55 protein-coding genes and 1 riboswitch (2 of these 56 cut by a window edge) are annotated in these 57,039 nt (G+C 53.4%); of the genes, 36 read left to right on the top strand and 19 right to left on the bottom strand.

All coding sequences use genetic code 11. From position 1 onward, the window contains the following. The 3 genes from AC0YOA_RS24415 to AC0YOA_RS24405 form a co-directional block, all read right to left on the bottom strand. A protein-coding gene (locus tag AC0YOA_RS24415; RefSeq protein WP_475788985.1) for a ferritin crosses the window boundary here: on the bottom strand, positions 1 to 54 show its 5' end (the start). Its footprint begins 450 nt before the window's first position; 54 of the gene's 504 nt are visible here — the first part of the coding sequence; the start codon lies at positions 52 to 54; the stop codon falls past the left edge of the window. Between the two features lie 69 nt (positions 55 to 123). Then, entirely contained in the window at positions 124 to 348 is a 225-nt protein-coding gene (locus AC0YOA_RS24410; protein WP_210039113.1) for a DUF1450 domain-containing protein, read from the bottom strand. A 143-nt stretch (positions 349 to 491) separates the two neighbouring features. Continuing rightward, positions 492 to 1,661 (bottom strand): WD40/YVTN/BNR-like repeat-containing protein, encoded by a 1,170-nt coding sequence (locus AC0YOA_RS24405; RefSeq protein WP_475788847.1) that lies wholly within the window; start codon positions 1,659 to 1,661, stop codon positions 492 to 494. A 184-nt stretch (positions 1,662 to 1,845) separates the two neighbouring features. On the opposite strand from AC0YOA_RS24405, the gene AC0YOA_RS24400 reads away from it, so the two are divergent. Then, a complete protein-coding gene (locus tag AC0YOA_RS24400) occupies positions 1,846 to 2,055 on the top strand; it encodes a YwbE family protein (RefSeq protein WP_475788846.1) in 210 nt (69 codons plus the stop codon). Between the two features lie 63 nt (positions 2,056 to 2,118). On the opposite strand, the gene AC0YOA_RS24395 is transcribed toward AC0YOA_RS24400, so the two are convergent. Beyond that, on the bottom strand, positions 2,119 to 2,700 hold the full coding sequence (locus AC0YOA_RS24395; RefSeq protein ID WP_475788845.1) for a thioredoxin family protein: 582 nt from the start codon (positions 2,698 to 2,700) through the stop codon (positions 2,119 to 2,121). Positions 2,701 to 2,888: 188 nt separating this feature from the next. Here AC0YOA_RS24395 and AC0YOA_RS24390 point away from each other — a divergent pair, with 188 nt between their 5' ends. Together AC0YOA_RS24390 and AC0YOA_RS24385 are read left to right on the top strand one after the other, a co-directional pair. Beyond that, complete coding sequence (locus tag AC0YOA_RS24390) at positions 2,889 to 3,368, top strand: NanQ anomerase/TabA/YiaL family protein (protein ID WP_475788844.1); 480 nt, start codon at positions 2,889 to 2,891, stop codon at positions 3,366 to 3,368. Between the two features lie 97 nt (positions 3,369 to 3,465). Then, positions 3,466 to 3,978 carry a CcdC family protein gene (locus tag AC0YOA_RS24385; RefSeq protein ID WP_475788843.1) on the top strand — a complete coding sequence of 171 codons (513 nt, stop codon included), beginning with the start codon at positions 3,466 to 3,468 and terminating at the stop codon, positions 3,976 to 3,978. A gap of 90 nt (positions 3,979 to 4,068) precedes the next feature. Here AC0YOA_RS24385 and AC0YOA_RS24380 read toward each other — a convergent pair whose 3' ends face one another. The 3 genes from AC0YOA_RS24380 to AC0YOA_RS24370 form a co-directional block, all read right to left on the bottom strand. After that, a complete protein-coding gene (locus AC0YOA_RS24380) occupies positions 4,069 to 4,470 on the bottom strand; it encodes an SRPBCC family protein (RefSeq protein WP_475788842.1) in 402 nt (133 codons plus the stop codon). A 61-nt stretch (positions 4,471 to 4,531) separates the two neighbouring features. Beyond that, positions 4,532 to 5,020, bottom strand: coding sequence for a DinB family protein (locus AC0YOA_RS24375; RefSeq protein ID WP_475788841.1), 489 nt, complete (start codon positions 5,018 to 5,020; stop codon positions 4,532 to 4,534). A gap of 41 nt (positions 5,021 to 5,061) precedes the next feature. After that, on the bottom strand, positions 5,062 to 5,937 hold the full coding sequence (locus tag AC0YOA_RS24370) for a DUF6597 domain-containing transcriptional factor (RefSeq protein ID WP_475788840.1): 876 nt from the start codon (positions 5,935 to 5,937) through the stop codon (positions 5,062 to 5,064). 188 nt (positions 5,938 to 6,125) lie between these two features. On the opposite strand from AC0YOA_RS24370, the gene AC0YOA_RS24365 reads away from it, so the two are divergent. The 8 genes from AC0YOA_RS24365 to AC0YOA_RS24330 all read left to right on the top strand — a co-directional run bounded on the left by AC0YOA_RS24365 (position 6,126) and on the right by AC0YOA_RS24330 (position 14,822). Further along, the gene (locus AC0YOA_RS24365) at positions 6,126 to 6,674 is read left to right on the top strand and encodes a glutathione peroxidase (protein ID WP_210039104.1); all 549 of its coding nucleotides are present in this window, start codon (positions 6,126 to 6,128) and stop codon (positions 6,672 to 6,674) included. A gap of 42 nt (positions 6,675 to 6,716) precedes the next feature. Beyond that, positions 6,717 to 7,778 carry an adenosine deaminase gene (gene add / locus AC0YOA_RS24360; RefSeq protein ID WP_475788839.1) on the top strand — a complete coding sequence of 354 codons (1,062 nt, stop codon included), beginning with the start codon at positions 6,717 to 6,719 and terminating at the stop codon, positions 7,776 to 7,778. Positions 7,779 to 8,124: 346 nt separating this feature from the next. Then, complete coding sequence (locus AC0YOA_RS24355; RefSeq protein WP_475788838.1) at positions 8,125 to 9,363, top strand: sugar ABC transporter substrate-binding protein; 1,239 nt, start codon at positions 8,125 to 8,127, stop codon at positions 9,361 to 9,363. Between the two features lie 21 nt (positions 9,364 to 9,384). Next, positions 9,385 to 10,305: a carbohydrate ABC transporter permease gene (locus AC0YOA_RS24350; protein WP_475788837.1), complete on the top strand. Its 921-nt coding sequence runs from the start codon at positions 9,385 to 9,387 to the stop codon at positions 10,303 to 10,305. A gap of 51 nt (positions 10,306 to 10,356) precedes the next feature. Beyond that, a complete protein-coding gene (locus AC0YOA_RS24345; protein WP_475788836.1) occupies positions 10,357 to 11,214 on the top strand; it encodes a carbohydrate ABC transporter permease in 858 nt (285 codons plus the stop codon). 443 nt (positions 11,215 to 11,657) lie between these two features. Next, the gene (locus AC0YOA_RS24340; RefSeq protein ID WP_475788835.1) at positions 11,658 to 12,668 is read left to right on the top strand and encodes an alcohol dehydrogenase catalytic domain-containing protein; all 1,011 of its coding nucleotides are present in this window, start codon (positions 11,658 to 11,660) and stop codon (positions 12,666 to 12,668) included. Positions 12,669 to 12,895: 227 nt separating this feature from the next. Continuing rightward, entirely contained in the window at positions 12,896 to 13,324 is a 429-nt protein-coding gene (locus tag AC0YOA_RS24335; protein WP_475788834.1) for a MerR family transcriptional regulator, read from the top strand. 52 nt (positions 13,325 to 13,376) lie between these two features. Next, positions 13,377 to 14,822 (top strand): MDR family MFS transporter, encoded by a 1,446-nt coding sequence (locus tag AC0YOA_RS24330; protein WP_475769571.1) that lies wholly within the window; start codon positions 13,377 to 13,379, stop codon positions 14,820 to 14,822. 18 nt (positions 14,823 to 14,840) lie between these two features. On the opposite strand, the gene AC0YOA_RS24325 is transcribed toward AC0YOA_RS24330, so the two are convergent. Continuing rightward, positions 14,841 to 15,761 carry a LysR family transcriptional regulator gene (locus AC0YOA_RS24325; protein ID WP_475788833.1) on the bottom strand — a complete coding sequence of 307 codons (921 nt, stop codon included), beginning with the start codon at positions 15,759 to 15,761 and terminating at the stop codon, positions 14,841 to 14,843. 102 nt (positions 15,762 to 15,863) lie between these two features. Between AC0YOA_RS24325 and aroC the strand changes: the two genes are divergently transcribed. Then, positions 15,864 to 16,919 (top strand): chorismate synthase, encoded by a 1,056-nt coding sequence (gene aroC, locus AC0YOA_RS24320; protein WP_475788832.1) that lies wholly within the window; start codon positions 15,864 to 15,866, stop codon positions 16,917 to 16,919. 687 nt (positions 16,920 to 17,606) lie between these two features. On the opposite strand, the gene AC0YOA_RS24315 is transcribed toward aroC, so the two are convergent. From AC0YOA_RS24315 to AC0YOA_RS24285, 7 genes are all read right to left on the bottom strand, one after another. Then, the gene (locus tag AC0YOA_RS24315; protein WP_475788831.1) at positions 17,607 to 18,260 is read right to left on the bottom strand and encodes a DedA family protein; all 654 of its coding nucleotides are present in this window, start codon (positions 18,258 to 18,260) and stop codon (positions 17,607 to 17,609) included. A 100-nt stretch (positions 18,261 to 18,360) separates the two neighbouring features. Continuing rightward, positions 18,361 to 19,269, bottom strand: a complete 909-nt coding sequence (locus AC0YOA_RS24310) for a helix-turn-helix transcriptional regulator (RefSeq protein WP_475769575.1) — start codon at positions 19,267 to 19,269, stop codon at positions 18,361 to 18,363. Positions 19,270 to 19,541: 272 nt separating this feature from the next. Beyond that, entirely contained in the window at positions 19,542 to 21,539 is a 1,998-nt protein-coding gene (locus tag AC0YOA_RS24305) for an ABC transporter ATP-binding protein (protein ID WP_475788830.1), read from the bottom strand. Then, positions 21,536 to 23,260 (bottom strand): ABC transporter ATP-binding protein, encoded by a 1,725-nt coding sequence (locus tag AC0YOA_RS24300; RefSeq protein WP_475788829.1) that lies wholly within the window; start codon positions 23,258 to 23,260, stop codon positions 21,536 to 21,538. The genes AC0YOA_RS24305 and AC0YOA_RS24300 overlap by 4 nt, the downstream gene beginning before the upstream one ends. A 3-nt stretch (positions 23,261 to 23,263) precedes the next feature. Beyond that, complete coding sequence (locus AC0YOA_RS24295) at positions 23,264 to 23,764, bottom strand: MarR family winged helix-turn-helix transcriptional regulator (protein ID WP_475788828.1); 501 nt, start codon at positions 23,762 to 23,764, stop codon at positions 23,264 to 23,266. Between the two features lie 271 nt (positions 23,765 to 24,035). After that, the gene (locus AC0YOA_RS24290; protein WP_475788827.1) at positions 24,036 to 24,626 is read right to left on the bottom strand and encodes a TetR/AcrR family transcriptional regulator; all 591 of its coding nucleotides are present in this window, start codon (positions 24,624 to 24,626) and stop codon (positions 24,036 to 24,038) included. A gap of 422 nt (positions 24,627 to 25,048) precedes the next feature. After that, on the bottom strand, positions 25,049 to 25,909 hold the full coding sequence (locus AC0YOA_RS24285) for a helix-turn-helix domain-containing protein (RefSeq protein WP_475788826.1): 861 nt from the start codon (positions 25,907 to 25,909) through the stop codon (positions 25,049 to 25,051). A gap of 138 nt (positions 25,910 to 26,047) precedes the next feature. On the opposite strand from AC0YOA_RS24285, the gene AC0YOA_RS24280 reads away from it, so the two are divergent. From AC0YOA_RS24280 to AC0YOA_RS24265, 4 genes are all read left to right on the top strand, one after another. Next, positions 26,048 to 28,036, top strand: a complete 1,989-nt coding sequence (locus AC0YOA_RS24280; protein WP_475788825.1) for a glycoside hydrolase family 127 protein — start codon at positions 26,048 to 26,050, stop codon at positions 28,034 to 28,036. A gap of 172 nt (positions 28,037 to 28,208) precedes the next feature. After that, complete coding sequence (locus tag AC0YOA_RS24275) at positions 28,209 to 28,835, top strand: FMN-dependent NADH-azoreductase (RefSeq protein ID WP_475788824.1); 627 nt, start codon at positions 28,209 to 28,211, stop codon at positions 28,833 to 28,835. A 97-nt stretch (positions 28,836 to 28,932) separates the two neighbouring features. Beyond that, positions 28,933 to 29,712 (top strand): molybdenum cofactor guanylyltransferase, encoded by a 780-nt coding sequence (mobA, locus tag AC0YOA_RS24270; protein WP_475788823.1) that lies wholly within the window; start codon positions 28,933 to 28,935, stop codon positions 29,710 to 29,712. A 188-nt stretch (positions 29,713 to 29,900) separates the two neighbouring features. Further along, positions 29,901 to 30,587 carry a class I SAM-dependent methyltransferase gene (locus AC0YOA_RS24265; RefSeq protein ID WP_475788984.1) on the top strand — a complete coding sequence of 229 codons (687 nt, stop codon included), beginning with the start codon at positions 29,901 to 29,903 and terminating at the stop codon, positions 30,585 to 30,587. A gap of 55 nt (positions 30,588 to 30,642) precedes the next feature. Here the strand turns inward: AC0YOA_RS24265 and AC0YOA_RS24260 are convergent, their stop codons facing one another. Further along, a complete protein-coding gene (locus tag AC0YOA_RS24260; RefSeq protein ID WP_475788983.1) occupies positions 30,643 to 31,884 on the bottom strand; it encodes a nitrate/nitrite transporter in 1,242 nt (413 codons plus the stop codon). A gap of 440 nt (positions 31,885 to 32,324) precedes the next feature. Here AC0YOA_RS24260 and AC0YOA_RS24255 point away from each other — a divergent pair, with 440 nt between their 5' ends. The 3 genes from AC0YOA_RS24255 (at position 32,325) to AC0YOA_RS24245 (ending at position 36,638) form a co-directional block, all read left to right on the top strand. Next, on the top strand, positions 32,325 to 33,152 hold the full coding sequence (locus tag AC0YOA_RS24255; protein WP_475769584.1) for an alpha/beta hydrolase family protein: 828 nt from the start codon (positions 32,325 to 32,327) through the stop codon (positions 33,150 to 33,152). A gap of 234 nt (positions 33,153 to 33,386) precedes the next feature. Beyond that, positions 33,387 to 34,724, top strand: a complete 1,338-nt coding sequence (gene nagZ / locus AC0YOA_RS24250) for a beta-N-acetylhexosaminidase (protein ID WP_475788822.1) — start codon at positions 33,387 to 33,389, stop codon at positions 34,722 to 34,724. A 273-nt stretch (positions 34,725 to 34,997) separates the two neighbouring features. Next, on the top strand, positions 34,998 to 36,638 hold the full coding sequence (locus tag AC0YOA_RS24245; RefSeq protein ID WP_475788982.1) for a copper amine oxidase N-terminal domain-containing protein: 1,641 nt from the start codon (positions 34,998 to 35,000) through the stop codon (positions 36,636 to 36,638). Between the two features lie 237 nt (positions 36,639 to 36,875). On the opposite strand, the gene AC0YOA_RS24240 is transcribed toward AC0YOA_RS24245, so the two are convergent. Both AC0YOA_RS24240 and AC0YOA_RS24235 read right to left on the bottom strand, forming a co-directional pair. Continuing rightward, positions 36,876 to 37,511, bottom strand: a complete 636-nt coding sequence (locus AC0YOA_RS24240) for a DsbA family oxidoreductase (RefSeq protein ID WP_475788821.1) — start codon at positions 37,509 to 37,511, stop codon at positions 36,876 to 36,878. Positions 37,512 to 37,579: 68 nt separating this feature from the next. Beyond that, a complete protein-coding gene (locus tag AC0YOA_RS24235) occupies positions 37,580 to 38,578 on the bottom strand; it encodes a LacI family DNA-binding transcriptional regulator (protein ID WP_475788820.1) in 999 nt (332 codons plus the stop codon). A 241-nt stretch (positions 38,579 to 38,819) separates the two neighbouring features. On the opposite strand from AC0YOA_RS24235, the gene AC0YOA_RS24230 reads away from it, so the two are divergent. The 12 genes from AC0YOA_RS24230 to spoIIR all read left to right on the top strand — a co-directional run bounded on the left by AC0YOA_RS24230 (position 38,820) and on the right by spoIIR (position 51,613). Further along, entirely contained in the window at positions 38,820 to 39,710 is an 891-nt protein-coding gene (locus tag AC0YOA_RS24230) for a DUF72 domain-containing protein (RefSeq protein ID WP_475788819.1), read from the top strand. A 181-nt stretch (positions 39,711 to 39,891) separates the two neighbouring features. Further along, positions 39,892 to 40,317, top strand: coding sequence for an RrF2 family transcriptional regulator (locus AC0YOA_RS24225; protein ID WP_210039081.1), 426 nt, complete (start codon positions 39,892 to 39,894; stop codon positions 40,315 to 40,317). Between the two features lie 83 nt (positions 40,318 to 40,400). Beyond that, a complete protein-coding gene (gene trxA / locus AC0YOA_RS24220) occupies positions 40,401 to 40,712 on the top strand; it encodes a thioredoxin (RefSeq protein WP_210039080.1) in 312 nt (103 codons plus the stop codon). Positions 40,713 to 40,997: 285 nt separating this feature from the next. Next, positions 40,998 to 41,747, top strand: coding sequence for a response regulator transcription factor (locus tag AC0YOA_RS24215; protein WP_475788818.1), 750 nt, complete (start codon positions 40,998 to 41,000; stop codon positions 41,745 to 41,747). Next, positions 41,744 to 42,796 carry a sensor histidine kinase gene (locus AC0YOA_RS24210; protein ID WP_475788817.1) on the top strand — a complete coding sequence of 351 codons (1,053 nt, stop codon included), beginning with the start codon at positions 41,744 to 41,746 and terminating at the stop codon, positions 42,794 to 42,796. Before AC0YOA_RS24215 ends, AC0YOA_RS24210 begins: the two co-directional genes overlap by 4 nt. 74 nt (positions 42,797 to 42,870) lie before the next feature. Further along, positions 42,871 to 44,109, top strand: a complete 1,239-nt coding sequence (locus tag AC0YOA_RS24205) for a molybdopterin-dependent oxidoreductase (RefSeq protein ID WP_475788816.1) — start codon at positions 42,871 to 42,873, stop codon at positions 44,107 to 44,109. Positions 44,110 to 44,289: 180 nt separating this feature from the next. Then, positions 44,290 to 45,390 (top strand): redox-regulated ATPase YchF, encoded by a 1,101-nt coding sequence (gene ychF, locus AC0YOA_RS24200; protein WP_475788815.1) that lies wholly within the window; start codon positions 44,290 to 44,292, stop codon positions 45,388 to 45,390. Positions 45,391 to 45,489: 99 nt separating this feature from the next. After that, a complete protein-coding gene (locus tag AC0YOA_RS24195; protein ID WP_475788814.1) occupies positions 45,490 to 46,704 on the top strand; it encodes an MFS transporter in 1,215 nt (404 codons plus the stop codon). Between the two features lie 33 nt (positions 46,705 to 46,737). After that, entirely contained in the window at positions 46,738 to 48,102 is a 1,365-nt protein-coding gene (locus tag AC0YOA_RS24190) for an MFS transporter (RefSeq protein WP_475788813.1), read from the top strand. A gap of 113 nt (positions 48,103 to 48,215) precedes the next feature. Further along, complete coding sequence (gene prfA / locus AC0YOA_RS24185; RefSeq protein WP_210039074.1) at positions 48,216 to 49,283, top strand: peptide chain release factor 1; 1,068 nt, start codon at positions 48,216 to 48,218, stop codon at positions 49,281 to 49,283. A gap of 75 nt (positions 49,284 to 49,358) precedes the next feature. Then, complete coding sequence (locus AC0YOA_RS24180; RefSeq protein ID WP_475788812.1) at positions 49,359 to 50,519, top strand: N5-glutamine methyltransferase family protein; 1,161 nt, start codon at positions 49,359 to 49,361, stop codon at positions 50,517 to 50,519. A gap of 365 nt (positions 50,520 to 50,884) precedes the next feature. Continuing rightward, entirely contained in the window at positions 50,885 to 51,613 is a 729-nt protein-coding gene (gene spoIIR / locus AC0YOA_RS24175) for a stage II sporulation protein R (protein WP_475788811.1), read from the top strand. 115 nt (positions 51,614 to 51,728) lie between these two features. On the opposite strand, the gene AC0YOA_RS24170 is transcribed toward spoIIR, so the two are convergent. Further along, positions 51,729 to 53,180: an MDR family MFS transporter gene (locus AC0YOA_RS24170; RefSeq protein ID WP_475788810.1), complete on the bottom strand. Its 1,452-nt coding sequence runs from the start codon at positions 53,178 to 53,180 to the stop codon at positions 51,729 to 51,731. 254 nt (positions 53,181 to 53,434) lie between these two features. On the opposite strand from AC0YOA_RS24170, the gene AC0YOA_RS24165 reads away from it, so the two are divergent. The 5 genes from AC0YOA_RS24165 to AC0YOA_RS24145 form a co-directional block, all read left to right on the top strand. Further along, the gene (locus AC0YOA_RS24165) at positions 53,435 to 54,553 is read left to right on the top strand and encodes an L-threonylcarbamoyladenylate synthase (RefSeq protein WP_475788809.1); all 1,119 of its coding nucleotides are present in this window, start codon (positions 53,435 to 53,437) and stop codon (positions 54,551 to 54,553) included. Positions 54,554 to 54,640: 87 nt separating this feature from the next. Further along, positions 54,641 to 55,201: a manganese efflux pump MntP gene (locus AC0YOA_RS24160; protein WP_210039070.1), complete on the top strand. Its 561-nt coding sequence runs from the start codon at positions 54,641 to 54,643 to the stop codon at positions 55,199 to 55,201. A gap of 29 nt (positions 55,202 to 55,230) precedes the next feature. After that, positions 55,231 to 55,812, top strand: coding sequence for a low molecular weight protein arginine phosphatase (locus AC0YOA_RS24155; RefSeq protein WP_475769598.1), 582 nt, complete (start codon positions 55,231 to 55,233; stop codon positions 55,810 to 55,812). 86 nt (positions 55,813 to 55,898) lie between these two features. After that, positions 55,899 to 55,981, top strand: a riboswitch (ZMP/ZTP riboswitch). A gap of 131 nt (positions 55,982 to 56,112) precedes the next feature. Next, entirely contained in the window at positions 56,113 to 56,580 is a 468-nt protein-coding gene (rpiB, locus tag AC0YOA_RS24150) for a ribose 5-phosphate isomerase B (protein ID WP_475788808.1), read from the top strand. A 107-nt stretch (positions 56,581 to 56,687) separates the two neighbouring features. After that, positions 56,688 to 57,039 carry the 5' portion of a TIGR01440 family protein gene (locus AC0YOA_RS24145; protein WP_475788807.1) on the top strand. Its footprint extends 296 nt past the window's final position, so the window shows 352 of its 648 coding nt (coding positions 1-352); its start codon is at positions 56,688 to 56,690; its stop codon lies beyond the right edge, outside the window.

Raw genomic sequence — 57,039 nt, 5'->3', positions numbered from 1 at the left:
ATACAACTCGAAGTTTAATTGTTCGTTCAAAGCATGACTTAAGGTTTCATTCATCATCGGGCCGCACTCCCTTACTGTAAAATGGTAACTTGCTCTTCGCTATCGTACCATAATCAAGGGCGGTTAGCCTATGCGATCTTTCAGCTTGCGGTACAAAACTTCAGCCGTCGGAGCTACGACGATCTCCGATTTGCCGATCATAACCAGACACTGCCTGGAGCACAGCTTGCAATTGCCGAGGCAGTCCTTCTTCTTCTGTTTTAAATCCGGAAACTCATGCTTAAGCGATGTATAAACCGACTTGGAGCCGTTTTTGAAGTTTCTGCAGCAGTATTTGATTTTCTTCATCCGATTATACCGACCTCTTTCGGACTTGGATTTAAAATCCATCTGCAGATAATGATAGTAATTCTCATTCTCAATGTCAACACCTGAGAAAAGATAAAATCCCCCGGCTCGCGATGATCAGCTTGAGCCGGGGGATTCATGAATTAATTGCCTGTAGGCAGGGAAAACTTTTTCGTCCAGGTCGTGCCGCTGTCCGTGGTTCCATAGATAGCCGAGTACGAAAGACTCGTTATCGCGATAAAGCCGTCTTTGGCCGAAGTAAAGGACAATTTGCCAGCATAGCCGGGAATGCCGGTAATGGTCTTGAAGGTTTTGCCGTTTTCCAGCGATCTGCCGATCGACACTTTCTCGTAAGCGCCGGATGAAGCGGCCAGATAAGCGGCTTCATGACCGATGATTTGCATGTTCTCAGGTGAGCCTGTCGGACCGTTCAGACCGGCAACCTCAGGTCCGGGGGCGGGGCCGCCGCCAGCCGTTGAATTGGAGACAAGCTGCTTCCAATGAGCGCCTGCGTCGCTTGTATGAAACAGGGAGTAGGACGTTTGCGACATGCCCGAATCCCCGTAGAGCACAACCCATACGTTGGATTCTTCGGTGCCGTAGATCTGTCCGCCGACAACGGTGGCCGACTTGACGCTCAGCGTGTTAGCCCAAGTCTTCCCGCCGTTAACGGTGCGTTTGATTTCGTAGCCTGTTCCGGGAACAAGCGTGACCACCCAGCCTTCATTCTGGTTAATGAAGTGGACGTAGCGGGTGTTGGGCGGGGTCGTCACTTTCTCCCAGGTTTGCCCCCCGTTGGTGGTCTTGAACGTCAAGGTGCGGCTGAAGCCGTAACCGACATCCTCAGAGAGGAACTGAACACGGTCAAACGCGTAAGCGCCGGTATGAACCTGCGTCAGCGTGGTGCCGCCATCCGTCGTTTTAAAGAGCAGATTCGGCCCGCCGGCTTTGGTCTTGGCCATCACATAGCCTGTCGAGTTGGTTTGAAACTGCATATCCTGAAAATCGTATTTTCCTTCATTGTTAATGGCCTGCCAGCTACAGCCGCCATCCGACGTGCCGATCATAAAGCCGTTCCCGGCTGCCCGTCCGATCTTCGGGCTGAGGAACTGGATGGATTCAAAATGAGCCTGATTACCAGTGTCCGGAACCGTCTTGAGCGTCAAGCCGTTATCGTCTGCGCGGCAGCCGCCTGAAGACTGCGCCAGTGCTGCTCCTGCCCCGGAAGCGGGCGGCGGTGCGGCGGCGATTCCTGTAAATAATGCTGCGGAAAGAGTAAGAATACCTAATGCTCCAAGTCTGTTACTTCTCATGTTCGTATCACCTCGTTATTGTATTACCCCAAAAGCTTCTTTTTCTCTCATCTTCCAGACGGCTTTTCGGACGGAATAGTTGCAGGAGCGGGGGAGATGGGTTTCTTTACTTGAGCAATCGTCTGGATTATGATAAAGAACATGGCTTGGAAAGCATCAATGAAATTGAAGGAGGTAAGCGTATATGAGCGCAAATGGACAGCAGCGGGCGTCGATTCGTCCGGGCTTGCTTGTGGATATCGTATTGAAGAAGGATCAGGTCTCGGGTCAGACGACGCGCGGGGTCGTGAAAGATATTTTAACCAACTCGGCCAACCACCCGCATGGAATCAAGGTAAGGTTGCAGAGCGGAGATGTGGGACGGGTCAAGACGATTGTGGACAGCAATTCATAACAAAAAGGCGCTCGGGAGGGTATTCGCCTCTGCAGCGCCTTTTTTGACCTTATATATTGTTGTTTATACCAGGTCGCAGGCTTCCTCCGGCATCCAGTGGGCATCCTGTCCGTCCCATTTGACATTGCAGCCGATGGGATTGGTCAGGGGCGTTGATACGGGCTTGCCTGCCAGATGCTCCGTGAGGGCCTGGTCCAGATCGTTGACGGTCATTCTGCCGATCTCACGGGGCTGGTCGACGCCGCGTCCCGTGTAAATAAGCTGGCGGTCGGCATCGAATACATAGAAATGCGGAGTGCGAAGGGCGCCATAAGCGCGTGCGACATCCTGGGATTTGTCATGCAGATAGACCCAGGGGAAGCGTTCCTTCTCCATCACCTCCACCATATGCGCGAAGGAATCATCGGGATGCGTCACCTCGCTGTTGGCATTAATGGCGACGAAACGAACGCCATGCTCGGCGAATTTGAGCGCCGTGGCACGGGTTACCCCGTTAGAGCCAAGGACAAAGGGACAATGATTGCAGGTGAAGAACACAACAAGCGCCGGTGCGTCTGAGAAATCATCCAGGGAGTAAGTTTGACCGTTCGTTGCCGGCAGCGAGAAGCTTGGAGCTTCAGCCCCCAATTGCAGTGTGAAAGCCATTACCGTTTCCTCCTCATCTCAATAGAAATGGTCACTCCCCCTGATTATAGCGATCCTTTCCAGCCGATACAACCAGAGGGATGGAAGCGTCTTCCCTTCCAGGCCATTTTTTGAGAAGATAGGGACAGTTCCCGCGCAGGATGAACCGTAAAGGATGCACTCCCGCGGAAAAGAGAGGAGATACAAGGATGATCTATAGCGATTTGACGAACTGGGAGACGGAGAAGCATACGTTCCCTGCCCCGGTAAGAAGGGCGGTTGACCGGCTTCAGCAGATGGATTTGGCAGCGCTTCCTCCGGGAAAGCATGAGCTCGGCGAAACGGGGATGTTTCTGCTGCTGAATGAGTTGACAACGAGGGAGAAGAAGGCGATTAAGCCGGAATCGCACAGGGAGCATATCGATGTGCAGCTGCTGCTCAGCGGCAGGGAGTGCATGGGGGTGGCTAAAGCCTCTCCGGAGCAGATCATTACGGATGAGCGGTATGATAAAGAGGATATCGCTTTTTACGAAGAGGTTCAGGGCGAAATCGATGTCCATTTGGCTCCCGGCGGTTTTGTCGTGCTGTTTCCTTCGGATATTCACAGGCCCAACTGCTCGATAGCGGAGGATGTGCCCCTGCGTAAAGTCGTGGTCAAGATTCACCGGGATCTGTTTGATCAGCAATGAATGAGCAGGACTTGCACGGGGAAATTTGCAACCGGATTTCCAAATAGAGTAGGATAGGGAAGTACACATTCACTTACAAAAAGGGGCTAATGTCCTCGTGGGCTTTCTTCCGGACTCATTTCCTGCACACAGCGCTTCCATCATTTTTACATTAATCTCGGGTATCGCGGTTTTATTCCTGCGTCTCCGGGCATCGAACCGCCCGACAACCATGCGCAAAATCATTATTCCGCCTATCGGCATGTCAACGGGCTTCCTGATGTTCGTCGTTCCCGTTACGCGCATTCCGTGGAGCTGGGCACTGATCGCTTTTGCGGCAGGGGGACTGCTGTTTGCTTATCCGCTTATCCGGACCTCGGCGCTGGAGCGCAGCGGGGAGACCATTGTGCTCAGACGCTCCAAGACCTTTATCTTTATCCTGCTCGGACTGCTCGTCGTAAGGCTGCTGCTGCATGACGTAGTGGAACAGAGCATCACCATTCCCCAGACCGGCGGATTGTTCTTTATTCTCGCTTTCGGGATGATTCTGGTATGGCGCATTGCCATGCTTAGAGCGTATATCAAGCTGAAGAGGGAAATCGATTTGCAGGACACCGGGCTTTCCAACTAATGGATAAGGGCCGGGCGGCCATATGCAAACCCAAAAAGCAAAGCAGGGATTCCTATTCTTAAGGAGTCCCCGCTTTTTTTCGTGCATGCGTTACTTCTCCATCCTGCGTTTCAACGTCTCCAGATCGCGCTGCACCATGCCCGCATCCTCAGCGAATTTCCCGTCGGACATGCCGGAGTGCTTGAATAAGGTAAAGTGAACCTCGCAGCCCTCCCCATTGGGAATGACCCGCATTGGATTATACAGCTCCGGACCGGAGGCGGGACGCACATGGTGATCCAATACGCCCCATTCATTCCTGGCCGCGAAGGAGATGCCCATCGGCCCATCCGGTGTTTCGACGAGCCACTCTTCGCCGGATTGACGGACCGTGAGGCTGAACGAGGATGTCCATTCGGGTAAATATTCCGGATTCACGGCGTATTCGTATACGGTTTGCGGCGAGTTTTCAATACGAACCTGCAGCGTTTGGGAATGCATCAATTTTGTCAATTCAAACAGCTCCTTATAAAAGAATTCGGCCTTTGAACGGCACAGCCCGCGAAGGGGCGGTTCATCCATAAAGCATGAGGAAATTAAGGTCATGCCCAAGCTGTTTCAAGTAGTTATAGAGCTGTGAGCGGTGGTGAAAGGTATGCGTGACGATTTCAATCAGCCATTTGCTCTGAACCATGCCATGCTCCAGATAGAAAGCTTTGGTGGATTTGTGCAGCAGCTCATCCTCGCTGAGCGAGATCATGCAGGCATGCAGCGTTTCATAATGAAGACGGAACTGGGCGGCCAATTGCTCAGGATCTGTCAGGCCGCTGACTGCCGTCTCGACCTTTTGGACCTCCTCCTGCGTCTTCTCCTGCATAATCGCCAGATCAGACGCCGGAATCGACACCAGATGATGAACCAGCTGCAGCAGCGTACGCATATTTTCCGCCGGGCGATAGTCCCACTGCTCAGGCTGGATACGTGTTATAAGTGCTTCGCTGGTCCGTACCGCAAGCTCCAGCTCGTCCAATAGTTGATCGCGAATAGCGATGACACCACTCATAAGATCATTCCTTTCGTCATTTATAGGAGAAGTATATCCCTTTAAGTGCGGATCGGATTGTAAAAATCGGACATCTTGCCGTATTCCCTGGCGGCTGTAATGGGCGAATCGCCATAAAACCTCCTGAAATCATGAATCAGATGAGCTTGATCGAAGAATCCGTGATTCAAAGCGAGCATGGACCAGTCCACGGGCTCCCGGCTTAGCTCCAGCTGGCCGATAACGGACTGGAACCGGACTATTTCGGAGAACTTTTTGGGAGTGATGCCGATCCATTTCTCAAACATGCGGTTCATCTGCCGGGCGCTGATAATCTCAGCTTGGGCTAGCGCCTCGATGCCGGTGGTTCCTTTTGTTGCAAAAATCCGTTCAAGCAGGTTCGCCATCCGGCTGTCATCTACAGCCTTGCTCCGGTGCAGGAGGGTGATCAGATACGATTCAATCACCTGTATTCGCGCATCCAGCGAGGAAGCTTCAAACAGCCGTTCGCTGATTCCTTCAGCAAGCCGCGGCCATAGAGCATCCAAAGAAAGCTGCTGGTTGGCAAATTCGGACAGCGGGGTCCGTACGAAAGGATAAGCCCCGCCGGGGAAGAAGCGCACGCCGAATTTGCGGGTCGGGTGCTGTTCATCGTAAGCGATAGCAAATGGATGATCGAACAGACCGATGTAACGGATTTGGCAGCGGTTATCCTTCAAGTCTTGCTCGAACAAAATATCGGTACACCCATCCGGAAGAACGCGGTCGACTGCTCCATTGTCCGTATTCATTTCCTGCTCGTGAGCAGATAACGGCTCGGATGCCCAATAAGTGGATACGAAGGGGCGGAGCAGCTCTGAAGGCGGAATTTCGATATAGCGATGGGAAGGGACTCTTCCGCTTGCTTGCCGGGGTTGGAACAGCTGGTGCAGCTTCATGGGAACACCTCCTCTGCTTATGAAGAGCGGGATACTTGTATTTGTATAGTAACAGATTGTACATATGTCATTCATGCAGGGGATGTTTTCATTTGACAAGAGGATGCTTGATTGCTAAACTACAGATATAGATTGTGCACAATTTAATTTTATCAAATACTTTTAGTGGAATGAGGAGGAGTTTGATCATGACAACGCTCTACGATCTGCAAGCAGAAACCATCAGAGGTGAAAACAAGGCGTTATCCGATTACAAGGGCAAGGTGCTGATTGTTGTCAATACGGCCAGCAAATGCGGCTTCACACCCCAATACAGCGACCTACAAAAGCTTTATGATGAATATAAGGACCAAGGGCTTGAAATTCTCGGCTTCCCGTCGAACCAGTTTGGGGAGCAGGAGCCGGGTACCAATTCCGATGTGCAGGAATTTTGCCAAATCAATTACGGCGTTAATTTCCCCTTGTTTGCCAAATCCGATGTCCGGGATGAAACGGCAAATCCTGTATTCCGTTATTTGACGGAGGCGGCTCCGTTTGAAGGATTTGACACCACACAGCCCAGCGGCAAAATGTTAAACTCATTCCTGAGCGAGAAAATGCCGCATTGGCTGCAGGATGATTCGATCAAATGGAACTTCACGAAGTTTCTTGTTGATCGGGAAGGCCATGTCGTCAAGCGTTTTGAATCCACAGTAGAACCGCTGGATATGAAATCGGATATCGAAGCGCTGCTGTAATTTTTCTGAAGTTGCCAGGGAGAAGCTAAAGGAGTTGGAAAGATGTCCGAAGTATCACAGCGTGCTCAGCAGGAGAAGCTTCTGGCGGCGCTGCCGAAGGTGGATCTCCATGTTCATCTGGACGGCAGCGTCAGACCGGAGACGATTCTGGAGCTGGCAGAGGCAAGCGGCGTTGCACTGCCTGCCGACCATGCGGAGGGGCTGCTCGCCTATATGCAGGTGGCGGAAGATTGCGATAATCTGCAGGATTATTTGAGCACCTTTTCCTTTGTCCTTGCCTTTCTTCAGGATGGGGCGGCACTGGAGCGGGCCGCTTACGAGCTTGTCGCGCAGGCTGCCGGGGAGAACTGTCTTTATATGGAGGTGAGGTTCGCCCCGCAGCTGCATACGGAGCATGGATTGACTCTCGAGGCTATTATCGGGCATGTCGTCCGCGGCTTGAAACGCGGTGAGGATACGTTCGGCATTACAGCAAGGACGATTGTGATCTGCATGAGGCATCATGGTATGGAGATCAACCGCGCCGTTCTGGATGCCTCGGCGTATTGGCATGGCCGCGGTGTGGTCGCCGTTGACCTTGCCGGCGACGAAGCCGGTTATCCGGCTGAGCTGTTTCGGGAGCTGTTCGGGGAGGCCCGCCGGCTCGGGTTGCCGATCACCATTCATGCCGGCGAAGCTGCCGGACCCGCCAATATCCGCGAAGCCATCGTTCACCATGGGGCGAGCCGAATCGGACACGGGGTAAGGCTGGACGAGGACCTTGAAGTATTCGAGCTGGTGAAGACGAGACAAATTCCGCTTGAAATGTGTCCGGTCAGCAATCTTCAGACAAAAGCGGTAGCGGATTGGTCTTCGTACCCGCTGCGCAAATATGCGGAAGAAGGGCAGATTGTCACCGTAAATACGGATAACAGAACCGTATCGGGAACGTCGCTTACGATGGAATACCGGAAGCTGATGGAGCATTGCGGCGTGTCGGCAGGCGATATTGCCGGGTTTATCCGCAATGGCTTGATTGCGGCTTTCGTGGAGGAGGCCGTCAAGCAGCGGCTGCTGCGGCAGTTCGACAATGCCTGCGCAGAGCTGGGGCTTGCTCCAGGCTGAATCTCTGAACAAGGCGTTATACAATTTTATAGCTTTTGAGAAGGACGGCGAATCCCATTCGCCGTCTTTTTGGCGTTTCAGAGCGATTTTTTCCACGCGTTAGCTCCCAGCGAGCGGTGTGGCGCTGCATGACGGCGGTCAACCACATCATTCACCGGCTGCAACGATTGGAAGACGATTCCCGCTTGCGCATCCAGGCCATTTTCACCCGGTAGAATTGACTGTAATAAATTGTTAATTTTATAAGAAACGTTTCATAAGATGTAAACTCGCTTTATTAACCTTATAACATTTATAAGATTTATTCTTATTCAATGAAGTCATGGCACATATAGGAGGGACAAGCATGACTGCGATAAAGCTAAGCCTCACGGCGATGATTCTTATCCTGATGGGCTGCATTCTGGGGAGCTGCTCCCCGGGCAATTCGGAAGAAGGGGATACGGTCACCTTGAATATCTGGGGGATGGGGGAGGAAGCGAAATCGCTCCCGGAGCTGGCCAAAGTGTTCGAGGCCGAGAACCCCGGTATCCGGATCAAGGTACAGGCGCTGCCGTGGGATAACGCGCACGACAAGCTGCTGACCGCTGTCGCCTCCCGCCGCGGCCCTGATATTATCCAGATGGGAACCACGTGGATACCCGAGATCGCATCGGCGAAATCGCTGCTGGATCTGACCCCTTACATCAGTCAGTATCCGGAGCTTAATCCCGACAATTTCTATGAAGGCGCGGTCCAGACGACCAGATATGGGGATGCTTTCGTCGGTGTTCCCTGGTATATCGACACCCGGGTGCTGTACTACCGGACGGATCTGCTTAAGCAGGCCGGGTATGACGAGCCTCCCGGGACCTGGGATGAGCTGAAGGATGCTGCGCGGAAGCTGGCCGGCCGCGGCGACGGCAAATACGGCATCAGTCTGGATACCGCCGAGCAGACACTGGGCTTCATGTTCGCCCGCCAGAACGGCTCCAGGCTGATTGAAGGAAACACAACCCTGTTCAATCAGGCCCCTTATGTGGAGGCGATTGAATATCTCGACAGCTTTTTCAGGGAAGGCCTTGCGCCAAAGGATCTGGGATTGGATGCCATCCAGGCTTTTGCAGGCGATGGGGTGATCCCGATGTTTATCAGCGGCCCCTGGATGATCAAGCTGATCCATGATCAGGCCCCGGATCTGGAGGGCAAGTGGGCGACGGCCGAGCTGCCGAAGAAAGAGAACAATGAGTCGCTGCTCGGCGGCGCGGATCTGTCGATCTTTCAATATTCCAAGCATAAGGAAGAGGCGCTGAAGTTTCTGGCTTTCATGTCCCGCACCGAAACGCAGCTGAAATGGATGGAGCTGACCCAGTCCTTTCCTTCGGTCAAGTCGGCATGGGAGGATGATAAGCTGAAGAGCGATCCCAACTTCCAGGTGATCGGCAGACAGGCGGAGAATGCGGCGCCGATGCCGCAGATTACAGCCTGGGAGGAGATTTCGCAAGGCTATTTGAAGGCTTTTGAGAAAATATACCGCAGGGGCGATAATGTCCAGCAGGTGTTCGATGACTACAACGCCAATGCGACGCGCATCTTGAACCGCTAACCGCGGGAGGCTTTGTGCAGGATGGACGTTTACAGAAAGGAAGTGTGCATCATTATGAGAGGCACTCGAAGGGCGCCGTATTTGTTCATTGGCCCCACGCTGATTCTGCTCGCCGTATTCTCGCTGCTGCCTATTCTGGTGGCGCTGGTCATCAGCTTTACCGATATGAATCTGGCGGGTCTCGCGGATTTCTCCAACGTTCAATTCGTCGGCTTCAAAAACTATATCGATGTTGTCGTGGATCCGATCTTCCTGCAAGCGATCGGCAATACGCTGTTCTATGTGGTGATCGGCGTTCCGCTTGTAATTGCCCTCTCCCTGGCGGTTGCGCTGCTGATCAATTACGGCCGGGCGCGTCTGTTCAAGGCATTCCGGGCCATCTTCTATATGCCCTCGGTGACGAATGTGGTTGCCATTGCCGTTGTCTGGACTTATTTGTACAATCCCAGCCTGGGCTTATTCAATTACATCTTGAATCAATTGGGCCTGTCCTCTGTTCCCTGGCTCACGGAGCCTGTGACGGCCAAGCTTTCACTGATTCTGCTCGCGCTCTGGCGGGCGATCGGACTGAACATGATTATTTTTATCGCCGCCATCAAGGGGATTCCCAAAACGTACTATGAAGCCGCCCAGTTGGATGGAGCGGGTGCCTGGAGACAGATGTTCTCCATCACGATCCCGCTGCTCAGCTACGCCATCTTCTTCGTGTCGGTTACGACGATGATCGGCTGGCTGCAGTTCTTCGAGGAGCCGTTCATCATGACCAAGGGCGGTCCCCTGGACGGCACAACCTCGGTTGCGCTGTTCATCTACCGCAATGGCTTTCAGCTCAGTCATTTCGGCTACGCGGCTGCGGGGTCGTTCATTCTGTTCTTCGCGATTATCGCCATTACGCTGATCCAGTTCAGGCTGCAAAATAAAAATGACGAAGCGGGAGCCTAAAGGCAGCTTCGGCTGCGCTCCAACGTTTTGGATAAAGGTGAGGTGAATGCTATGAAAACAGCTGCTGCCGCCGATTCTCCAGCCCGGGGCAAAGGAAGCGGCGCCGTCCAGCAATGGATTGCGGGCATTATTCTCGCTGTGCTGGGAGCTGCAATGCTGGTTCCGCTGGTCTGGATGATCTTGTCCGCCTTCAAGCCGGAGAGCGAGGTGACGCAAATTCCGCCAACTCTGCTGCCGCATCAATTTACGCTGGAAAATTTTCAGAATCTGTTTCAAAATATGCGCTTCGGCTATTACCTGCGCAATACGCTGATCATTGTCTTCTTCTCTTTTGTGGGCTTGTTCCTCAATGCCATGGCGGGCTTCGGCTTTGCCAAGTACAAGTTCAAATTGAAGGACAAGCTGTTCTACATCGTCCTTGCGACGATGATGATTCCCGGTCAGGTGACGATGATTCCCATCTACCTGATTCTCAACCAGATGCGTCTGACCAACACGATGCCGGGCGTCGTTCTGCCGGGGCTTGTAGGCGCGTTCGGAATCTTCCTGTTCCGGCAGTTCATGACCGCCATCCCCGATGAGCTGCTGGAGGCGACACGCATGGATGGAGCCGGCGAATTCAAGCTGTTCGTGCGTGTCGTGCTGCCCATGTCGGCCTCGATACTCGCCGTGCAGGCGATTCTGACCTTCATCGCCGGCTGGAACAGCTTTCTGTGGCCGCTTATCATCGCCAATGATGAGAGTCTGTACACCTTGTCGGTTGGACTTGCCCTGCTTAAAGGGCAGTACGGCGGCGATTATGCGCTGCAGATGGCGGGCGCAGCCATTATGGTTGTGCCGATCATCACCATCTTCGTCTTCTTCCAGCGGCATATCATCGATAATTATTCCATCTCCGGGATCAAGTAGAACGCCGGTTGGCAGCTTTAAGACTGGCTCATGTGTTTTGCTGTCTCTACCAATTTAAGAGGTCTGCCCGAGGAGTAATCCCGGGAGGCCTCTTCTTGCATAATGACGCGGGGGATTACGTTACGGCTTCCTTTTGATTACGTGCAAACTCGCGCATGGCTGGAAAATAAGCGGACGCCTTCCCATGAAATGATGGATTCTGTGCAAAGACGGCTGAACTGCATTTCATGTACACTTACAGTAGAGTCATAATCGGCTGCGCCAGGCGCTGCTGTTTGACCTGCTTCAAGGGCTGAACACGGAATGTCTGCAGACTGGACTCGTCATATGCCTTAGAACCGGTATGAAGGGAATGCCAAGCAGCCCGGATCGCAGTACGCCGTCAAGATCTATGCCTATCCGGAAACGGATCTGTAATTCGAAATGTAATAGGGGGGCTGGTCATGAAAGCGAAAGCAGTGGTATTTACCGGGGTTAATGAGGTTGCCTATTTGGATGTGGAAGTGCCGGATCCGGGACCCGATGACGTTGTTGTGGATGTGGAGCATTCCTGGATCAGCGTCGGCACCGAGCAATCCTTCCTGCGGGGGGAGCGGATCAGCGGCGAACAGGTGACCAGAGCAGGCGATGTCCTGCCATTCCCGCAGGTAGCAGGGTATCAGAAGGTCGGAATTGTGCGTGAGGTGGGAAGCGGCGTAACCTCTGTGAAACCAGGGGATCGCGTGTTTGCTTCCGTCAGCCGTGTGGAAGGCATGGCTTTTCCGACCGGCGGCCATATCAATCCGGCGGTGACGCATGTCAGCCAGGTATGGAAGCTGCCGGATACGGCGGACGGGCCGGATGCGCTTGCTTATGCGCCGCTTGTGCTGGCGCAGGTCGGGTACAACTGCGGCATGAGGCCGGCCGTCGCCCCGGGCGACAGGGCTGTGGTTATCGGGGACGGTCTCGTGGGCCAATGGTCGGCACAGACACTGCTCGCAAGAGGGGCTGACGTGACCGTGCTGGGCCGGAATGACGGGCGGCTCGGGCTGCTGCCTGCCGCTGCCGTGCGGGTGAATTTGCGTAAGCCGGGCGTTCAGGAAGCTGTAGAAGATATCACGGATATAGAGGTGGTAGTCGATACGGTCGGGGCGCTGCCTGTATTCCGTTCCATGCTGCCAGGGATGAAAAGGAACAGTCATCTGGTGTCGGCGGGATTTTATGGTCACGACGGCCAAATCGATATTCAGGAGCTGCGGCCGCGGGAAATTACCCTGCACAGTCCTTCGGGCTGGCAGCCGGACCGTATGGTTGCGACGCTTGCCGCCATCACGGACGGACGGCTGCAGACGGTCCCGCTCATCACCCACATGCTGCCGGCCCATCAGGCTGCGAAAGCATGGCGGATGATTCAGGACAAGCAGGAATTCTTCCTTGGCGTTGTGCTGGATTGGCGGCAGGCAGAAAACGGCTGACACACCATCCTTTGGGCGGCGCTGAACATCCTTGTATGAGCCTTATATGAATGGCTTCCCGGCTCTATTGGAAGAATAAATCTATCCATGGCAGCAAAGAGGAACCTGGCGCGGTGTGCGGGTTCCTCTTTGCTGTTCACCATTCCCAATCTGAGGTTTACGTTGACGTTAACGTTATATTGCAGTATGCTTTTCCATAATCAGTCGGCATAGGGCGGGAGGCTAATATGAAATCATACAAAATCGAAGATGCCGCGGCAAAGACGGGACTTACGAAGCGGACGATCCGTTACTACGAAGAGCTCGGTCTGATCGAGACGCTGGACCGGACAGAGGGCGGCATGCGCCTGTATTCCGAAGAGGATATCGATCGTCTGAACAAGATCGTGCTTGCCAAGGAAGTGCTGGGCTTCTCGCTGCAGGAGCTGCAGCAGTTCATCAAGATGAATGAAGCGATCGACCAGCACCGGCATACGGTCAGGTCATTGGAGGACCGGACTGAGCGCAGACTCAAGCTTCTGGAAATCTCTGAAGTGCTCCAGAGGGAGATCGAAATGATTGAGATCAAGATGAAGCGGATGGATACGTTCAAGGAAGAGCTTCTTGCCTTGAGCCAGCGTGTACGGGAAGCGATCGGCAAGTATGAAGAGGATTAAAATAACGGATCAAAGCTTATAGCGGAGGCCAAAGCTGGAGGGAACGGAATTCATGACGAACGGGGAAGAAAAATCACCATTCTGGAGTATTATTGCTGCCGTATTTTTCGGCAATTTCATGGCTGTTCTGAGCACGACCACCATCAATGTGGCCCTGCCCGTGTTTATGACGGATTTTCACGCGGAGCTGACCACGGTGCAGTGGATGATATCGGGATTTATGCTGGCAACCGGCGTCATTGCGCCGATCATCGGATATATGGGCGACAAGCTCAGCTATAAACGGCTGTATGTATTTGCGCTGCTGGGCTTTACAATCACCTCCGGTCTGTGCACACTTGCCTGGAGCATGCAATCGCTGATCGTTTTCCGGATTTTGCAGGGGCTGTTCAGCGGTATTATTATGCCAACCACGATGACGATTATTTATCAGGTCATCCGCAAAGAAAAGCAGGCGCTCGCTATTGGACTTTGGAGCGTATCGGCCATGCTGGCACCCGCATTCGGGCCTACCATTGGGGGATGGCTAACCGAATATTTCAGCTGGAAATCATTATTCGTGATGAATCTGCCGATTGGCATTCTGGCGATGATCTTCGCTCAGCGCTTCATCCCTTATTACCGCCTAAGCCGCGGCATCAAGCTTGATGTTATCGGCTTTATTGCCGTAATCCTGGGTACGAGCTCCTTGCTGCTTACCTTCAGCGAAGGCCATAGCTGGGGATGGACCTCGTGGAAGACGATTATGCTGTTTATCGCCGGGGCTGCCATCGTGACGTACTTTATTATTCGAACGCTGCACAGCAGAGCTCCGCTGCTGAATCTGCGCGTATTCAAAATTCCACGGTTCACCTACAGCCTGATCATCAACTGCATCATCACGATTTCGCTGTATGCCGCTACCTTCCTGGTACCAATCTACATGCAGAACATCAAGCATGCTTCGACGCTTCATACGGGACTCGTCATGCTGCCGGGAACGATTGCGATGGCTATGTTCTCTTTGCTGGTCGGCAGAATTTATGACAAAGTAGGACCGTTCCGTCTGATCATGGCCGGCGTCATCATTATGGCATTGGCGACCTGGGAGCTCAGCCGGCTGGACCTGGCGACAGGGACCTTCTTCATCGCTTCATGGCTGGCAATCCGCTATGTGGGCATTGCGCTGAGCAATATGCCGGTCACCAACTCCGGGATGACGGCCGTGCCCAGTACCTTCAGCGGGCATGCCTCAGCGGTTACCAACTGGATCCGGCAGGGTACTGCGGCGCTTTCCGTCAGTATTTTCAGCAGCATTCTGTCTGCAAGGACTCTTGCCCATCTCAAAGAAATCGGAGCCGACACCCCGAACGGGGCCGATCTGGCTCTGGCCAAATCCGTTCAGGAGGTGTTCATCATCGGGACCGTTCTGGTCGTTCTGGCCGTTCCCTTCACCTTCCTGCTGCGCAGGAAGCATCATGAAGTAAGCGAGGATCTCCTTGCTCCAGGCCGGACTTAAGAACGCAGTGGTTTCTCTTTAGCGGCTGTTTATGAGCTTCTTCCTGAATTGACCGGCGATCAGCGGAAGGGAGATGCTCTGCCTGGCGGTGATCCCGATACTGCGGGGAGGAATCGGAACCAGGGTAGGCAGCTCGAACAATCTGCCCTCCTGCAGCTCCCGCTCTACAAAACGCCGTGTTACGAATGCGGCGCCATAACCGCGTTCGCAGCATTCCACCTGCATTTCCAGGCTGCTCAGCTCGAGGCTCGCTTCTGCCTGGACACCCTGATCGCTCAGCCATTGCTTGAAAAATTGCCCGGTGCTGCTCTCTGGAGACAGAAGCAGCAGCGGGATTTTTGCGATTTCCTCCGCCGACAGGGGCTGCCCGGTCAACTGGCGGTAAGGCGGCCCGACGACCAGACAATCCTGTATCGTTGCAAGCGGGGATACGTGGAGCTCCGGATCTTCGTCCAGAGGCAGATGGACCAGACCCAGATCAATCAGACCGTCCTTCAGCCGTTTGGTGATTTCAGCCGATTTGCCTTGAAACAGATGGATGCGTACAGCGGGGTAGTCGGCTCTAAACAGGTCCAGAGCAGGGAGCAGCAGATGCTTGAGCATCGGGCCGCTGGCGCCAATGCGCAGCTCCCCGGCCGCGAAATCCTTCAAGGCCTGCAGCCTTCGCTCAGCTGAATCGATCAAGGCAAAGGAGGGCTCCACATACTCCAGCAGAGCGGCGCCCTCCGCCGTAAGCTTCACCCCTTTGGAAAGACGGTCAAATAATTTGACATCCAGGCTGTCCTCCAGCTGCTTGATGGCATAGCTGACAGAAGGCTGAGTCATATGGAGCTGCTGCGCCGCTTTGGTCAGATTCTCAACCTTTGCCGTATGAAGGAAAATACGGTACCATTCCATATTCAGCTGCTTATTGATATAGATCACCTCTATGACAGACATTGAGAATGGCGATTTCATTTATCACTTAGTGAAAACTATAATGGAAACAGGCATCAGCAGTCAAAGGAAAGCTTCAAGCAGCGGAAGGGGAGGGACATGACAATGGCAGGAAATTCATTCGGGGAGCAGTTCAGAATCACGACATTCGGAGAGTCGCACGGCGAGGCGGTCGGGGTTATTGTGGATGGCGTTACGCCGGGAATCGTGATAGATGAAGCATTCATACAGATTCAAATGGACCGCAGGAAGCCGGGGCAATCCTCTGTAACTACGCCGCGCAAGGAATATGATGCGGTAAGCATCCTCTCCGGTATGTATGAGGGCAGAACAACGGGAACGCCGCTCTTTATTATTTTGTTCAACAAGGATATGAAGCCTGAGGCTTATAACGATATTCAGCATGCATTTCGTCCGGGCCACGCGGATTTCACGTATTTGCAGAAGTATGGGATAAGGGATCATCGGGGCAGCGGGCGGGCGTCGGGAAGAGAGACGGCGGGCAGAGTGGCGGCAGGAGCGGTAGCCCGCAAGCTGCTGGAGTACCGGGGCGTGAATGTGATGGCTTATACGACAGATATCGGAGGGATCCGGTGCGAAACGTTCGATGAAGATCAAATCGAGCGGAATGCGGTCAGAGCCTGTGATCCGGATGCGGCAGTTCGAATGATTGCGAAGATTGAAGAGCTGGCGGCGGCGGGCGACAGCTGCGGGGGAATTGTCGAGTGCCGGATACGCGGCGTTATGCCCGGTATCGGCGAGCCTGTCTTTGATAAACTGGATGCGGATCTGGCCAAAGCAATGTTATCCATCGGGGCTGTCAAAGGGATTGAATTCGGAGAGGGATTCGCGGCATCGGCTATGCGCGGCAGCGAGCATAACGACGGGATGAATGGTTCGGGATTCCTGAGCAATCATGCGGGCGGGATCATTGGGGGGATCAGCACGGGAGAAGAGATTGTGTTCCGGGTTGCGGTGAAGCCGACGTCCTCGATCTCGCTTCCGCAGCAAACTGTCAATATCCGCGGGGAGGAGCAGACGATCCGTACCGAAGGCAGGCATGATCCATGCATATGTCCGCGGATCGTTCCTGTAGTCGAAGCTATGGCATGTCTGGTGCTTGAGGATCATTACAAGCGGCAGGCGGCAATGAAAGACTGATGGAAGCTTAATCGGCATACTGTTCCCGGCTGGAGCGAAAGTTTCATGTGAGATAATCCTGATGTTCTTTTCCGGCAGAGCTTCAAATGGAGCAGAGCAGAGCAGCGCGGCAATCAAGGGTGGATTGCCGCGGGCTTGTTCCATTATCTAGCGATCAGAATAATAACGGCTGTCCATACCAACATGGAGAACCCGATAGCAGCCAGCATTCCCCAGTTCCATCCTCTTATCATCATCAAGTTCATCCCCTCCTGTTCTCTCTTTAGTATTTTTGCCCTTTTTTTCGAAAAATAAGACATAAGGCTTATAGCTATTACGGAGTATGTGTCGGTCTGGAAATGTAATATTAAATCTTTTATCGGCAGGAGAGGAGGAAATGATTACCTTTGGACCAGAAAAAGTAGGGCTATATGTGCAGGTAGAGAGAAATTAGGTCTAATCAAGGTCATATTTTGTCGGAGGAGTTGTTTTGGGAAATGGAGAGGAAGTGCTTGAGGTTGATGCGATGAACTATAAATTTAAATAAAATCCCGCTCTAAACACCTTTGAGCGGGATTTTTCAACATGCGGGAAAGGGCAGCTTTCCGTTGTAAATCGCTGATTTTGCTTATATTCGGAGGAAAGCAGCGCCGCCAGAGGACGGCGGGAGCCGTTTCTTTTTATTGATCCGTTTATAAGCCGCTGGCATTATGACCCGGAACGGGCAAACAACATTTTGTACACGAGCCTGAACCGGGCCAAGAGCCACGGGACAATGATGTGTTTATACCGCTTGAGAACCATGACCATGAGCAGGAAAGCGGCAATGACAAATACGGCGCGAATCGAGTAGCGGGTAATCAAATGGAGGATGTGTTCAAGCTCATTGCCGAATATTTTGCCGATCATGACATAGGTTATGACCCATATCAAGGCCCCGAAGTGGTTGAAAAGGAAAAAAGTCCGCAGAGGAATGCGCAGCACACCGGAAACATAACCGGTAAAATGGCGAAGACCGGGAATGAAATAACTGACCAGCAGCAGTTTATTCCCATATTTATCGAACCATATTGTAATTTTGGTTAGTCGCGGCGGGGTGAGGAAAAAATATTTTCCATACTTTTCGAAAAAAGGGATACCGAGCTTCCTGCCGACAAAATACGTGACCGTTGTGCCAATTGTCGCGCCCAGAAAGGCGCAAAGCATAATCCATCCCAAATGAAAATGGCCCACTACCGAGATGTGTCCGGAAATAGCCATGGCCAGCTCCCCAGGAAAAGGGAGGGCGATGGACTCCGTGAACAGTCCGAAAAATAAAACCAGATAACCATATTGTTCAAATAGCTGATTGATCCACTGCATGGCGTTCGTTATCCCCTTAGCTTCACTCCGTGTATTTCTTAAAAGTATAGCGGAGTCGGCTTAAACCCGATAAGGGCTGGGGATTGGTTTCTTGCTGGACCTAAGTCGGGTTTAACTTTCTTCTGATCGCATCCATATTGGATAATATTCTTTTGCGCAAAGGCTCGGGACGAACGTCTTCAAGAAGGGTTCCAAATGAAAGCAGGTAACTGTCCAGCCAGTTGCCCTCAGGAAATTCGGCTGTAACGTCGTATGAACCATCTTCATTGTGGGTAATCATCTTTTCGGCAAATTCATCGTAGACCCGATAAGCACCTTCTGCAGAAATTTTTAGAGTCACCTCAATTGTGCTGCGCATAATGTTATCTTCTGCCTCTGTTAACGGTACCGCCGGTCTGGGCTCATAGTTGTCATCCGTTACAGCGATGTCTTTCATCCGGCTGATCTTGAATATACGGGGACCATTGCTGGTCAAACAATGACCCGTCAGATACCAGGACTTATTTTTAAACAGCAGGCTGGCTGGCTCAACGCTTCGATCGCTCTGTTCACCGGCAGTATTAAAATATCGAAACGTGATAATGCGGTTCGCCGTAATCGCTTTGCGCAAGAGCGGAAAAAGCTCTCTCTGGCTTTCTTCGCTTCCCCACGGGGAGAAATCCACCTCAATCCAGCTGCTCCTGTCCTTCTTGAACAACCTGCTCAGCTTGCCGAGGACGTCCTCAATTTCAGGGAATTTTGCGGCAGTCAGGCTCTGAAGGGCCATTAAAATATCATCCTGTTCCTGCCCCGACAGCAAAGAAGTGTTGAAGACATAGCCATCCATTAGCGATATTCCGCCGCCTTTTCCCCTGCTGCTGTAAATCGGGATTCCCGCTGCGCTCAAAATATCGATATCTCTATATATGGTTCGTGTGGAAACCTCAAAATGCTCTGCCAGTTCAGCAGCGGTCAAAGTCTTCTCATTCAGAAGCATATAAACCAATTCAAAATGCCGGCTTACCGACATATCGATCACCTCAATAAAAGTATACACCTTAAACATGACATTAAAAAAGTCATATTAAGTGAAGCCGTGCCCGCAAAACTTCTGCCTGCAATAGGTGATGCTATAATCTGCAGCGCTGCAAAACAGAGGGACGACGGCAGCCGGAACAAAACAGCCCGCACGGCTCACCGATTACTTGGTGCTGTGCGGGCTGTTTTTATTCTCTTGGCTGAGAAAAAATGGTGAATGCAAACGAATGGATCATCAATGAGTCGGAAGCTGACCCTGCAAGCTTAAATCACTTCACGCTGCGGCTTGCGGCCGCTGAACTGGCTTTCATACAGGTCGGCGTAGAAGCCTCCGGCTTCCAGCAGCTCCTCATGCGTACCCTGTTCGATCACAGTGCCGTGATTCATAACGAGAATCAGATCGGCATCCCGAATGGTCGACAACCGGTGCGCGATGACGAAGCTGGTGCGTCCCTGCATCAACTCATTCATGGCCCGCTGGATCTGGATTTCAGTCCGCGTATCGACGCTGCTTGTCGCCTCGTCGAGAATCAGGATGGCCGGGTCGGCCAGAATGGCTCTTGCTATGGTAAGCAGCTGCTTCTGACCCTGCGAGATATTCGAAGCTTCCTCGTTCAGCACGGTTTCGTAACCTTCCGGGAGCGTTCGGATAAAGTGATCCGCATAAGCCGCCCGGGCGGCTTGAACGACATCCTCCTCGCTGGCATCTTCGCGGCCGTAGGCAATGTTGTCGCGGATGGTGCCGTTGAACAGCCAAGTATCCTGCAGCACCATGCCGAACAGGCTGCGCAGATCCCCCCGTTTGAATCGGGTAATATCCACACCGTCGATGGTGATGCTTCCGCCGCTGAGCTCATAGAAGCGCATCAGCAGATTGATCAGCGTCGTCTTGCCTGCGCCGGTGGGGCCGACAATCGCGATGGTTTGGCCGGAATGGACATCTATGCTCATATCTTCGATCAGCGGAGTATCCTCTTTGTAGCCGAACTTGACATGATTGAAAAGGACATCTCCTTTGGGGAGGGCGACCAGCCTGCCTTGATCAACCGTTCCTTTGTCAAGGCGCATCTTATTCTGCTGCTGTTTGGAGGCGACAATTACGCCATCTTCCGCTTCTGGCACTTCCTCCTGCTCGTCAAGCAGCTCGAACACCCGCTCGGCCGAGGCAATCGTCGATTGAATGATATTGGCGATTTGCGCTGTCTGGGTGATCGGCATTGTGAATTGCCGGGAGTACGAGATAAAAGCCTGGACATCCCCGATTGTAATGGCATTGCGCAGGACGAAGATACCGCCGGCAACGCTGACCAGCACGTACCCGATATTGCCGATGAAGCTCATGATCGGCATGATCATGCCGGAGATGAACTGCGCCCGCCAGCCCGAGGCGTACAGCTCGTTATTCACTTTCGTGAAATGCTGCATCGATTTCTCCTCGTGGCCGAAAGCCTTGACAATCGGGTGGCCAGTGTACATTTCCTCAACATGGCCGTTAAGCTCTCCCAGCGATTTCTGCTGGCCTTTGAAATACAGCTGCGAGCGTTTAGCGATCATGCGGATCGCCAGGAAGCTGAGCGGCAGGGTAATGATGGTGATGAGAGTCATAACCGGACTGATGGTCAGCATCATCACGATAACGCCAATCAATGTGACGATGGAGGTGATGAGCTGCGTCAGGCTTTGCTGCAGCGTGCTGCTGATATTATCGACGTCATTGACGGCGCGGCTGAGAATTTCCCCGTGCGTCCGAGAGTCGAAAAACTTGAGCGGCAGTCTGGCCAGCTTCTCGTTGACGTCCTTGCGCAGATCATAAACCGTCTTCTGGGCGATGCCTGCCATGACGTACTGCTGGATATAGCTGAACAGCGAGCTGATAACATATAAGCAGATCAGCACAAGCAGGATGTGCCAGATATAGGTGAAATCGATTTTCGCCCCCTCAACGCCCTTCAGCTTGCCAACCATGCCTGTAAAAAGCTCGGTGGTCGCCTTCCCCATAATCTTCGGGCCAAGGATGGAGAAGACCGTGCTGAGTACTGCTGTCAGCAGCACGATCAGCAGCGCGAAGCGGTGGGGCTTCAAATAGCCGGCGAGCCGGCGCAGCGTGCCTTTGAAGTCCTTGGCTTTTTGGACAGGCATGCCCATCGCTCCAGGGCCGCCGCGGCCGGGTCCGAAGCCAAAGCCGGCCCCCTGGCCGCCAGGTCTTTGACCTGCAGCGCCGCCAGCCTGCCCTGAACCTTGCGGTCCTCGTGAGTTACTCATGCAATCTCCTCCTCTGACAGCTGCGACGTGACGATTTCGCGGTAAATCGCATTGCTCTGCAGCAGCTCGCGGTGCGTGCCGATTCCGGCCACTTTGCCGTCCTCCAGCACGATGATGCGGTCCGCATCCATGACCGTGCTGACCCGCTGGGCGACAATGATGACCGTCGCCTCTGTCGTAGCCGGGCGCAGCGCCTCGCGCAGCCTGGCATCCGTCTTGAAGTCCAGGGCCGAGAAGCTGTCGTCGAACAGGTAGATCGTCGGCTTGCGGACGAGGGCGCGCGCAATGGACAGCCGCTGCTTCTGCCCGCCCGACACATTGGAGCCGCCCTGGGCTATCCGCGATTCGTAGCCTTCCGGCATCTCCGATACGAAGTCGCTGGCCTGCGCGATTTCGGCCGCGCTGCGGATTTCCTCATCCGTGGCGTCCTCTTTGCCATAACGGATATTCTCCGCAATGGTGCCGGTGAAAAGCACGGACTTCTGCGGGACAAGCCCGATCCGGTTGCGCAGCTGCTCTTGCGAAAGCTCGCGTACATCGACGCCGCCGATGCGGATGCTCCCGTCTGTCAGATCATAAAATCTCGGAATGAGATTGATCAGCGTAGATTTTCCGGAGCCAGTGCCCCCGATAATGGCGGTTATTTCCCCCGGACTTGCGGTGAAGCTGATGTTGGAGACGGCGGGTATTTCCGCTCCCGGGTAATGGAAGGTCACATTGTCGAATTCAATGACACCAGCGTCTGCCGATTTCTTCGGAGAAGCCGGATCGTTAATGTCCGGCAGCATGCCCAGCACTTCATTGATCCGTACAGCAGAAGCGGAGGCGCGGGGAATCATGACAAACATCATGGAAGCGAACATGAGCGCAAACATGATTTGAAAGGCATACTGGATAAAAGCAATCAGGTCGCCTACTTCCATGTGACCGCTGTTGATCCGCAGACCCCCAAACCAAACAAGGGCGACGCTGGCAATGTTCATCATCAGCATCATGATCGGCATGAGCGAGGCCATAATCCGGTTGACCTTCACAGCCGTATCGGTCAGATCGCGGTTGGCTTCATTGAAGCGGTCCTGTTCATGGCGGATCCGGTTGAAGGAGCGGATAACGCGGATACCGGTCAGGTTCTCGCGCAGGACAAGATTGAGCTTGTCGAGCTTGGTCTGCATGGCCCGGAACAACGGTATGCCTCTGCCGACGATGGCATAAATCAAGAGGGCCAGGATCGGCACGATGGCTATAATGACAAGCGACAACGTGACATCCTTATACATGGCCATGATGATGCCGCCGAAGCACATCATCGGAGCCATGACCATGACCCGCATCATCATCGTCAGCACCTGCTGCACCTGCGTAATATCATTGGTGGTGCGGGTAATCAGCGAAGCGGTGCCGATCTTGTCGAATTCATTCAGTGAAAATCGCGACACATGGGAGAAGACCCGGCTGCGCAGATCCTTGCCGAAGCCGCCCGCCGCCTTGGCGGAGAGGAAGCTGGCACCAACCGAGCAGGCCGCGCCGAGCAGGGCCATCAGCATCATAAAGCCGCCAATCTTCCAGATATAGGGCGTATCGCCGGCAACAACGCCTTTATCTACAATATCCGACATCAGAGTCGGCAGATAAAGATCCGAGAGCGACTGGACCAGGACAAGGATCAGCACAAAAGCAACAGGAATGCGGTAGGGCCTCAAAAATCGCAGTAGCTTCATCATCGTTTACGCTTCACCTTCATTCGGTAAATTTAGTTTGCGTTCGGAGCATTGGGCCAGGTGAGTACCGCCATTGTAATAGTCAAATACCTCATCGAGCAGCTCAATTAGCTGATTGCTGCGCTCTTCGCCCATCCGGTCAATCAGTCCCTGGATGCGTTCAAACATGGCCACCTCTGATAATTGCGTTTGACGCAGGCCTTCCTCGGTCAGCTTGATGCGCACAACACGCCGGTCCTCCGGGTCGGAGCTTCGTTCAAGCAAACCTCTGGCTTCCAGCACATTGACCGATTGGGTCACCGTAGGCGACGTGACGTTGAGCAGCTGACTGAGCTCTGAGGCCTTCATTCCTGCAGGATGAAGCTTCTCCCGCCTGCGGATAACGAATAACATGACAGCCTCGCTTTGAGTACAGCCTTCAATGGGCCGCTGGCTTCTCCAGCTGATATGCCGCATTTGACGAAAAACACGGAATAACTCGCTGGGAGTGCTGAGTTCATCGGGCATTTGGGTGTATCCTCTCCTTTTTTTGCATGTATGGTATCTTCCGGGCAGCAGCATAAATATGATTTACTTAGCTAAACTAATTGTATTCAGGTAAAGAATCCTTGTCAATTCATTTGACGCAGTTATTGAAGTGAAGGAATGGCAGGCCAAGTGTGACAACAGCCCATGATAGATTCGTGAGCCGGACATTAGCGAGGGGGAAGATTGATGAGGCATATTGGCAGCAGCCAATACGCCTTTTTCGCCTATTGCATGGCAGGCAATTCTGAGATCACTTCACGATTCCGTTCATAATGAGATCCTCGAGCTGCTTTGTTGTGATGCCCATATCACCAGCCATCCTTCTTGCCCGGCCAAGCGACATCACAATGCCTATCACGATTGTCGCAATATCAGTTACCGGTTGGCGCAATCGTGCCTCATCAGGCTCAAGCACGCTGCAAACGGCGGAATGGATTCTTTGATGCGAGGCTGTCCGACTTTCATTCAACCGGCGGATTTCTTCATCAGATAATGAACTGCGTTCTCTACGTTTGGATGGAGCGGCCAATCGTACGGCATTCATGATGGCACCGGTTCTCTCTCCTTGAATCCGAATCACATCGATCAGGTTTGTCAACCGTTCTTCCAAACCGGCTTCTTTGTCGATTGCCTCCAATTCAATCAGGACATTCTCCGGTTTCGTTGCTTCATCCAGGCACGCCAACAGCACTTCATCCTTGTCGGCAAATGCGCGGAATATAGTCGGTTCGCTGATTCCGGCTGCCCGTGCAATTTGCAGCGTCGTGACGCTTGGGCCGATTTCCACCAATAGAGGCAATGCGGCTCTTACGATCATTGCTCTCCTTTCTTCAATATTCATGCCGGGTGCTCGCTTGGGTGACGTTGAATTATTCTCATTTGTTTTCATGTTGATATTATATGTAGTGAATACTCACTATGTCAACTTATATATTTTTTCTTGGTACCACAGGGGGCAAAATACATAGCGTTTCAGACAAGCTGTGCCTTTGAGAACGGGATTATGCTGAAGCCGGGATCAAACAGAAGAAGGGGGGGAGTTGATGGTGAATAATGAATTATTATTCAGGCTCAACAGGCTGTTATGGAGGCGGGAGAATGGGGCTGCTGCACAGCCTGCAGGCGATCTGGAGAGTTGGACTTGCGGGAACGTTAGCAGCGGGAAATGGTTGTGAAGCAGTACCGGAAGAAATATGCGACAGTCTGGAGAAAAGTGTAAGGGCGGCTCATCCTTCGGGTCGGCGCCCTGCCGCAGCCTACCCTTCACAGGAATTGCCTGCGGAACTGCAGCGGGGGCATCCCGCAGTACTGTTTGAAGCAGCTGGAGAAGTAGGGCGTGTGGCGGAAGCCGACCTCTTCGGCAATCTGGGCGATGGACCATTCGGTCTTGATCAGCAGCAGCTTCGCCTGCTCCAGCCGGTATTCCTGCAAATATGCCATCGGCGTGCAGTCATAGATTTCTTTCATGCATCTGACAATATAATTGGGATGAAAATGCAGCGCTTCGGCCAGCGTCTCATTCTTCAAATCCGCCTGGTAATACTGTTTGATATAAGCCTCCGTGCTCTCGGCAAGCGTCATTGCCGGTGAGGCGCTTCTGCTTTCGCCGCCTTCCTCCAAGAGACGCAGCAGCTCCAGAAACGACTGCTGCTCCTTCAAGAAGGCGCTGGAGCGGTTCTCTGTGGAGAGCTCTATCAGCTTCGCCAACTGCCGCAGGGCCAGGGCGAAATTCGGCAGCGCCTGAGACTGCGGAAACTGCATCGTATACGCGCTCATCCAAGGCTGCCTCGGGGGATGAACCGGCGCCGCGGCTTCTTCCCCGTACGTCCATTCACCGGCAAAGTTGAAATGAATCCAGTAGAAGACCGTTTCCTCCTCGCAGGGCTTGACCGCGTAATGATACCGGTCCGGCAGCAGCAGCAGCGTCTGCCCCTCGGCCAGCTCCCATTGACGGTCCTCCTCCCCGATATGCAGCACGCCCTTTACCACCCATAACAGGTCAAAAACCCCCAGGTTCCGGCGGCTCGGATGCTGTTCGCCCGGCGCAAAACGGCTCAAGCCGATCGTGATGAAATAAGGCATCGGCGGTGTTTCCATCCGAATCAGGCTGCTGTGTCCATTCATGCCCTCACCTCTTCATCAGTGTGATAATTTATAAAAACTGGTTCAGTTTATTTATAGTTGATTTCTAGTTTAAAGAATAAACTGAACTTGCATGAGAATCAAATATTGATGTTTCTTGATCACTGAAGGAGGATAATCATGAATCTTTCGACTCAACGGGATAATGAGAAGCCCAAAGTGCGCATACGGGATGACTTTTGGGATGGCTATATGGAGCTGGTGCGGGATACGGTCATTCCGTATCAGTGGGATGCGCTGAATGACCGGATTGCAGATGCCGCCCCCAGCTATGCGATTCAGAATTTCCGGATTGCGGCAGGGCTTGCGGAGGGCGAGTTCGGAGGGATGGTCTTTCAGGACAGTGATGTCGCCAAATGGCTGGAGGCCGTTGGTTATTCCCTGGCCGGGCATCCCGATCCCGAGCTTGAGAAGACAGCCGATGGCGTAATTGAGCTCATTGCAGCGGCGCAGCGCAGGGACGGTTACCTGAACACCTACTTTACGCTCAAGGAGCCGGGCAAGGAGTGGACGAACCTGCAGGAGGCGCATGAGCTGTACTGCGCCGGGCATATGATGGAAGCGGCGGTCGCCTATTATGAAGGGACAGGCAAGCGCAAGCTGCTGGAGGTCATGTGCAAATTTGCCGACTATATCGATTCCGTGTTTGGACCGGAGCCGGGCAAGCTCCGCGGTTACGACGGGCATCAGGAAATCGAGCTGGCGCTGGTCAAGCTGTACCGCGTCACGGGTGAGGAGCGGTATCTCCGCTTGAGCCGTTTTTTTATCGATGCAAGGGGAGAGCAGCCCAGCTTCTTCGTGAAGGAGTGGGAAAGACGAGGAAGATTCAGCCACTGGACGCAAAAGGAGTCCGCATCGCCTGATCTGGCTTACTTCCAGGCGCATGAGCCGGTGCGGGAGCAGTCAGTGGCGGTGGGCCACGCGGTCCGGGCGGTTTATATGTATGCTGCGATGGCAGACCTGGCCAGACTGACCGGCGACGAGTCCCTGCTGGAAGCATGCCGGAAACTGTGGCGCAATACCACCGCCAGACAGATGTACATTACAGGCGGAATCGGCTCCACTCATCACGGGGAAGCCTTCTCCTTCGATTACGATTTGCCCAACGATACGGTATATGCCGAGACATGCGCTTCAATCGGGCTTATGTTCTTCGCCAGCCGGATGCTGCAGCTGGAGCCTAAGAGCGAATACGCCGACGTACTGGAGCGGGCGCTCTATAATAATGTAATTGGAAGCATGTCGCAGGACGGCAAGCATTACTTCTATGTCAATCCGCTGGAGGTGTGGCCGGAGGCTTCGGAGAAGAACCCGGGAAGGCGTCATGTGAAGGCGGTCCGCCAGAAATGGTTCGGCTGCTCCTGCTGCCCGCCGAATGTGGCGCGGCTCTTATGCTCCTTGAACGATTATATTTATACGGCATCACCTGAAACCAATACTGTATATGCGCATTTGTTCATCGGCAGCGAATCGAGTTTCGAGCTTGCGGCCGGCAGTGTGAAGATGAAGCAGGTATCTGGACTGCCTTGGGAAGGCAAGGTCCGCTTCGAGGTGACTCCTGCAGCTTCAGGCAGCGAGTTCACGCTGGCTCTGCGAATTCCGGATTGGTGCGCCGGGAAGGCCGGACTGACCGTCAATGGTTCGCCTGCCCCCTACGATATTGAGCTGGGGTATGCGCTGATCAATCGGCAGTGGTCGGAGGGCGACGTGGTGGAATGGGAACTGGAGCTTCAGGCGCAGCTGATTGCGGCAAGACCGGAGATCCGGGCGAATGCGGGCAAAGCCGCCATCCAGCGGGGTCCGCTTGTGTACTGTCTGGAACAGACGGACAATGGCAGTCCGCTTGCGGCTGTTTCCATTGTGCGCGAAGCCGAGCTGGGCGCGCGTTATGAGGCCGGGCTGCTGGGCGGTGCGGTCATTGTGGAAGGGGAAGGGCAGATCGAAGATGAAGCGGTCTGGGAGGCTGATGACGCTCCTTATCTGCCGCTCTCATCAACACGGCAGACGAGGAGCGTCCATTTAACCGCCGTGCCTTACTACCTGTGGGGCAACCGCGGCCAGGGCGAGATGACGGTATGGATTCGAACAGCGGCAGGGAAGAAAGAATAATGAATAATGGCCTTTTTACGGTCCTGATATAAAATAGAACAGGCTGCCGGAGTGGATTATTTCTCCGTCATCCCAAGAAATCCCCTGACAATAGGCTGTCAGGGGATTTGCTTTATTATTGAAAGAGAAGAGGGCCCTTATCCAACTTTACTGCGGGAGGAAGATATTTGACATGGCAAATGTGTTATTCGTAAAAGCAAATGACCGCCCGGCGGATCAATCCGTCAGTGTGCGAATGTATGAGAGCTTCCTGAACACTTACCGGGAAACCCACCTTCTGGATCGCATCACCGAGCTGGATCTGTATCAAGCGGAGCTTCCCTATTACGGGAACAAAATGATTACTGGTCTTAATAAAATAGATCAGGGCATGGAAGCATCCCCGGAAGAAGCAGCGGCAGCGGCTGTGGCCAACCGTTATCTGGATCAATTTCTTGCTGCGGATAAAATAATTTTTGCATTTCCGCTATGGAACCTGACGGTACCGGCTCCGCTGATTACGTACATCGCCTATTTGACACAGCCCGGAAAAACCTTCCGGTTCACTTCGGAGGGTGCGGTTGGTTTGGCGGGTGACAAGAAGGTCGTGCTGCTCAGTGCCCGGGGTGGGGATTATTCAATGGCGCATATGCAATCGCTGGAAATGGCTTTAAACTACGTGAAGTGCGCAATAGGTCTGTGGGGCATCCAAAGCCCGGAATCCATTGTCATCGAAGGCCATAATCAGTATCAGGATCGAGCGCAGGCTATCATTGAATCCGGTCTGGCAAGAACGATCGAGCTGGCTTCCGGATTCTAGCTTGCGATCCGAAGCCATTTGCGGGGAGCAGACTTGTTCTTGTCCGGTAATGCGGGTACAATCTTGGCATAATAAAGCTTATGAAGGTTGTGAAAGCATGGGGGACAGGAATGAACAGAAAGCCGGGATCCGGCAGGGCATTATTCTGGCCGGAGGGCGAAGCCTGCGGATGGGAACGGACAAGGCCATGCTCGACATCGGCGGCAAGCCGCTGCTTCTGCGGATTATCAGGCAGATGCTGGATGCCGGCATCTGGAGCATTACCCTTGCGGTTCGCGACAACGGGCAGGAGGAGCGTTACCTTGCTGTTCTGCGGGAGTCTGGCGATGAATGGCCGGCCCGGATCATACCAAGGGGCGGCGGCGGACCCGGATTTCAGACATCCGGCGGCGGATTGCGAAATAGCAGCGGCCAGCTTCCTTCCGGCTCCGGAACGGGCAATCCGGAGGCTTGCATTTCCTTCGTGCAGGACAGCTATCCAGACTGCGGACCGCTTGCAGGGCTGCATGCGTCATTATCCAGCGTACCGGAGGAGGGCTACGTCTTTGTTATGGCCTGCGACATGCCTGTCCTGTCTGTCCCGCTCCTCCGGCGCCTGGCGGAATTGGCGGTCCATACAGGAGAATCGGGACCGGATATCATCCGCACTTCCGGGCAGCCTTTTCATGCGCTGTACCACACGCGCACGGCATCCGTCATCCAGCAGCAGCTTGAGCGGGGAGACCACCGTGTCATGCATTTGCTGGAGCGGCTCCAGTCTGTCCGGATCGGAACTACGGAGGAAGAAGAAGAGGCTTTTGTCAATTTGAATACGCCGGCGTCCTATGAACATTACATAATGGGTCAAAGGAATCCTTCTTCAGATAGTACGGAGTGAGCTGCTGAAGATAGGGAATGCGGTTACGCCGGCGATATGCTCTCTGTCTTTGTTGTTTATCATTCTATAGGAAGAAACTATTAGAACAATAGTAATTATATATTTGTAGAATAACAGGTACATCCTATACAGTGGGATCAGAAGATAACTTCATTCGGATCCATGCGTAGGAGGGATTGGCCGTGAGTATGAACAAGGACAGCCATCAGGTAAAAGTGAAATTCGACGAAATTGCAGACAAGTACGATCAGCAAAGAAGGATGCTGATCCCAAGCTTCGATGATTTCTATGGTATCCCGGTCGCATTTTCCCGGCATAGCCGAAAAGCCCCCCGGATCCTGGATCTGGGAGCGGGAACCGGATTATTTTCTTCCTTTTTTGTGGAGAAATATCCGGATGCCGAACTGACCCTTATCGATCTCTCCTCCAATATGATGGATATCGCCAAGGTCAGATTCAGCCATCCGTCCCGGGTTGAATATATCGTCGCCGATTATTCGGCCTACGAATACAGCGGGAAATTCGATATTATCATTTCTTCGCTTTCCATTCATCATCTGGAGGATGCGGCCAAGCAGGCCATTTATGCCAAAGCTTACACACTGCTTGAGGATGACGGGTTGTTCATTAATGCCGATCAGGTGCTGGGAAGCACGCCGGCCATTCACCGGTATTACGAAGAGACATGGCGTGCGGCGGTTCTCGGCAGCGGGCTCTCCCAGGACAATCTTGATCTGGCTCTGGAGCGGATGAAGCTTGATAAATATGCAACGGTGGAATCGCAGCTGGGCTGGCTCGCCCAAGCTGGCTTCACAGATGTGGATTGCTTGTTCAAGCATTATAATTTTGCTGTGCTGACCGGGCGAAAGGCATAAAAGCTCCAATCATGTGCGAATATGCCTGTGCGGATTTTTGTCCGTAAAACCCCGCTTACGACGCGATCGTGTTCTGAATTGCGTTTTGGCTCTCTCGGGCTTTGCCGCCGCTGCCAATCCAGGTTTTCTTCCAGGAGCCCTGAATGATGAAGATGAGCACGACGCAGGCGAGCGCAACCCCGCTCAGAATGAGAAAGCCCGGAGTATAGGAGCCGGTGGACTGCTTCAGGTTGCCGAGAATTTTGGGCAGAAAATAACCGCCAAGTCCTCCTGCCGCCCCAACAATGCCCGTTATAATGCCGAGCTCCTTCTGAAACCGCTGCGGCACCAGCTGGAAGACAGAGCCGTTGCCCATCCCGAGGCTCATCATGCCGATGAACAGAAGTACGGTAATGAGCGAAAGCGGAGGGAGCGAGGATATACTGGCCATCATGATGGCCACAATGCCGTACAATACCATCAGCATGCGGATGCCGCCAATCCGGTCGGCCAGCCATCCTCCGATCGGACGGAAAAAGCTGCCGGCAATGACGCAGACTGTAGTAAAGTCCGCTGCACGGACGGGACTCAGCCCGTATTGGGTGTTGAAGAAGATGGTCAGGTAATTGGACATGCCGACGAATCCGCCGAACGTGACGCTGTACAGGATGCAGAACATCCAGGTATCGCGCTGCTTGAGAACGGAGCCGTACTCGGATAATGTTCGCGGCGCCGGCTGCGAGGGGCTGTCTTTGGCAAATATACTGAAGATAATGAAGACGATGGAGACAGGTATGATGGCAAGTCCAAATACCACATGCCAGTCTCCAAAATAGTTGGCGATCCGGTTGGCAAACAGCGTTGCAAAAACAGTGCCGCTGTTGCCGGCCCCGGCAATTCCCATCGCCAATCCCTGATACTGCGGCGGATACCAGCGGCTGGCAAGCGGCAGCGCAGCGGCGAATGAAGCCCCGGCAATTCCCAGAAGAACTGCGACCATATAAAGCTCATTCAGTGAATCTACGAACCTCCAGCCCCATACGAGCGGAACCATGGTCAGCAGCATGCCGATTTGTCCGGTGCGTTTGGGACCGATAACATCGGTTAAATATCCGAGCACGAGACGCAGTACAGAGCCGCCCAGTACCGGGAGCGCCACCAGATTGGCTTTTTGCGAGGCGTCCATAGGATAGTCGCCCATAATGACCACAACGAGCGGACCAAGCAGGACCCATACCATAAAGCTGACATCAAAGTACAAAAATGAACTCAACAGCGTAGGGCTATGTCCGCTTTTCAAAAAGCTTTTCCGATCCATCATGGCAAAAACCCCTTCCAATTCTCATCGTTTCGTTAGTGGGCCGGCTTGTTGAACAGGCTCCAAAACACAATAAAAGGCCGCAGCACAGTTGTAATCAACTGTATCTGCGGCCTCTTTGCCAAATTGAGCTGCACGTCAGTGTGCAGGCCAATTACATTTTTCGATTCACGTCATTGTGATCTTATTTGCATTATATTCTTTGCGTCAATTACATGTCAATATATCTTACACAAAATAAGCGATATAAATTCCGAGGCTGCAGCCGGGTAAATTTCCAGATGCGGGGGAAATACTAAATGACCAGAGGCTTGAAATAAAACTGACGTAAAGCGGATATCAAACAAATCAGGTATTCACATATTGACGGGATTGAATTATCATGTTAATCTTAATTCATAGTATAAAGGTAGGAATTATAGGGTTAGGCGGTGCGATTCATGAATCATCCCATAACGATTAAGAGCGGCGATCTTCTTTTATCCGGAGTGCTGCAGTATCCGGTGCTGGATCGGGAAGGCAGTAGAGCGGCGGATAAATTTCCGCTTATTATTATATGCCATGGCTTTATCGGCAACCGGATGGGAACCGACAGGCTTTTTGTCGAGGCAGCCGAACGATTGACGAATAACGGCTATTTGGTGCTGCGCTTCGACTATGGAGGATGCGGCGAGAGCACAGGAGATTACGGGAGCGGCGGACTTGAGGATATGATTGAGCAGACCCGGACGGTAATTGATTACGGCTACTGCCTGGATCTGGTCGATCCGGACCGGATTATTCTGCTCGGCCACAGTCTGGGAGGCGCGATTGCCGTGTTGACGGCAGCCCGCGACCCGCGGGTGAAGTCACTGGTTCTATGGGCAGGTGTGGCACATCCCTTCATGGATATCCGCAACATCGTCGGCACCCGCACCATCGAAGAGATTGAACTTTCGGGAAAAAGCGACTATATGCATTACGAGCTGACCAAGCACTTCACCGATTCCCTGGCGCAGTTCCAGCCTCTGACCGAGCTTCGGAGCTTCAACGGAGATGTGCTTGTCGTCCACGGCACTGCCGATGAAGTAGTGCCCGTCGATTACTGCTTCCTGTACCAGAAGATGTTCTGGCTGCGCAAGGAAGGCAGCTGCGACAAGGAGGTCATTCTGCAGGCGGATCATACCTTCTCCTCGAGGGCTGCCCGGGAGCAGCTGTTTGACATTACCTTCCGCTGGATCGATGTCCTCGGCAAACGCCGCAATGATTGGAGCTTGTGGACCATCTAGCAGTGTTGAGCCGCAAAGTAATGGCGGTTATAGCAGCAATCACAAATAAACAAGAAGCCCTTCAATTCCGGTTGGAGGGCTTTTTGTTGTTTTTTTCAATCTATAAAATCCAGAACATAATTGATGCTGCGCACGTCTATAGCATGTGGGCCGATTATAAGCAGCCGGGATTAAGTGTAAACTAACATGGATTGACATGCAGTGAAGGACGACATAACGGAGGTAGGGCAGTTTATGAGATTAAAAGCGGGATGGCTAGCCGTTATCATATGCATCTGCTGCTTTACGGCAGGATGCGGCAATAAACAGGCAGGGCAAACGGATCAAACGGGCGGATCCGCCGGATCCGTGGAACAGCAGCCGGATCAGGAGCATGGGAATGCCGGTGATCAGCCTGAGCCGGATGAGGGCTCCGCTCTCCCGGATACCGGCAGCAACAGCGGTTCCGGCAATGAGCCGGGTAATTCATCTCCCTCCGATGAAATCGGGCTTCAGGTGAAGGCGATGACGTTGGAGGAAAAGCTGGGACAGATGATTATTGCCGGCGTAGAGGGAAGCAGCGCCACGGAGCAGACGCGGAAAATGATTGCGGATGAGCATGTTGGGGGCATTATTTTCTACAAAAACAATCTGACGAGCCCGGAAGGAGTCGCAGCTTATGTGAACCGGATCAAGGAATGGAACCGCGGCAGCAATTCGGCGCCCTTGTTCATCTCTGTTGATGAGGAAGGCGGCAGGGTCAGCCGTCTGCCCGGGGTCAGCGATCTGCCGACCGGCAGAGCCGTGGGCAAAGTGAACCAGCCGGACTATGCTGCGAAGATCGGTTCTTTTCTCGGCGAGGCCTGCAGCGCAATGGGGATTAACGTCGATTTTGCACCCGTTCTGGATATTAACAGCAATCCCGATAACCCCGTTATCGGGGACCGTTCTTACGGAGCGACGGCAAAGCTGGTAACGGACACGGGGATGGAAGTGATGAAGGGGATTCAATCGACCGGGGTCATTCCGGTAGTGAAGCATTTTCCCGGCCACGGCGATACTTCCGTAGATTCCCATCTGGAGCTGCCTGTGGTGAACAAAAGTCTGACCCAGCTGCAGTCCTTTGAATGGCTGCCTTTTAAAGAAGCGGTCGATGAGGGTGTGGATGCCGTGATGATCGCCCATATTTTATTTCCCAAGCTGGATCCCAAATATCCGGCTTCCTTATCCAAGACAGTGATTACCGACGAGCTGCGGGGCACGCTTGGCTTCAAGGGAGTGGTGATCACGGATGACCTGACCATGGGAGCGATCGCCGAGCATTTCGGGATGGGGGAGGCAGCTGTAAGGACCGTTATGGCGGGCAGCGATATTCTGCTGGTGGCCCATGAATATGATAATGTGGCCAGCGTGATCCAGGCGCTGAAGAAGAGCGTGGGCAAGGGAGACATTACCGAAGAACGGATCAACGAAAGTGTGACGCGGATTCTTGCCCTGAAGAACAAATATGCCCTAACCGACGATGTGAAAATTCAGACGCCAAAGCTTACGCAGCTTAACGCCGCGATTAAGCAAACTCTGGCTCTGCATTAATCTTGTCCGGATTTAGCTTCACTGTTTCTTTGCAATTGCTTGCCTCCCCCAACCTTATGGCGGGAGGTTTTTTGCTGTTACACAAAACATATAAAAATTCCCATAAAATCAATTATATACCTATTTATATTCGAGAAATTAGCAACTTCTGGATGGTGAGAGCCTTCACATTTTTTTAATGAAAGCAGTTTCAGTCTCTAATCCGAGGTGTAAGTCATAAGTGTTGAGAAGGCAATCATCCTACATATCGAGGAGAGATGAACAGTGAAGGGTATGAAAGCGAAGGTCGGGGTATTATTAGCTTGTTTGTTGCTCGTCGTTCCAGCATTGGCGGGTGCGCAAGCCCAGAATGCCAAAGGGGCTACTCAGGATTTGCGGGCTGGTCTTGGACAATTGCTTGGCGAGCATGCCGTGCTTGCTGTTATTGCGATGCAGAAGGGCTACGATGCTTCAGCGGATTTCAACGATGCCGCGAATGCGCTCAGCGCCAATACGGATGATCTGACAGCGGCCGTTGCCTCCGTCTATGGAGCAAGCGCAGGCGCAGAGTTCAAAACCATTTGGGCCACGCATATCGGCTACTTTGTCGACTATGTCAAGGCGACAGCGGCCAATGATCCGGAAGGGCGCCAGAAGGCGATTGCCGATCTGGAGGATTACCGGACGAAGCAGGCTGCATTTTTTGCAAACGCTAACCCCGACAACTTCAAGCAGGAGGTCATTGCCGAGGGCTTGAAAATGCATATTCATCATCTGCTGGATGCTTTTGATGCCTATGTGAACAAGGATTACTCCGCGGTTTATGCGGATACCCGCGCAGCTTATGCGCATATGTTCGAAACAGGCGATGCTCTTGCGGCAGGAATCTCTGCTCAATACCCGGCCAAATTCCCTTCACTCAGCAGCAATCAGGAGGCTTCCGATCTGCGTTCCACACTTGGCCGTCTGCTCGGCGAGCATGCTCTGCTTGCAGCTTTGACCATGCAGAAGGGCAATGATGCCAAACCGGATTTTGAAGCGGCATCCTTATCGCTCGGCGATAACACCGCTGATCTGACGGCGGCGATCACCAGCGTGTATGGCAATGCGGCAGGCGAGGCTTTCCGGCCTCTCTGGTCTTCGCATATCGGCTACTTTGCCGATTATGTGAAAGCGACGGCTGCAAACAGTGAAACAGACCGTGCGGCGGCTGCGGCTGAGCTGGAGAAATACCGCATGGAGCAGGCGCGCTTCTTCACTGCCGCCAATCCTTCCTATTTCAATGAGAATGAAATTGCCGAGGGCTTGAAACTGCATATCAATCAGCTGCTGGATTCATTCAATCATTATGATCAGGCGAGCTATGCGGCTGCCTACAACGACTTGCGCACAGCCTACGACCATATGTTCATGACAGCTGATTCGCTGACTGGCGGTATCATTGCCCAGAACAGCGATAAATTCCAAATGCCCGGTACGCTTCCCGGAACAGGGACAGGCGGCGGTTCAACCGGAAGCGTTGGCGGTTTGGGAACGATATTCGAGACCTCCAGCGTTTCAATGAAAGTCAACAGCAAGAATCTCACCGTGAATGGTACAGTCACCGCGATGGATTCCACGCCTATTCTTCAAAACGGAACGGCATATATCCCGGTCCGTTACTGGGCGGAAGCTACGGGCGGAACGATTACATTCGATAAGGCGGCCGGAACGACTACAGTGACCAATGGATACAATATATCGGTATACAGCACAGTCAATCCCAAGCAGATCACGCTGAACGGTTCGGCTGTGACAGGCACCTCCATTGTTGTCGTAGACGGCCGCGTGTACATCCCGGTCCGCTCGATTTCCGAATTCTATGGCTGGACGGTTCAATTCAACAGTCTGGACCAATCCATTATGATGTCGAAGCAGTATGAAGCGGATATGTAAGGCAGCCTAAGAAAAAAAAGAAACTTGCAGCGCGCCAGCCTTTGGTGGCACTTGCAAGTTTCTTTGCTCTCCGAGCGGCCAGCAGGTGACTGGATTTATCGTCACCTGCTTTATTTTGTTCAAATATAAGAAAGTATAAATCTCCTCCATACTTTGCTTATATTATCTGAGGGAAGAAACTTGGCTTAGCCGGAAAAGGACGGAGACCGCCGTTTCTTCCTGACCTGCAAAAGCCGACTATTCTCCTTTGCTGACCCGTTCCAGCAGCTGAACAATCTTATCTGCGGGATAGGCGCCGGACAGGGCGTAGCGGTTGTTGAATACGAAGAAAGGAACGCCTGTGATGCCAAGACTGCGGGCCTGCGCCAGATCAGCTTCCAGCACATCTGCACCTTCGCCGTTTTGCAAACGGGTGATGACGGACTCTTCCGCACCGATGGCGGCACGGACTGCACGGATCTCGTCGAGCTGGGCGACATCCCGGCCTTCCTCGAAATATGCGCGGAACAGCTCATCTATGGCAGCTGCCTGAAGCTCTGCGGGCAGCAAGGCTACGAAGCGGTGGGCCAGCCGGGTGCTGGGCATCCGTTTCACCAGGTCAAAGCGGAATGTGACGCCTACTGCAGCGCCGGCCTGTGTCACATGCTCGGTCATCTGCTTCAGTTGGGCTTCTGTTCCTATTTTCGATCTCATCACATCATTGAAGGGAAGTCCTTCCTCGGGAAGTGTCGGGTCAAGCAGATATCCATGGTAGGACACCGTAACCGGTTCCCCGCCTTTCTCTGCCCACAGCTCAAGCGCCTGAAACAAATTATGCTTGCCTATGCGGCACCAGGGACAAACGACATCGGAATATAAGTCAATATGCATCATCTATGATCCTCTCGCAATCGTAATTTTTCTACTATTGTATCATTTCGCGCACAGCTTCGCTTCCGCTGTTATTTGACGCTTTCCCTGACGATCAGCTGTGGATCCACTTTCACAGGCAGGATGTCCTGCTCCTGTCCGATCAGCTTTTCAATGACAATGAACATCTCGCTTGCGAGTCTCTCGAAATCCTGTCCCATAGTGGTAAGCGGAGGATAAAAATATTTTGAGATCGGAATATTATCGAAGCCCATGACGGACACATTCTGTGGAATGGACAGTCCGTGTGCGTATACCGAGTTGTACACCGCAATCGCTTTTTCATCTCCCGATACAAAATAAACATCAGGCAGCCTGTTGTCTTCAATCCGCCTGTCCACAAACCGCTTGATATTCTCCAGATTATTCATGTTGTAAATGACCTCCAGACGATCCAGAGGAATGTTGTGCAGCTTATATACTTCCTTAATAGCCTCGGCCCGGTCGAGGTTGACACCGATTGCCGCACCGAGCAGCAGGCATATGGTCGTTAAACCTCTTGCAAACAGAAACTCCGCTGCCTGCGTCATCCCCAGTCTGTTATTGTTGGCGATAGAGATTGGAGCAAGCGGGTTTTTCTCGAAGGAGATATAGGGGATATGGTTTCTTTGTGCCATTTCGATTCTCTTGTCATTATCATCCACGTAGAACAGCACAAGAACATCGATATAGCCGCCGGATTTTTCCAGCATCGAATTTTGCAGGTCTGCATCGTCGCAGATTATTTCCTGAATAAGCATGTACTGTTTATCGCGGGCTTCCTTGATCATGAAGGACATCAGGTAATCGAACCATTGCGTCGTGTTCTGCCCCAGCGTCTTGCGGATGGAGACGAGGATATTTTTATTGATTTTGGTATTCAGGTTTTTGGCGTACATATTCGGCTTAAAGTTCGTCTCGGCAATGACCTGCAATATCTTCTCCCGTGTGCTTGGCTTCACACTGGGCTCGTCGTTGATCACCCGTGACACGGTCTTGAATGAAAAACCAGATATCCGGGCGATATCCCTAATCGTATATCGATGATTCATTTTATTCTCCTTATATTGCAAAACTTGATCCGACACTGTTGTCCAATCTTGATAAAATTACCATTTTATATGACTGTTTTCTAATCAATTCAGTATATTTTAACGTTTGATTGTTAAGCTTGTATCAACATGATGTAATTATATTCAGGGCTATATTACAATACTCCCATGTGTTCACCAGGCATCGGGGTATTATAAAATAATTTCAACCTCATTTTTGTGTGAAGGCGGTGGCATAACCTTGATTTCAATTGGACTGGCAGGATGGGGAGACCATGCCAAGCTTTATAAGGCTGGCATCAAGCCGCAGGAAAGACTGAAGGAATACAGCAAATTTTTTTCATTAGTAGAGGTGGACAGCTCCTATTACGCGATTCACAAAGACAGCTTGTACAGGAAGTGGGCCGGAGACACTTCCGGTCATTTCTCATTCGTCGTTAAAGCCTATCAGGGCATGACAGGGCATACGCGCCAAGCATATTCTGAAGACGATCTGGAGGTTATGTTTCGTGATTTCCGTGAGTCGGTCGCTCCTGTTATTGAAGCAGGCAAACTGAAAGCTGTCCTGTTTCAATATCCCCCATGGTTTGATTGCAATCGTCACAATATCGCCGTACTGCGGTCAGCCAAGAAAAGGATGGAGGATATTCCGGTCGCCCTTGAATTTCGTCATCAAAGCTGGTTCAAGCCCGATATGATGCAGAAGACATTAACTTTCATGCGCGAGGAAGGGTGGATTCATACGGTATGCGATGAACCCCAGGTCGGGGACGGCTCCGTGCCGATTGTGGAAGCGGCGGTGGATCCGCAGCTTACGCTTGTGCGGCTGCATGGACGCAGCAATGACGGCTGGTTGTCGAGCGGCCAGCCGAACTGGCGGGAGGTGCGGTACCTGTATCGCTATAACGAGCAGGAGCTTGAGGAATGGACTCAGCGGCTGATCAGGCTGGAGCAGCTGTCAGAGACGGTATGTATTCTGTTCAATAACAATTCCGGCGGGGATGCGGCGGATAATGCGCTGCAGCTGATGGCCATGCTGGGCCAGACGCCGCCGCGCGGATTCTTCGGTGAGGATCCGCAGGCGGATCCGGTGGAGCAGTTGGATTTGTTCGATCTGCCCGGGGAGGAATGAATGCCTCTCCCTGGCCTCCGCTGAAAAAAGTTTGAGTAGGCTCCATCTGAACAGGGTATTTTAAACTGTAGAGAAGGTATGAATTTCATGCGAGGTAATTCGAAATAATCAATGCCTGCCCTGTTGACATTTTCAACTGTAACTGATATTATTACAGTACAAAGCGGGGTGGCCGTAACGCATGAACAGCGAATTTACGATAGCCGTACACAGTTTGGTATACTTGGCATATCGTCCGGACCGAATGGCTTCGAGCGAAGCAATCGCCGACAATGTTGCCACGAATCCAGCCAGAATACGTAAAGTAATGAGCTATCTGCGGCGCGGCGGCTATGTCGATACGCGGGAAGGCGCAGGCGGTGGTTACCGGCTGACGCTCGATCCTTCGGTCGTTACCTTGGCCGATGTGTACCGCTTATTGGCTCAAGGATCCGTCATCCCTAATTGGTGTTCCGGCAATCCTGATATGGATTGTGTAGTCGGCTCCAATATGCGGGAGGTTATGGATGGTATCTTCTGCAAGGCGGAGAAGCAGCTGGAGGAGTACTTCGGCGGCATTACGATTACGGATGTACTCGGTCAAATTCACGAGTGCGAGGATTGTTGATTTTTTTAAGGAACAAGGTATAACGGGCAGCTCCCTCCAAGCAGCCGGAGCACCCGGAACTTATAATTGAGAGGATGATTATCATGGCAGTAGCATTGACAAAAGATAATTTCACGAAAAGCATCGAAAGCGGCGTAACCCTTGTAGATTTCTGGGCTCCATGGTGCGGACCTTGCAAAATGCAGCTTCCAATCGTTGAAGAGCTTTCCACGGAATTGACCGGCCAAGCCACCATCGGTAAAATCAATGTGGACGAAGAGCCTGAATTGGCTTCCCAATTCGGAGTCATGAGCATTCCGACATTGATCCTTTTCAAAGACGGACAACCGGTTGACAAAATGGTTGGTCTGCAATCCAAAGATTCCTTGAAAAATAAAATTCAAGGCCAAATCTAATCGCTCTGTCTATCTTTTCTTTCGAAAAGCCTTCATACCCTTCGGGGTATGGGGCTTTTTTTGCTTTATTTGATCCTCGTCTTAACATCATCCGGCCTTCCGTTCATACTTTCGTAATACATTCGTTAGAACTCTATAATCTTTTCGTTCTTCTTCGTTTACGGTTATCCGTTATGCTTGTAATAAAATACCGTTCCCGCGTTATGATATAGAAGAAATATTCGTTATAACTGTAAGCAGGGTATAATAGAAGCATCAAAAATGGGGCACGGAGGGGGCGCCGATGTGGCAGGCAGCATCATTATTGCCGATGACGAAAGCAACATAACCGATGTGTGCCGCCGGTATCTGGAACGGGAGGGCTACGAGGTCCGCATTGCCCATAACGGAGCCGCTGTGCTGGAGCTATGGGAGGAACGCAGGGCGGATTTGCTTGTGCTCGATTTGATGATGCCGCGCATGGACGGCTGGCAGGTATGCGAAGCGGTCAGGCAAACAAGCGATGTGCCGATTATTATGCTGACAGCGCGGGGCGAGGAGCCTGACCGGTTGCTTGGGCTGACGATGGGCGCGGATGATTATATGACGAAGCCCTTCAGTCCAAGGGAGCTTGTCCTGCGGGTGAAAAATATACTGCGCCGTGTCGGCACAAGCGCGGCTGCTTCAAACGCTTCCCTGCCGGGAGCAGGCGGAGCACAAGGGGCAATTGCGCAGTCTGTTCGGGCGGAGATTCATTTTGAGGGCTTATCCGTTTATCCGGATGAACGGCGTGTTGTCGTGGGCGGCACGGAAGCGGAGCTCACCGTAAAGGAATTTGACCTGCTTCTCACGCTCTCGGAGTACCCGGGGCGGGTGTACTCGCGCAGCCAGCTGCTCAGTCTCATCTGGGATACCGGATTCGATGGCGATACGACCACGGTGACTGTACATATCCGCAGACTGAGGGAAAAGCTGGAACCAACGCCTTCCGAGCCCGGCTGGATCAAGACGGTTTGGGGCATTGGCTATAAATTTGAAGGCAAGAGGCAGTCATGAAGCTGCGTATTTATTTGCTGCTGACCAATGCCATAAGTATTCTCGTTATTATTGCGCTGCTCATTCTGTTCTACAGATTCATGCTGCTGTCAGAGAAGCAGTTCATTTGGCTGACCATCGTCTCGCTGGGTGCGGGACTGCTGTCCGGCATACTGCATTATCTTCTTATTCGTCCCATTGAAGCGGCTGTGAAACGGATCGGCGAAGGATCGGCGAGTATTGCGGACGGGGACTTTCAGGCCCGCGTCCCGCTCGTCGGACCTGTGGAGCTGAAGCTGCTGGCCGGCCAGTTCAACGAGATGGGCGACAAGCTGCAAGCAAGCTTCCACCAGCTGCAGGCGGCTGAAGTCGCCAGGCGCGAGCTCGTAGCCAATATGGCGCATGATCTCAGAACGCCGCTGGCTTCCCTGCAGGCGTATGCCGAAGCGCTGGAGGACGGCATAGTAAATGATGAAGCTGCGGTCCGCCGTTATATGGGAACCATCCGCGCGGAGACGATTCGTCTTGGGCATCTGATGCAGCAATTATTCGAGCTGTCCATGCTGGACAGAGGAGATTCTCCACGCGAGGATGGATATGAGCAGCCGTCGCAGAGCCTGCTTGAAGACAGTCTGCTGGAGCTGCTGCCCCGGTTCGCTCCTCAATTGGAAGCGGCTTCGATCACCCTTGAGGTCAAGCTTCCGGACCAGCCTCTTTATTGCCGGCTTCCCTCGCAGCCGCTTCAACGGATAATGCAGAATCTGCTCGAGAACGCGATCCGATATTCCCCGCAGGGTGGTGCTATAGCCGTGGAAGGGCTGGCGGAGCAGGGACATCGCATTCGCATCCGGATATCGGATCAGGGAAAGGGAGTGCCGGAACCGGACCGGGAACGGGTATTCGAGCGTTTCTACCGGGTGGACCGCTCCCGGGGACGTGAGAGCGGCGGCGCGGGATTGGGGCTTTCCATTGCCAAATCCCTGGTCGAGCAGGCAGGCGGGGAGATCGGTCTCGATTGTCCCCCGGCAGGCGGGAGCATTTTCTGGTTTACCGTACCTGAAGCCGTTTAGAATCCGCAAGGATTCGTTATACGATTATACAAGGTTAACAGCGGTTGGAATCACGATCGGGAGGCGAGGAACGCATGAGCAATTGGTTGGCGTCACTGCGTAAGGGCTACGGGAAGAAGCTTCACGCGCTGCATGCATGGAACGGTTGGATTGTTGTCATTCTGACGATCTCCGGACTTCTGCTGTTTGGCGGTTTTTGGCGCGGCATATTGGGTGAAGGAAGGGTGTGGATCCGCTGGATTCATATCGTCGTAGGGATTGCTTCGCTGCTTCCGGTTGTCTATTATCTGCTGCTGGCCGGCAAGCATTGGAAGCAGCTGAGGGGCAAGTCGTCGCAGCGGGCCAACGTCATTGTGGTGCTGGCGCTGCTCGTTGGCTGGCTGCTGTCGGGCCTGCTGCTCTGGCAGTTCAGGCTGGTCGGTCCCGGATGGTCCAACGGAGCTCTGCTGGTGCATGATTTGCTCACATGGATCGGCCTTCCCTATATTATCTATCATTCCATCACGCGTGCGAAATGGCTCAAGGAGGAGCCGCACCGCCGTACGGTGAAGAGCGGCAAGCCGGATAAAGAGAAGGAAATCCACCCGGCTGCTTCCCCTGGAGCGCTTTATTCCCGGCGTGCATTCATTAAGACCGCGATTGGAGCAGGTCTTGCCATCACGCTGGGTCCTTCGTTCCTGCGTTGGGTCGGCAATTCCATCGGAACGGGAGCCGACATAGAGAAGCTGGTGGAATCCGATGCCAACAATCTGATTCCCGCACCCCAGCCGCTTCCCGCATCGCTTCCGCCCACGGGCGGGGGAGGCCGAGGTTCGTTCCGCGTGTACACGGTGACGCAGATTCCCTCCTTCAATAACAGCAATTGGTCATTTGCCGTGGACGGACTGGTTGACAAGAAGATGAATTACAATTGGGAGCAGTTTGTGAAGCTGGCGCGCAAAGTGCAGGTGAGCGATTTTCACTGTGTAACCGGCTGGTCCGTCTACTCCAATACCTGGGAAGGGATACCGCTCAAGCAGTTTCTCAAGGAAGCAGGTGTGCAGCAGCAGGCGAAGAACGTCAAGTTTTATTCCGGAGATGGAGTATATACGGATTCGCTGACGCTAGAGCAGGCGGATATGGACGATGTGATGGTTGCCGTGCTTCACGACGGCAAGCCGATCCCAAGCGATCTGGGCGGGCCTGTCCGTCTGATTGTGCCGAAAATGTATGCCTACAAATCAGTCAAGTGGCTCAACCGGATTGAACTCATCCCCGATGAACATATCGGGTATTGGGAGCAGCGGGGCTACTCCAATGACGCCTGGGTCTGATCAGACAACCTGTTCCTGTTCGTGAAAGAGGCCGCAGACAACGAATGGAAAAGCTTCAACCCGGGAGGGAGGAAAGCCGCTTATGCGCGGCGGGCCTCCTCCCTTTTTTCTTTTCTTCCCCTGCCGCATCGGGTATAATGACCTGAGAAATGTTTATTTCGAAAGCAGGGGTGTACAGCAATGGCTTTGAAAGCAGGTATTGTTGGTCTTCCGAATGTCGGGAAATCAACGTTGTTTAATGCGATAACGCAAGCTGGCGCCGAGTCCGCCAATTATCCGTTCTGTACGATCGATCCCAATGTGGGCGTCGTGGAAGTGCCGGATGTACGTCTTGACAAGCTGACAGAGCTGGTGGTGCCGAACAGAACGGTGCCGACAGCATTCGAATTTATCGATATCGCAGGCATCGTGAAGGGAGCGAGCAAAGGGGAAGGGCTTGGCAACAAGTTTCTGGCCCATATTCGCGAAGTGGACGCGATTGTTCACGTCGTGCGCTGCTTTCAGGATGATAATATTACCCATGTTTCCGGCAAGGTGGATCCGATCGGCGATATTCAGACGATTAACCTGGAGCTGATTCTGGCGGATATCGACTCCGTCGACCGGCGGATCGACCGCAGCCGCAAGAACATGAAGGGCGGCGACAAGAAGGTTGCCCAGGAGGTTGAGGTGCTCGAACGGGTCAAGGAGGCTCTCTATAACGATCAGCCTGCGCGCAGCATCGAGCTGAACGAAGAAGAGCTGTATCTGATCCGTGAGCTTCATTTGCTGACGCTTAAGCCGGTTCTGTACGCGGCCAATGTAAGCGAAGGCGAAGCGGCCAATTCGGATGAGAATCCTTATGTGAAGCTCGTCCGCGAATTTGCGTCAGCCGAAGGCGCCGAGGTGGTGCCGATCAGCGCCAAGGTGGAAGCGGAAATCGCCGAGCTTGAGGGCGAGGATAAAGCGATGTTCCTCGACGAGCTGGGCCTGCAGGAATCCGGGCTCAACCGGTTGATCGCCGCAGCTTACAAGCTGCTGGGGCTCTACACGTATTTTACAGCGGGGGTTCAGGAGGTTCGTGCCTGGACGATTCGCAAAGGGACGAAGGCGCCGCAGGCAGCGGGCGTCATTCATACCGATTTTGAGCGGGGCTTTATCCGGGCGGAGGTCGTATCCTATGAGGATTTGACGAATGCCGGCTCCATGAATGCGGCGAAGGAGAAAGGCCAGCTTCGCCTGGAGGGCAAGGACTATACGGTGAAAGACGGAGATGTTATGCATTTCCGTTTCAATGTGTAGGACCTGAGGACTCCGACATTATTTTCGAATGAAGGAAGGGCCTGAAGTCTAAAAGGGTCCTTCCTTCGTATCGTTTGAAGGGGAGAAAACAGTTAAACCATGGCAACCTCTACAGCTCCACTTACCAAGCCCGCGGCTGCAACGGTATTTCCAATTTTATTTGCGATCAGCATTGTCCATCTGCTGAATGATTCGATGCAGTCGACCGTATCCGCACTATTCCCGATTCTCCGGGATTCTCTCGATTTGAGCTACAAGCAGATCGGTCTGATCGCATTCGCGATGAATATGACGGCTTCGCTTCTGCAGCCAGCGGTCGGCTATGCCGCTGATCTCAAGCCCCGGCCCTATATCCTTCCCATCGGCGTCTGCTTCACGCTGGTGGGGATCGTTTCTTTAGCGCTGGCTCCGCATTATTCCGTTATTCTGCTAGCCGTTATTGCAATCGGCGTGGGCTCGGCTGTCTTTCATCCGGAGTCGTCCCGTGTAGCTTATCTGGCCGCTGGAGGCAAGCGCGGTCTGGCGCAGTCGATCTTCCAGGTGGGAGGCAATATCGGCAGCGCCCTGGGCCCCATTATGACAGCGGTGATATTTGTCAGAGTGGGTCAGCAGGGTGTCATCTGGTTTGCTTTTGTTGCCGCCGCCGCAATCATCATCCAGACCTATGTGGCCCGCTGGTATCGCGATCAGAACGTTCCCGGACGCAACAAAGCCAAGAGCGGCGCCCAGCCGCTGCGTCTGACAGGCCTATCCTCCCGGCAGGTGATGTGGGCAGTCGTCGTTCTGGTCTCCCTTGTTATTTCGAAGCATGTGTACATGTCGAGCATTTCCAGCTATTATTCCTTTTATTTGATTGATTATTACGGCGTGTCAGTGAAGCATGCGCAGTGGTTCCTGTTTGCCTTTCTGGCTGCTTCAGCGGCGGGAACATTTCTTGGAGGTCCTTTGGCGGACCGTTTCGGCCGCAGAAATATTATCTGGTTCTCGATCCTTGGGACGGCGCCCTTCTCGATTTTACTGCCTTATGCCAATTTGACCTGGACCGGTGTGTTATGCGTGCTTGCCGGATTTATTCTCTCTTCCGCCTTCTCCATTATTGTGGTGTATGCGCAGGAGCTGATGCCGGGGAAGGTGGGTCTGATCTCCGGCCTGTTCTTTGGCCTGGCCTTCGGCATAGGAGGTCTGGGCTCGGCTGTGCTGGGCTGGATCGCCGACGCGACGACGATTGCATTCATTATGAAGCTGTGCGCTTACCTGCCGCTGCTCGGGATATTGGCAATTCTGCTGCCCAAGGATAAACAGTTGTATGCTTAAGCTCCTTATTCCTCCAATAGAAGGTGCTGCTCAATGAAAAATCGGATACCGGTACTGGCCAGCATTGTTATGGCGATGCTTGTCGCCTCAATGGATTCCACCATTGCCAATACGACGATGCCTATTATTGCCCAGGAGCTGGGCGGTATTGAATTGTATGCCTGGGTTTTCGCAAGCTATATGATTTTCTCGACCGTCATGGCCCCGATTGCGGGCCGGATTTCCGATATCTTCGGACGCAAGAAAGTGTTTGCCGTCGGCATTATTTTATTTATGCTGGGCTCGATCCTGTGCGGGAGTGCGCATACGATGGTGCAGCTCGTTATTTTCCGGGCTGTCCAGGGAATCGGCGCGGGGGTGATGAATCCTTTCCCGATGATTATTGCAGGGGATCTGTTCACGGTGGAGAAGCGGGGGCGCATCCAGGCTTTGTTTACCGCGATGTGGGGAATTTCAGCTGTGCTTGCCCCGTTGCTCGGCTCCATGTTTGTGGAGTACGCCACCTGGCGCTGGATCTTTTATATCAATATCCCGATCTGCCTGCTTTCGGTTCTGCTGCTGCTGCCGTATCGCGAAGTGTATGAACCCAAGCGTTCCAAAGTGGACTATCCAGGAGCGCTGGTTTTTACCGCCGGAATCAGTCTTCTGCTTCTTATGACCGTGGTCGACATCGGCACCTTCTTCTATTTATCCGGAGCGGCGGGCGTGCTGCTGCTTATTGTATTTTACAAGTATGAGAAAAAGCTGGCTTCGCCCATTGTTCCCCTCAACCTGTTCCGCAATAAGCCGGTTGCCTGGATGAACCTGAATTCTTTCCTGGCTTATGCGTCGATATTCGGGGGCGCCAGCTACCTGCCGATGTTTCTCCAGAAGCATGGCTATTCGCTGTTTATGAGCGGTGTGGCGATGCTGGGCATGTCAGTGGGCTGGATGGCCATGTCCGTGCCTGCGGGCAAGTGGATCGGGCGCTTCGGCTACCGCTGGCTGATGATTGCCGGCAATGCCATTCTCGTAGCTTCGGGCATCTGGTTTCTGCAGCTCTCCCCAGCCTCGGGATTCTGGTTCACCTTTGCCGGCTCGGTGCTGATGGGCCTTTCCTTCGGCCTGCTGTCCGCCGTTTCCATGATCGGCTCGCAGCAGCTGGTGGATGGCAAGCAAAAAGGCGTCTCCACCTCTCTGCAAATATTTTCACGCAATATCGGGACAGCTGTCGGGGTGACGATAATGGGCGCCTTCCTGGCGAAGAATGCCGATCTGATGACAGGCTTCTCCCATATGTTCGCCTACGGCTTTATCGTCAGCCTGATCGCCTTGGCCAGCTCATTGATGATCCGGGTGCAGGGGCAGGCCGTGGAGGCCAAAGCAAAACCGGCGGGGCAAGGATCCATATCTCCTTGAAATTGGACGCTGAAAATATTTAGTTAAAGTCACATTTATGGAAAGCCCCGCGTTATGATATAATAATAAGACAACAATCAGCGAAATCTTATTACATGTAGAGGTGAATGAATGTGTTAGACCGTTTACAGGCACTCGCAGACCGGTATGATAAATTAAGCGAGCTGTTGTGCGATCCGGATGTGGCAAGCGACCCCAAGCGGCTGCGCGACTTATCCAAGGAGCAGTCGGATCTGCAGGACGCTTACACAGCATATACGGAATACAAGGAAGTATCGGCGCAGCTCGACGATGCGAAGGCCATGCAGGCCGAGAAGCTCGATGATGAAATGCGCGAGATGGTGAAGATGGAGATTGAAGAACTGTCCGAGCGCCAGACAGCGCTTGAGGATCACATTCATATCCTGCTTATGCCGAAGGATCCCAATGACGACAAGAACGTGATTGTGGAGATCCGCGGTGCGGCAGGCGGCGATGAAGCGGCATTGTTCGCGTCCGATTTGTACCGGATGTACATGAAATTTGCCGATTCCCAAGGCTGGCGCGTGGAGCTGATGGAAGCCAATGAAAGCGATCTGGGCGGCTACAAAGAGGTTATTTTCCTGATCAACGGCAAGGGCGCTTACAGCAAAATGAAATTCGAAAGCGGCGCCCACCGGGTTCAGCGTATTCCCGTAACAGAGTCGGGCGGACGGATTCATACGTCCACGTCAACCGTTGCGGTTATGCCTGAGGTGGAAGAGCTCGAGATTGAAATTCTCGACAAGGATATCCGGGTGGATACGTTCTGCTCCAGCGGCGCCGGCGGGCAGTCCGTTAATACGACCAAGTCGGCTGTCCGCGTGCTTCATGTGCCGACAGGCATTATGGCGCAGTGTCAGGACGGCAAGTCGCAGAATGAGAACAAAGCCAAAGCGCTGCAGGTTCTCCGGGCGCGCATTTCCGACATCCGCCGCCAGGAGGAAGAAGCGAAATACGCCGGCGAGCGCAAAAGCAAAGTGGGTACCGGCGACCGAAGCGAGCGGATCCGTACTTACAACTATCCGCAGAGCCGGGTAACCGACCACCGGATTGGCCTGACGCTGCATAAGCTGGATTCGGTTATGAACGGCGATATGGGTGAAATCATCAATGCCCTCACGGTAACGGCTCAAGCAGAGCTGATCGAGCAAATCAGCTGATTCATCGGGAAACCGGCTTGACCGCCGGATCATGGCGTGAGGCTGACGGCATATAGAGAGGGGCGCTAATGGATTATGGAGCGCAGCATGGATGGCCCCGGCCCCGCAGACTTCCGGATGGGAGAAGCGGACCGGCTGTTTACCATTGGAGAAGCCTGCTTGCAGGCTTCTTTGTTTTTGGAGAGGCATGAGATTATGGAGCCAAGGTCCAACAGCGAGCTGCTGTTGATGCATCTGCTCGGCCTGGAGAAGGCGGGACTGCTGCGGGATTGGCGGGATCCGTTTCCGGTGGAGCGTTCGGCGGAGTGGGAATCGCTGATCTCGCGCAAGGCAGCCGGCGAGCCGGCGCAGTATTTGATCGGCGAGCAGTGGTTCTATGGCCTGCCGTTCGCTGTGACGCCGGCCGTGCTGATCCCGCGGCCGGAGACGGAGCTGCTCGTCGAGGCGGTGCTTGCCGAGGCCGACAGGCTGTGGCCGGAGGCGAGCGGAGCTGCCAGCCGTGGAGCGGGGCAGAGTGGCGAAGCTGCAGTGAAGGCTGGAGGCAGCCGCATAACCGGTGCGGGGCCGTCAGAAATCGGTGCTGTGGCCGGAGATGAATCACGGCAGGTTGGTGAAGCGGCAGCTAAGGCGAACATCGAGAGCGGGACCCGCACAGCCAGCGCAGGTGTGCCGACGGTCCTTGACGTCGGCACGGGCAGTGGCGCCATCGGCGTGACGCTTGCGGTGCAGCGTCCGCTCTGGCGCGTCAGCGCGTCCGATCTGTCGCCGGAGGCGCTGGAGGTCGCCCGCACGAACGCGGCGCGCCATGGCGCAGCGGCGCGCATGGCGTTCGTGCAGGGCGACCTGCTCGCGCCGTTCCGGCTGCGGCGCGAGGGCCAACCTGGCGCACCCGGCGGGGAGAATGACCCCGCCGGGCTGCGGATCGATGTGCTCGTCTCCAACCCGCCGTATATCCCGGCCGGAGACATAGCGGGCTTGCAGCCGGAGGTTCGGGACCATGAACCCCGGCTTGCGCTGGACGGCGGCGGTGACGGCCTTGACCCTTACCGCCGTATGCTGGAGCAGCTTCCGCGGCTGGCACAGATGCCGCGAATTATTGCCTTCGAGCTTGGCATGGGCCAAGCCCGTGAGGTTGCAAGACTGCTGGAACAGCTCGGCGAATGGGACGAGGTTCGGATCATTGACGATTATGCCGGGATTGAACGGCATGTGATTGCCGTGAACAACAGGGCATGAGGTATGAAAAGCTGTTATAACAGGCAGACTCTAGTAACGTAAAGAGATTATTTCTCTTTCGTTACTAGAGTCTTTTTTAACTTATGGAGTGTATATCGCAGGGAAGGGCAAGATTTTATACTTCTTTGGCGTACCGAAATATATAGGCTTCATGCATTGCCGGCTCCAATAATCCCTGAATCCAACGCTGCGCTTCCATCCTCGAAGAGGGCTCCATGCGTTTTATATTTGTGCTGGAATTCTAGTTTTTCTTATTCTCCGGCTGCTAGGTTTAAAGATTGCCAGAGTGGACATACTTAGGGATATGATCGTTCCGGAACGTAAAGCCGAGCGCACCGACGGGTGACGAAAAGGAGCTTAACGTTATGATCCGCCTTTATTCCCGTTTTCCTTACCGCCCTTCTTACGGTTACTTGTTTCTTGCCATTATCATTCTTATTATGAGCTGGGAAAGCCAGCGTGCAGATGCAGCCATTGCAGGCGGTGAGATTCCCAAGGAATCCATTCGTCTTCGTATTCTCGCCAATTCCGACAGCGCGGCAGATCAGGCGGTTAAGCGGTATGTCCGCGACGCCGTTGTTGCCGAAATCGATCAATGGGTAACCAGCCCGCAAACGATTGAAGAAGCCCGGGGCACGATCCTCTCGCATATGGGCGACATCGAACGGGTCATAGCCAATGAATTGCATAAACGCGGATTCACATACGACTATAAAGCGGAGCTTGGCAGTGTGCCATTTCCAACCAAAATATACGGCAGTGAAGTTTACCCTGCGGGCAATTACGAAGCGCTCCGGATTTCGCTGGGCAAGGCTGAAGGGCAAAACTGGTGGTGCGTCTTATTCCCGCCGCTCTGCTTCGTGGATGCGGTCAATGGAGAAGCTTCGGCACCCGCGGCATCGGCCGTCACCGCCGCTGTCGACAAAGATGCCCCGAAGGGCGGCATTGTGCAGACGACAGGCACTGCAGGCGGCACAGATCAGTCGAGCGGCACCGAAGCGAAAGAAACGGGTGCCGATACTCCCGAGGTAAAGTTCTTCATTTGGGAGCTGATTCAGTCCATTGTTCACTTCTTCAAAAACCTGTTCAGCTAAGGCTGACTTTCTTAGAGGCCAGTCCCGGTCCGGAACATCCGCAAACAAACAACAACCCCCTTCTGCCGAAGGAGGTTGTTGTTTGTTTTGCTATAGGACCCGCCCGCAGCAAGAGTTAAGCCGCCTGTTTGCGGGCGAGCTTATCCGGGCGCAGCTTGGGAATGAACAGGCAAATCGGCAGTGCGACCAATACGATAATGGTCGCGATGAGATACACATCGTTTACGCTCATTGTAAAGGACATCATTTGTATGCCGACTTGATCGGTTGAACCTGCATTGACCAAATCTGTTGCATGCGAGGCCGAATGCGACGCCAGCAAGGTCGTAAAAATTGCAATAGCGAAGGAGCCGAATACATTGCGCAGCCAGTTGCTGATCGAGGAAGCATGTCCGCTCAGCTGAGGCGATATTTGCTCCATCCCGGAGTTGCTGGCGGGCATCATGGCAAAGGCAATCCCCAAATTTCGCACGATCATCCAGAAGACGATATAGCCGTGGGGGATGTCGACGCTGAGCCAGCTGAGCGGCAGCGTTCCCGCACCCATCAGCACGACCCCGATAATAAGCAGAACGCGGGGACCGAACTTGCTGTAAAACTTGCCCACAAAAGGGGTCAGTATGGCCATGGCCAACGAAGCCGGAAGCAGAATCAGCCCCGTATCAAGCGGCGTGACATGCTGAATGTTTTGCAGGAAGATTGGAGTCAGGAATGTTCCTGAATAAAGGCTGATTGTGATGATGCAAATGGTAATCAATGAAATCGTATAACGAGCATTGCCGAATACCCTCAGATTCAAGAGCGGTGTCTGTGCAGTAAGCTCGCGCCAGATGAACAGGGCCAGAAACACGAAACCTGCTGCGATCAAACTGATCACCTTTGTCGATGACCACCCCCAGGCATGGCCTTGCGATAAGGCTACCAGAAGCGAGGAGCTGCTGACGATAACAGTGACAAAACCGATCAGATCAAAGGACTTGGGCACATTCAACCTGTAGTAAGGGATGAATGGAAGGATGAGCAGAACACCGATAATGCCGATCGGCACATTCATCCAGAACAACCACTGCCAGGTGAGATTGTCAAGCAGCCAGCCGCTGAGCGTTGGTCCGATTGCAGGAGCCAGCATGGCCGACATGGCCCAGAAGCTGACTGCGATCGGCTGCTTCTCGCGGGGGATGACCTGATAAATAATCGACATGGTAGCTGGAATGATGAGACCGCTGAAGGCCCCTTGCAAAATACGGAATGCGATGAGTGACGGGGCGCTCCATGCCAGTGCGCATAAGGCGGAGGCAATGGTGAAGCCCAGCAGGGAGACGAGATAAAGCCATTTATAGCTGAACCGTTCGCCGAAATAGCCGCTGATCGGGGCAAATGTCCCCATGGCAAGCATAAAACCTGTCAGTGTCCATTGAATGGTGTTCAGATCGGAAGCAAAGTCAACCTGCAAAACAGGAATGGCGATGTTAATCGTACTGACACTGAGCGTAGAAATAAAACTGCCGAAGAAAATGGCAATCATAATGGGCAGGAAACGGACCTGCTTGGCTTCTTCTGTCTGCATCTGTAATCCTCCATTGCGCATGTAAAAATGCGAAGCTGATATATCTGAATTTATATATAAATAATCGTAGTTATCATACATCCGCAAAAGGTTAAAAGTCAAAGGAAATTACATGATTTTCCGGATAGCTTCCTAATAGATGTCAGAAAAGATTCCATAGTACTCCGGATATCGGAGAGGATGTGAGACTTGCCATGTATGATATAATGAAAGAAATAAAAATGATTAATTGACGTCTAAGGATTGGTTGCATAATGACGAGCAAAACCAAGGTGTATCAAGTCGATCCCGCAAGCCCCGACGATAAGATCATCAGAGAAGCCGCACGTACTCTCCGTCAGGGAGGAACGGTGGCATTTCCCACTGAAACGGTGTACGGGCTCGGAGCCAACGCATTGGATCACGATGCAGTAAGCAGAATTTTTGAGGCCAAAGGAAGACCTTCGGACAATCCGCTCATTGTGCATATTTCGGACTCTGCGCAGCTTGATTCGTTTACCGCTCCCTGCGGGGAGCTGGTTCAGCTTCTGATGGACCGCTTCTGGCCGGGGCCGCTTACGATTGTTCTGCCCCTGAAGAGGGCCTCCGTATCGGAGCATGTCACGGCAGGGCTGGACACCGTTGCCGTCAGGATGCCTGCGCATCCCGTGGCACTGGCGTTGATCACGGCTGCCGGGTGTCCGGTTGCGGCGCCCAGCGCCAACAGCTCGGGCCGCCCCAGTCCGACAGAAGCGGCGCATGTTCTGGATGATCTGAACGGACGGATTGATGCCGTTATTGACGGAGGTTCGGCCGGCGTGGGACTGGAGTCGACAGTTGTTGAGGTTGAAGCAGGCGGCATTGTACGGATTCTGCGACCAGGCGGGATAACAGCTGAATCGCTGCGCGCAGCGGGGGCGCAGGTCGAATATGATATAGCTGCCGCCCCTCATGATAATGGACAGGAACGCACCCCGGGTTCCGTTGAATTGGGAGCGCATGAACACCCGGCAGCCGGCATCGCTCCGAGATCCCCAGGAATGAAGTATGCCCATTATGCGCCCAGGGGAGTCATGCAGCTGGTTCAGGGCGGCATCGACGAAGTTGCCGCTTATATCGGCAAGCAGAGCCGGAATGCCCGGGCGGAAGGTGAACGTACGGGTGTGCTCGCGTTCCATGAGCATGCCGACCGATTTGATGCCGATCATGTATTGGTCATCGGCAGCCTCGGCAATCTGGAGCGGGCGGCTCAGGGCTTATATGCCGCCCTGCGTTCATTTGATGATCTCGGCGTGAGCCGAATTTGGGCGGAGACTTGTCCGGAGGCCGGCATCGGGCATGCCTTGATGAACCGGCTTGCCAAAGCGGCAGCCCAGCAGATCATCCGCGTATAACGCCCTTCCCGGGCTGCGCTTTTACAGGTCATGTTTAACCCCTTGTCCGCATATGCTGGAAAAGAATGCGGACAAGGGGGAAAAAGAATGGTCGAAGCGGGTATGCATGCCGGACAACTGCTGACGCTGTTACTTATGGCGATAGCTCTTGGGATGGACGCTTTTTCACTCGGGGTCGGTATAGGAATGAAGGGTATTCGGCTTGTTGATATTCTTAAATTAAGTGCGGTTATCGCGCTGTTTCATATAATAATGCCTCTTATGGGCATGCTTACCGGTAAATACGTCAGCTCCCTGCTCGGAGATGTGGCTTCATCCGCCGCCGGTGTGCTGCTGCTGCTCTTGGGCGGCCACATGATTTACAGCTCCCTGCGGGGCGAATCCGTGGAATCCCTTGATCACAGCACGGTTTGGGGGATGCTGCTGTTTGCGCTCAGCGTGAGCATTGATTCATTTTCCGTAGGCATTTCACTGGGCATGTTTGCGGCGGATGTGCTGGTCACGGTGCTTCTGTTCGGCTTCTTCGGCGGAATCATGTCCACGGTTGGACTGCTCATCGGACGGCGGGTCAGTTCAAGCATGGGCGAGTACGGGGAAGCGCTGGGCGGCGTTATTTTGTTCACGTTCGGGCTGCTTGTTTTATTTTGAATAAATTGAGGAAAAGGAGTGCGAGTGCTATGAAACGGATTTTGTTCGTTTGCACCGGCAATACATGCCGTTCCCCGATGGCGGAGGCCATTCTTAAGGAGCTTGCGAGAAAGCAGGGCAGGCAGCTGGAGGTACGCTCGGCAGGTGTGTCCACGGTGGATGGACTTCCTGTTTCTTCGAATGCTGTAGGCGTGCTGCGTCAAAGGGAGGTTTCATGTACTGGCGGCTCCAAAGCGCTTGATGGCGGTTCAGTCGTTTGGGCGGATCTGATTTTGACCATGACGACAAGCCATAAACGCAATTTGCTGCAGCGCTTCCCGCAAGCGGTGGATAAAACTTACACGCTCAAGGAATTCGTCGGCTGCGACGAGAAGGTGCTGGCCGATATTTCGGAGCTGGAGGGGCTTTACACGGAATGGCAGATGAAGCAGGCGCTTGGCCAACAGATGACCAGTGCCGAGCGCGACCGCCTGCTTGAGCTTGAGAAGCGGATTCCCGATTTTGACATAGCCGACCCCTTTGGCGGGTCGATGGAGATGTATAAGCGCAGCGCCGACGAGATCGAGGATGCATTGAGGAAGCTGCTGGATAAGCTTGGCCCTTCCCGATAAGGTCGTTTACAAAATATCCGCATCAGCCCCTGACGCCGATGATTGATTTTAAACAGGCAATACGTTATGATAAAAACAACTAAGACGGTTTCTGATGTAACTGGCGACTAAAGTGGATCAAACCATGGTGGAGCATCAGATCATACGGCCGGTCGCCTGGGCAAAGAGCAGCGTGCGAAAGCATGTCATGCTCTTTTTTCGTCTTCCAGGCGATTTCAGCATGATTTCAGGTATACTAGTAACATGATTCATCGACATTTTTCGCCATCCAAGGCGGTCAAACCGGGAGGATTATATGTTATGAAAATCGCCATTGGCGCCGATCACGGCGGTTACCGCCTCAAGGAGGAGCTCGCTACCTTCATCCGGTCGCTCGGTCATGAAATCGAAGATGTCGGCTGCGATTGCGAGCAATCCGTGGACTACCCTGATTATGCGCTTCCTGTCTGCGAAAGAGTAACAAGCGGGAAGGCGGAACGCGGAATTCTTGTCTGCGGCACAGGAATCGGCATGTCAATTGCGGCCAACAAAACGGCCGGCATCCGGTGCGCACTTGTGCACGATACCTTCTCGGCCAAGGCAACCCGTGAGCATAATGATACGAATGTGCTGGCGATGGGAGAACGCGTCATCGGACCTGGGCTTGCCCAGGAGATCGTCCGAATCTGGCTGGAAACCCCGTTCTCGGGGGAGCAGCGTCATGTTGGCAGGATCGGCAAGGTCATGAAGCTTGAAGAAAATGCGTCTTCTCCCTCAACCGTTATTTGAATCCGTTTTTGCCAACCGGCGCAAGCTGCCGTTCCGGGATTGTTTTTCAGAGGGAAGCACCATACTTAGCAGCAAGCGGAAGATCCGAATCGAAGGAGTGTCAGGTGATGAACCGGGAACTGAAGCTGGATACGATTGCAGGTGATGTTGAAGCTGTTGTCCGTGAGCTGGCGCATGCCGCTCAGCTTCGAAGCGGACAGCTTCTGGTAATTGGCGCAAGCACAAGCGAAATCATCGGTCAGCGGATTGGCACATCAGGCACGCTGGAGACAGCCAAAGCGGTTTTCGAAGGCGTCGAGGCGGCCCGCCGTGACATCGGCTTTCACCCCGTCTATCAGTGCTGCGAGCATTTGAATCGGGCGCTTGTGATGGAGAGGGATATCGCAGAGCGGTATGGACTGGAGATTGTAGGAGCCATTCCCGTACCGAAAGCCGGCGGTTCGATGGCTTCCTACGCCT

It is taken from the genome of Paenibacillus sp. JT22N12 (assembly GCF_056269365.1).
Note: the sequence above shows the minus strand (reverse complement) of the source record. Positions and strands in the feature narration are given on the sequence as shown.

Coding starts and splice junctions, on each gene's coding strand:
- AC0YOA_RS24180 (WP_475788812.1), top strand. CDS start 49,359: ATGGAGCGCAGCATGGATGGCCCCGGCCCCGCAGACTTCCGGATGGGA.
- AC0YOA_RS24245 (WP_475788982.1), top strand. CDS start 34,998: ATGAAAGCGAAGGTCGGGGTATTATTAGCTTGTTTGTTGCTCGTCGTT.
- AC0YOA_RS24355 (WP_475788838.1), top strand. CDS start 8,125: ATGACTGCGATAAAGCTAAGCCTCACGGCGATGATTCTTATCCTGATG.
- add (WP_475788839.1), top strand. CDS start 6,717: ATGTCCGAAGTATCACAGCGTGCTCAGCAGGAGAAGCTTCTGGCGGCG.
- AC0YOA_RS24350 (WP_475788837.1), top strand. CDS start 9,385: ATGGACGTTTACAGAAAGGAAGTGTGCATCATTATGAGAGGCACTCGA.
- AC0YOA_RS24330 (WP_475769571.1), top strand. CDS start 13,377: ATGACGAACGGGGAAGAAAAATCACCATTCTGGAGTATTATTGCTGCC.
- AC0YOA_RS24340 (WP_475788835.1), top strand. CDS start 11,658: ATGAAAGCGAAAGCAGTGGTATTTACCGGGGTTAATGAGGTTGCCTAT.
- nagZ (WP_475788822.1), top strand. CDS start 33,387: ATGAGATTAAAAGCGGGATGGCTAGCCGTTATCATATGCATCTGCTGC.
- AC0YOA_RS24165 (WP_475788809.1), top strand. CDS start 53,435: ATGACGAGCAAAACCAAGGTGTATCAAGTCGATCCCGCAAGCCCCGAC.
- AC0YOA_RS24335 (WP_475788834.1), top strand. CDS start 12,896: ATGAAATCATACAAAATCGAAGATGCCGCGGCAAAGACGGGACTTACG.
- AC0YOA_RS24365 (WP_210039104.1), top strand. CDS start 6,126: ATGACAACGCTCTACGATCTGCAAGCAGAAACCATCAGAGGTGAAAAC.
- AC0YOA_RS24255 (WP_475769584.1), top strand. CDS start 32,325: ATGAATCATCCCATAACGATTAAGAGCGGCGATCTTCTTTTATCCGGA.
- AC0YOA_RS24400 (WP_475788846.1), top strand. CDS start 1,846: ATGAGCGCAAATGGACAGCAGCGGGCGTCGATTCGTCCGGGCTTGCTT.
- rpiB (WP_475788808.1), top strand. CDS start 56,113: ATGAAAATCGCCATTGGCGCCGATCACGGCGGTTACCGCCTCAAGGAG.
- AC0YOA_RS24315 (WP_475788831.1), bottom strand. CDS start 18,260: ATGCAGTGGATCAATCAGCTATTTGAACAATATGGTTATCTGGTTTTA.
- AC0YOA_RS24370 (WP_475788840.1), bottom strand. CDS start 5,937: ATGAAGCTGCACCAGCTGTTCCAACCCCGGCAAGCAAGCGGAAGAGTC.
- ychF (WP_475788815.1), top strand. CDS start 44,290: ATGGCTTTGAAAGCAGGTATTGTTGGTCTTCCGAATGTCGGGAAATCA.
- AC0YOA_RS24265 (WP_475788984.1), top strand. CDS start 29,901: ATGAACAAGGACAGCCATCAGGTAAAAGTGAAATTCGACGAAATTGCA.
- mobA (WP_475788823.1), top strand. CDS start 28,933: ATGGGGGACAGGAATGAACAGAAAGCCGGGATCCGGCAGGGCATTATT.
- spoIIR (WP_475788811.1), top strand. CDS start 50,885: ATGATCCGCCTTTATTCCCGTTTTCCTTACCGCCCTTCTTACGGTTAC.
- AC0YOA_RS24155 (WP_475769598.1), top strand. CDS start 55,231: ATGAAACGGATTTTGTTCGTTTGCACCGGCAATACATGCCGTTCCCCG.
- AC0YOA_RS24225 (WP_210039081.1), top strand. CDS start 39,892: ATGAACAGCGAATTTACGATAGCCGTACACAGTTTGGTATACTTGGCA.
- AC0YOA_RS24310 (WP_475769575.1), bottom strand. CDS start 19,269: ATGTCGGTAAGCCGGCATTTTGAATTGGTTTATATGCTTCTGAATGAG.
- AC0YOA_RS24280 (WP_475788825.1), top strand. CDS start 26,048: ATGAATCTTTCGACTCAACGGGATAATGAGAAGCCCAAAGTGCGCATA.
- AC0YOA_RS24410 (WP_210039113.1), bottom strand. CDS start 348: ATGAAGAAAATCAAATACTGCTGCAGAAACTTCAAAAACGGCTCCAAG.
- AC0YOA_RS24160 (WP_210039070.1), top strand. CDS start 54,641: ATGGTCGAAGCGGGTATGCATGCCGGACAACTGCTGACGCTGTTACTT.
- AC0YOA_RS24285 (WP_475788826.1), bottom strand. CDS start 25,909: ATGAATGGACACAGCAGCCTGATTCGGATGGAAACACCGCCGATGCCT.
- AC0YOA_RS24190 (WP_475788813.1), top strand. CDS start 46,738: ATGAAAAATCGGATACCGGTACTGGCCAGCATTGTTATGGCGATGCTT.
- AC0YOA_RS24405 (WP_475788847.1), bottom strand. CDS start 1,661: ATGAGAAGTAACAGACTTGGAGCATTAGGTATTCTTACTCTTTCCGCA.
- AC0YOA_RS24170 (WP_475788810.1), bottom strand. CDS start 53,180: ATGCAGACAGAAGAAGCCAAGCAGGTCCGTTTCCTGCCCATTATGATT.
- aroC (WP_475788832.1), top strand. CDS start 15,864: ATGGCAGGAAATTCATTCGGGGAGCAGTTCAGAATCACGACATTCGGA.
- AC0YOA_RS24345 (WP_475788836.1), top strand. CDS start 10,357: ATGAAAACAGCTGCTGCCGCCGATTCTCCAGCCCGGGGCAAAGGAAGC.
- AC0YOA_RS24240 (WP_475788821.1), bottom strand. CDS start 37,511: ATGATGCATATTGACTTATATTCCGATGTCGTTTGTCCCTGGTGCCGC.
- AC0YOA_RS24295 (WP_475788828.1), bottom strand. CDS start 23,764: ATGCCCGATGAACTCAGCACTCCCAGCGAGTTATTCCGTGTTTTTCGT.
- AC0YOA_RS24275 (WP_475788824.1), top strand. CDS start 28,209: ATGGCAAATGTGTTATTCGTAAAAGCAAATGACCGCCCGGCGGATCAA.
- AC0YOA_RS24205 (WP_475788816.1), top strand. CDS start 42,871: ATGAGCAATTGGTTGGCGTCACTGCGTAAGGGCTACGGGAAGAAGCTT.
- AC0YOA_RS24260 (WP_475788983.1), bottom strand. CDS start 31,884: ATGGATCGGAAAAGCTTTTTGAAAAGCGGACATAGCCCTACGCTGTTG.
- trxA (WP_210039080.1), top strand. CDS start 40,401: ATGGCAGTAGCATTGACAAAAGATAATTTCACGAAAAGCATCGAAAGC.
- AC0YOA_RS24290 (WP_475788827.1), bottom strand. CDS start 24,626: ATGAATATTGAAGAAAGGAGAGCAATGATCGTAAGAGCCGCATTGCCT.
- AC0YOA_RS24210 (WP_475788817.1), top strand. CDS start 41,744: ATGAAGCTGCGTATTTATTTGCTGCTGACCAATGCCATAAGTATTCTC.
- AC0YOA_RS24390 (WP_475788844.1), top strand. CDS start 2,889: ATGATCTATAGCGATTTGACGAACTGGGAGACGGAGAAGCATACGTTC.
- AC0YOA_RS24305 (WP_475788830.1), bottom strand. CDS start 21,539: ATGAGTAACTCACGAGGACCGCAAGGTTCAGGGCAGGCTGGCGGCGCT.
- AC0YOA_RS24375 (WP_475788841.1), bottom strand. CDS start 5,020: ATGAGTGGTGTCATCGCTATTCGCGATCAACTATTGGACGAGCTGGAG.
- AC0YOA_RS24195 (WP_475788814.1), top strand. CDS start 45,490: ATGGCAACCTCTACAGCTCCACTTACCAAGCCCGCGGCTGCAACGGTA.
- AC0YOA_RS24325 (WP_475788833.1), bottom strand. CDS start 15,761: ATGTCTGTCATAGAGGTGATCTATATCAATAAGCAGCTGAATATGGAA.
- AC0YOA_RS24395 (WP_475788845.1), bottom strand. CDS start 2,700: ATGGCTTTCACACTGCAATTGGGGGCTGAAGCTCCAAGCTTCTCGCTG.
- AC0YOA_RS24300 (WP_475788829.1), bottom strand. CDS start 23,260: ATGATGAAGCTACTGCGATTTTTGAGGCCCTACCGCATTCCTGTTGCT.
- AC0YOA_RS24235 (WP_475788820.1), bottom strand. CDS start 38,578: ATGAATCATCGATATACGATTAGGGATATCGCCCGGATATCTGGTTTT.